The 57,238-nt window shown below is 63.2% G+C and carries 56 protein-coding genes and 2 tRNA genes (2 of these 58 cut by a window edge); 22 read left to right on the forward strand and 36 right to left on the reverse strand.

Annotated features, from left to right (window positions below; translation table 11 throughout):
* The 7 genes from ABIE52_RS19265 to cspE form a co-directional block, all read right to left on the reverse strand.
* Window positions 1-408, reverse strand: the 5' portion of a protein-coding gene (locus tag ABIE52_RS19265) for a DUF2752 domain-containing protein (RefSeq protein ID WP_192712910.1). It extends 15 nt beyond the left edge of the window; only the first 408 of its 423 coding nucleotides appear in the window; its start codon is at window positions 406-408; its stop codon lies beyond the left edge, outside the window.
* Between the two features lie 30 nt (window positions 409-438).
* The gene (locus ABIE52_RS19270) at window positions 439-1,008 is read right to left on the reverse strand and encodes an RDD family protein (RefSeq protein ID WP_064443039.1); all 570 of its coding nucleotides are present in this window, start codon (window positions 1,006-1,008) and stop codon (window positions 439-441) included.
* 121 nt (window positions 1,009-1,129) lie between these two features.
* A tRNA-Thr gene (locus tag ABIE52_RS19275) sits at window positions 1,130-1,202 on the reverse strand.
* A 30-nt stretch (window positions 1,203-1,232) separates the two neighbouring features.
* Window positions 1,233-2,462 (reverse strand): DNA polymerase III subunit delta', encoded by a 1,230-nt coding sequence (locus ABIE52_RS19280; protein ID WP_019746652.1) that lies wholly within the window; start codon window positions 2,460-2,462, stop codon window positions 1,233-1,235.
* A gap of 33 nt (window positions 2,463-2,495) precedes the next feature.
* Complete coding sequence (gene topA, locus ABIE52_RS19285; protein ID WP_003946104.1) at window positions 2,496-5,432, reverse strand: type I DNA topoisomerase; 2,937 nt, start codon at window positions 5,430-5,432, stop codon at window positions 2,496-2,498.
* Window positions 5,433-5,601: 169 nt separating this feature from the next.
* The gene (locus ABIE52_RS19290) at window positions 5,602-6,186 is read right to left on the reverse strand and encodes a hypothetical protein (protein WP_003946106.1); all 585 of its coding nucleotides are present in this window, start codon (window positions 6,184-6,186) and stop codon (window positions 5,602-5,604) included.
* A gap of 185 nt (window positions 6,187-6,371) precedes the next feature.
* The gene (cspE, locus tag ABIE52_RS19295; RefSeq protein ID WP_003946117.1) at window positions 6,372-6,575 is read right to left on the reverse strand and encodes a transcription antiterminator/RNA stability regulator CspE; all 204 of its coding nucleotides are present in this window, start codon (window positions 6,573-6,575) and stop codon (window positions 6,372-6,374) included.
* A 456-nt stretch (window positions 6,576-7,031) separates the two neighbouring features.
* On the opposite strand from cspE, the gene ABIE52_RS19300 reads away from it, so the two are divergent.
* A complete protein-coding gene (locus ABIE52_RS19300; RefSeq protein ID WP_192712915.1) occupies window positions 7,032-9,320 on the forward strand; it encodes a DEAD/DEAH box helicase in 2,289 nt (762 codons plus the stop codon).
* Here the strand turns inward: ABIE52_RS19300 and ABIE52_RS19305 are convergent.
* The 7 genes from ABIE52_RS19305 to ssd form a co-directional block, all read right to left on the reverse strand.
* Window positions 9,313-9,663 carry an Rv3654c family TadE-like protein gene (locus ABIE52_RS19305; protein ID WP_050655289.1) on the reverse strand — a complete coding sequence of 117 codons (351 nt, stop codon included), beginning with the start codon at window positions 9,661-9,663 and terminating at the stop codon, window positions 9,313-9,315. The genes ABIE52_RS19300 and ABIE52_RS19305 overlap by 8 nt on opposite strands.
* Window positions 9,660-10,019 carry a TadE family type IV pilus minor pilin gene (locus ABIE52_RS19310; RefSeq protein ID WP_050655290.1) on the reverse strand — a complete coding sequence of 120 codons (360 nt, stop codon included), beginning with the start codon at window positions 10,017-10,019 and terminating at the stop codon, window positions 9,660-9,662. Before ABIE52_RS19310 ends, ABIE52_RS19305 begins: the two co-directional genes overlap by 4 nt.
* Window positions 10,019-10,222, reverse strand: a complete 204-nt coding sequence (locus ABIE52_RS19315) for a DUF4244 domain-containing protein (protein ID WP_007732448.1) — start codon at window positions 10,220-10,222, stop codon at window positions 10,019-10,021. The genes ABIE52_RS19310 and ABIE52_RS19315 overlap by 1 nt, the downstream gene beginning before the upstream one ends.
* A gap of 65 nt (window positions 10,223-10,287) precedes the next feature.
* Complete coding sequence (locus tag ABIE52_RS19320) at window positions 10,288-10,872, reverse strand: type II secretion system F family protein (RefSeq protein ID WP_050655291.1); 585 nt, start codon at window positions 10,870-10,872, stop codon at window positions 10,288-10,290.
* A complete protein-coding gene (locus ABIE52_RS19325) occupies window positions 10,869-11,657 on the reverse strand; it encodes a type II secretion system F family protein (protein WP_050655292.1) in 789 nt (262 codons plus the stop codon). The genes ABIE52_RS19320 and ABIE52_RS19325 overlap by 4 nt, the downstream gene beginning before the upstream one ends.
* The gene (locus ABIE52_RS19330; RefSeq protein ID WP_042446712.1) at window positions 11,654-12,835 is read right to left on the reverse strand and encodes a TadA family conjugal transfer-associated ATPase; all 1,182 of its coding nucleotides are present in this window, start codon (window positions 12,833-12,835) and stop codon (window positions 11,654-11,656) included. Before ABIE52_RS19330 ends, ABIE52_RS19325 begins: the two co-directional genes overlap by 4 nt.
* Complete coding sequence (gene ssd, locus ABIE52_RS19335) at window positions 12,832-13,926, reverse strand: septum site-determining protein Ssd (RefSeq protein ID WP_003946126.1); 1,095 nt, start codon at window positions 13,924-13,926, stop codon at window positions 12,832-12,834. The genes ABIE52_RS19330 and ssd overlap by 4 nt, the downstream gene beginning before the upstream one ends.
* A gap of 312 nt (window positions 13,927-14,238) precedes the next feature.
* On the opposite strand from ssd, the gene ABIE52_RS19340 reads away from it, so the two are divergent.
* A complete protein-coding gene (locus ABIE52_RS19340) occupies window positions 14,239-15,057 on the forward strand; it encodes an HAD-IB family hydrolase (RefSeq protein ID WP_003946123.1) in 819 nt (272 codons plus the stop codon).
* A gap of 391 nt (window positions 15,058-15,448) precedes the next feature.
* Here the strand turns inward: ABIE52_RS19340 and ABIE52_RS19345 are convergent, their stop codons facing one another.
* The 5 genes from ABIE52_RS19345 to ABIE52_RS19365 all read right to left on the reverse strand — a co-directional run bounded on the left by ABIE52_RS19345 (window position 15,449) and on the right by ABIE52_RS19365 (window position 21,602).
* Window positions 15,449-16,198 carry a Fic family protein gene (locus tag ABIE52_RS19345; protein ID WP_003946100.1) on the reverse strand — a complete coding sequence of 250 codons (750 nt, stop codon included), beginning with the start codon at window positions 16,196-16,198 and terminating at the stop codon, window positions 15,449-15,451.
* Window positions 16,199-16,254: 56 nt separating this feature from the next.
* Window positions 16,255-17,979: a dipeptide ABC transporter ATP-binding protein gene (locus ABIE52_RS19350; protein WP_087503825.1), complete on the reverse strand. Its 1,725-nt coding sequence runs from the start codon at window positions 17,977-17,979 to the stop codon at window positions 16,255-16,257.
* 5 nt (window positions 17,980-17,984) lie between these two features.
* Window positions 17,985-18,941, reverse strand: coding sequence for an ABC transporter permease (locus ABIE52_RS19355; protein ID WP_019746638.1), 957 nt, complete (start codon window positions 18,939-18,941; stop codon window positions 17,985-17,987).
* Entirely contained in the window at window positions 18,934-19,860 is a 927-nt protein-coding gene (locus ABIE52_RS19360) for an ABC transporter permease (RefSeq protein ID WP_003946101.1), read from the reverse strand. Before ABIE52_RS19360 ends, ABIE52_RS19355 begins: the two co-directional genes overlap by 8 nt.
* Before the next feature lie 125 nt (window positions 19,861-19,985).
* Window positions 19,986-21,602 (reverse strand): peptide ABC transporter substrate-binding protein, encoded by a 1,617-nt coding sequence (locus tag ABIE52_RS19365; RefSeq protein ID WP_192712909.1) that lies wholly within the window; start codon window positions 21,600-21,602, stop codon window positions 19,986-19,988.
* 364 nt (window positions 21,603-21,966) lie between these two features.
* Between ABIE52_RS19365 and acs the strand changes: the two genes are divergently transcribed.
* Window positions 21,967-23,898, forward strand: coding sequence for an acetate--CoA ligase (gene acs, locus ABIE52_RS19370; protein ID WP_050655293.1), 1,932 nt, complete (start codon window positions 21,967-21,969; stop codon window positions 23,896-23,898).
* Between the two features lie 37 nt (window positions 23,899-23,935).
* On the opposite strand, the gene ABIE52_RS19375 is transcribed toward acs, so the two are convergent.
* Window positions 23,936-24,361 (reverse strand): MarR family transcriptional regulator, encoded by a 426-nt coding sequence (locus ABIE52_RS19375; protein WP_042446697.1) that lies wholly within the window; start codon window positions 24,359-24,361, stop codon window positions 23,936-23,938.
* A gap of 107 nt (window positions 24,362-24,468) precedes the next feature.
* On the opposite strand from ABIE52_RS19375, the gene ABIE52_RS19380 reads away from it, so the two are divergent.
* The 5 genes from ABIE52_RS19380 (at window position 24,469) to ABIE52_RS19400 (ending at window position 30,247) form a co-directional block, all read left to right on the forward strand.
* Entirely contained in the window at window positions 24,469-25,548 is a 1,080-nt protein-coding gene (locus tag ABIE52_RS19380) for a substrate-binding domain-containing protein (protein WP_058227138.1), read from the forward strand.
* 124 nt (window positions 25,549-25,672) lie between these two features.
* Window positions 25,673-26,293, forward strand: coding sequence for an AmiS/UreI family transporter (locus ABIE52_RS19385; RefSeq protein ID WP_003946099.1), 621 nt, complete (start codon window positions 25,673-25,675; stop codon window positions 26,291-26,293).
* A gap of 26 nt (window positions 26,294-26,319) precedes the next feature.
* Window positions 26,320-27,357, forward strand: a complete 1,038-nt coding sequence (locus ABIE52_RS19390) for an aliphatic amidase (RefSeq protein ID WP_003946093.1) — start codon at window positions 26,320-26,322, stop codon at window positions 27,355-27,357.
* Window positions 27,358-27,367: 10 nt separating this feature from the next.
* Window positions 27,368-28,426: an AAA family ATPase gene (locus ABIE52_RS19395; RefSeq protein ID WP_007732419.1), complete on the forward strand. Its 1,059-nt coding sequence runs from the start codon at window positions 27,368-27,370 to the stop codon at window positions 28,424-28,426.
* A 135-nt stretch (window positions 28,427-28,561) separates the two neighbouring features.
* Window positions 28,562-30,247: a purine-cytosine permease family protein gene (locus tag ABIE52_RS19400; RefSeq protein ID WP_058227137.1), complete on the forward strand. Its 1,686-nt coding sequence runs from the start codon at window positions 28,562-28,564 to the stop codon at window positions 30,245-30,247.
* Between the two features lie 55 nt (window positions 30,248-30,302).
* On the opposite strand, the gene ABIE52_RS19405 is transcribed toward ABIE52_RS19400, so the two are convergent.
* Window positions 30,303-31,694, reverse strand: a complete 1,392-nt coding sequence (locus tag ABIE52_RS19405) for an MFS transporter (RefSeq protein WP_020968263.1) — start codon at window positions 31,692-31,694, stop codon at window positions 30,303-30,305.
* Window positions 31,695-31,975: 281 nt separating this feature from the next.
* Between ABIE52_RS19405 and nhaA the strand changes: the two genes are divergently transcribed.
* Genes nhaA through ABIE52_RS19420 form a run of 3 tightly spaced genes read left to right on the forward strand, consistent with a single transcriptional unit; the run spans window position 31,976 to window position 34,656 of the window.
* Window positions 31,976-33,199 carry a Na+/H+ antiporter NhaA gene (nhaA, locus tag ABIE52_RS19410; RefSeq protein WP_354541584.1) on the forward strand — a complete coding sequence of 408 codons (1,224 nt, stop codon included), beginning with the start codon at window positions 31,976-31,978 and terminating at the stop codon, window positions 33,197-33,199.
* Window positions 33,196-33,705, forward strand: coding sequence for a phage holin family protein (locus tag ABIE52_RS19415; RefSeq protein WP_007732413.1), 510 nt, complete (start codon window positions 33,196-33,198; stop codon window positions 33,703-33,705). Before nhaA ends, ABIE52_RS19415 begins: the two co-directional genes overlap by 4 nt.
* 15 nt (window positions 33,706-33,720) lie before the next feature.
* Entirely contained in the window at window positions 33,721-34,656 is a 936-nt protein-coding gene (locus tag ABIE52_RS19420) for an alpha/beta fold hydrolase (protein WP_007732412.1), read from the forward strand.
* A 3-nt stretch (window positions 34,657-34,659) separates the two neighbouring features.
* On the opposite strand, the gene ABIE52_RS19425 is transcribed toward ABIE52_RS19420, so the two are convergent.
* Genes ABIE52_RS19425 through nth form a run of 4 tightly spaced genes read right to left on the reverse strand, consistent with a single transcriptional unit; the run spans window position 34,660 to window position 38,008 of the window.
* Complete coding sequence (locus tag ABIE52_RS19425) at window positions 34,660-35,850, reverse strand: MarP family serine protease (protein ID WP_003946095.1); 1,191 nt, start codon at window positions 35,848-35,850, stop codon at window positions 34,660-34,662.
* On the reverse strand, window positions 35,847-36,566 hold the full coding sequence (locus tag ABIE52_RS19430) for an NUDIX hydrolase (protein WP_050655297.1): 720 nt from the start codon (window positions 36,564-36,566) through the stop codon (window positions 35,847-35,849). The genes ABIE52_RS19425 and ABIE52_RS19430 overlap by 4 nt, the downstream gene beginning before the upstream one ends.
* Window positions 36,563-37,216 (reverse strand): TlpA family protein disulfide reductase, encoded by a 654-nt coding sequence (locus ABIE52_RS19435; protein ID WP_003943500.1) that lies wholly within the window; start codon window positions 37,214-37,216, stop codon window positions 36,563-36,565. Before ABIE52_RS19435 ends, ABIE52_RS19430 begins: the two co-directional genes overlap by 4 nt.
* Before the next feature lie 6 nt (window positions 37,217-37,222).
* Window positions 37,223-38,008: an endonuclease III gene (gene nth / locus ABIE52_RS19440; RefSeq protein ID WP_003943471.1), complete on the reverse strand. Its 786-nt coding sequence runs from the start codon at window positions 38,006-38,008 to the stop codon at window positions 37,223-37,225.
* Between the two features lie 80 nt (window positions 38,009-38,088).
* Here nth and ABIE52_RS19445 point away from each other — a divergent pair, with 80 nt between their 5' ends.
* The 6 genes from ABIE52_RS19445 (at window position 38,089) to ABIE52_RS19470 (ending at window position 42,823) form a co-directional block, all read left to right on the forward strand.
* A complete protein-coding gene (locus tag ABIE52_RS19445; protein WP_019746620.1) occupies window positions 38,089-38,361 on the forward strand; it encodes a hypothetical protein in 273 nt (90 codons plus the stop codon).
* Between the two features lie 255 nt (window positions 38,362-38,616).
* Window positions 38,617-39,291 carry a Crp/Fnr family transcriptional regulator gene (locus ABIE52_RS19450; RefSeq protein ID WP_003943506.1) on the forward strand — a complete coding sequence of 225 codons (675 nt, stop codon included), beginning with the start codon at window positions 38,617-38,619 and terminating at the stop codon, window positions 39,289-39,291.
* Between the two features lie 130 nt (window positions 39,292-39,421).
* Window positions 39,422-39,892 carry a nuclear transport factor 2 family protein gene (locus ABIE52_RS19455; RefSeq protein ID WP_007732407.1) on the forward strand — a complete coding sequence of 157 codons (471 nt, stop codon included), beginning with the start codon at window positions 39,422-39,424 and terminating at the stop codon, window positions 39,890-39,892.
* A gap of 15 nt (window positions 39,893-39,907) precedes the next feature.
* Complete coding sequence (locus tag ABIE52_RS19460) at window positions 39,908-40,468, forward strand: TetR/AcrR family transcriptional regulator (RefSeq protein ID WP_042446684.1); 561 nt, start codon at window positions 39,908-39,910, stop codon at window positions 40,466-40,468.
* 85 nt (window positions 40,469-40,553) lie between these two features.
* Window positions 40,554-41,846 (forward strand): carboxylesterase family protein, encoded by a 1,293-nt coding sequence (locus ABIE52_RS19465; protein WP_192712908.1) that lies wholly within the window; start codon window positions 40,554-40,556, stop codon window positions 41,844-41,846.
* 50 nt (window positions 41,847-41,896) lie between these two features.
* Window positions 41,897-42,823 (forward strand): LysR substrate-binding domain-containing protein, encoded by a 927-nt coding sequence (locus ABIE52_RS19470; protein WP_003943516.1) that lies wholly within the window; start codon window positions 41,897-41,899, stop codon window positions 42,821-42,823.
* Between the two features lie 58 nt (window positions 42,824-42,881).
* Here the strand turns inward: ABIE52_RS19470 and ABIE52_RS19475 are convergent, their stop codons facing one another.
* From ABIE52_RS19475 to sp36, 9 genes are all read right to left on the reverse strand, one after another.
* On the reverse strand, window positions 42,882-44,240 hold the full coding sequence (locus ABIE52_RS19475; RefSeq protein ID WP_042446679.1) for an MFS transporter: 1,359 nt from the start codon (window positions 44,238-44,240) through the stop codon (window positions 42,882-42,884).
* Window positions 44,241-44,424: 184 nt separating this feature from the next.
* Complete coding sequence (locus ABIE52_RS19480) at window positions 44,425-45,420, reverse strand: amidohydrolase family protein (protein WP_042446676.1); 996 nt, start codon at window positions 45,418-45,420, stop codon at window positions 44,425-44,427.
* A 3-nt stretch (window positions 45,421-45,423) separates the two neighbouring features.
* Window positions 45,424-45,945, reverse strand: coding sequence for a 3-hydroxyanthranilate 3,4-dioxygenase (locus ABIE52_RS19485; RefSeq protein ID WP_003943511.1), 522 nt, complete (start codon window positions 45,943-45,945; stop codon window positions 45,424-45,426).
* On the reverse strand, window positions 45,942-46,394 hold the full coding sequence (locus ABIE52_RS19490; protein ID WP_003943520.1) for a RidA family protein: 453 nt from the start codon (window positions 46,392-46,394) through the stop codon (window positions 45,942-45,944). The genes ABIE52_RS19485 and ABIE52_RS19490 overlap by 4 nt, the downstream gene beginning before the upstream one ends.
* Complete coding sequence (locus tag ABIE52_RS19495; protein WP_042950503.1) at window positions 46,391-47,164, reverse strand: 2-keto-4-pentenoate hydratase; 774 nt, start codon at window positions 47,162-47,164, stop codon at window positions 46,391-46,393. The genes ABIE52_RS19490 and ABIE52_RS19495 overlap by 4 nt, the downstream gene beginning before the upstream one ends.
* Before the next feature lie 42 nt (window positions 47,165-47,206).
* Window positions 47,207-48,682, reverse strand: coding sequence for a 2-hydroxymuconic semialdehyde dehydrogenase (locus ABIE52_RS19500; protein ID WP_020905966.1), 1,476 nt, complete (start codon window positions 48,680-48,682; stop codon window positions 47,207-47,209).
* A 126-nt stretch (window positions 48,683-48,808) separates the two neighbouring features.
* On the reverse strand, window positions 48,809-49,594 hold the full coding sequence (locus tag ABIE52_RS19505) for an MBL fold metallo-hydrolase (protein WP_007732381.1): 786 nt from the start codon (window positions 49,592-49,594) through the stop codon (window positions 48,809-48,811).
* Window positions 49,594-50,064: a RidA family protein gene (locus ABIE52_RS19510; protein ID WP_003943508.1), complete on the reverse strand. Its 471-nt coding sequence runs from the start codon at window positions 50,062-50,064 to the stop codon at window positions 49,594-49,596. Before ABIE52_RS19510 ends, ABIE52_RS19505 begins: the two co-directional genes overlap by 1 nt.
* Before the next feature lie 5 nt (window positions 50,065-50,069).
* Complete coding sequence (sp36, locus tag ABIE52_RS19515; RefSeq protein WP_003943454.1) at window positions 50,070-50,234, reverse strand: Sp36 family protein; 165 nt, start codon at window positions 50,232-50,234, stop codon at window positions 50,070-50,072.
* 53 nt (window positions 50,235-50,287) lie between these two features.
* On the opposite strand from sp36, the gene bagA reads away from it, so the two are divergent.
* The gene (gene bagA / locus ABIE52_RS19520) at window positions 50,288-51,301 is read left to right on the forward strand and encodes an ATPase BagA (RefSeq protein ID WP_037130910.1); all 1,014 of its coding nucleotides are present in this window, start codon (window positions 50,288-50,290) and stop codon (window positions 51,299-51,301) included.
* On the forward strand, window positions 51,301-52,479 hold the full coding sequence (bagB, locus tag ABIE52_RS19525) for an ATPase BagB (protein ID WP_007732380.1): 1,179 nt from the start codon (window positions 51,301-51,303) through the stop codon (window positions 52,477-52,479). Before bagA ends, bagB begins: the two co-directional genes overlap by 1 nt.
* A gap of 18 nt (window positions 52,480-52,497) precedes the next feature.
* On the opposite strand, the gene ABIE52_RS19530 is transcribed toward bagB, so the two are convergent.
* On the reverse strand, window positions 52,498-52,821 hold the full coding sequence (locus ABIE52_RS19530; protein WP_007732375.1) for a WhiB family transcriptional regulator: 324 nt from the start codon (window positions 52,819-52,821) through the stop codon (window positions 52,498-52,500).
* 291 nt (window positions 52,822-53,112) lie between these two features.
* On the opposite strand from ABIE52_RS19530, the gene ABIE52_RS19535 reads away from it, so the two are divergent.
* The gene (locus ABIE52_RS19535) at window positions 53,113-55,473 is read left to right on the forward strand and encodes a penicillin-binding protein (protein ID WP_047270021.1); all 2,361 of its coding nucleotides are present in this window, start codon (window positions 53,113-53,115) and stop codon (window positions 55,471-55,473) included.
* A gap of 95 nt (window positions 55,474-55,568) precedes the next feature.
* Here ABIE52_RS19535 and ABIE52_RS19540 read toward each other — a convergent pair whose 3' ends face one another.
* Complete coding sequence (locus ABIE52_RS19540; RefSeq protein ID WP_003943491.1) at window positions 55,569-56,045, reverse strand: GatB/YqeY domain-containing protein; 477 nt, start codon at window positions 56,043-56,045, stop codon at window positions 55,569-55,571.
* Between the two features lie 132 nt (window positions 56,046-56,177).
* On the opposite strand from ABIE52_RS19540, the gene ABIE52_RS19545 reads away from it, so the two are divergent.
* Window positions 56,178-57,146 (forward strand): metallophosphoesterase, encoded by a 969-nt coding sequence (locus ABIE52_RS19545; protein ID WP_003943461.1) that lies wholly within the window; start codon window positions 56,178-56,180, stop codon window positions 57,144-57,146.
* A 54-nt stretch (window positions 57,147-57,200) separates the two neighbouring features.
* A tRNA-Pro gene (locus ABIE52_RS19550) sits at window positions 57,201-57,238 on the forward strand (it continues 36 nt past the right edge of the window).

Consider the following 57,238-nt stretch of genomic DNA (forward strand, 5'->3'; position numbering starts at 1 on the left):
CCAGCTCCCCCACGGGGTGTTTCGAACAACCGTAAATGCAACGAGAACTCCGAGCACCACGATCGTCACAGTCGGCCGAAGCACGATCATGCGATCCCGCGTGCCTTTCCAACTGCGCACTGTCCAACCGATCCACGCGATCACCAACACCGCGATAAACGGCACGATCAAGGCATTGCTGGACACTGCGGCGCCAATATCCAGATTAGTCAGGTCATTGACCGCACGAAGGCCACCACACGCCGGACACCACAATCCCGTCAACGCGTACATCGGACAAACGCCGTAACTACCCGCGCTGTGGGGATCACGGAAGTGGAGTACCGCGGCGGCCGTCACGGCCACTGCAGCAACACCGACGGGTGCGGCCAGCGAGCGTCGTCGACTTGTGACCGCTTCCAACTCCATGGCACCCACTGTAAGAGACCCCGGCCGCGACTAGCGGGCGCGAACGACTACCGACCGGACCACCATGTCGTGCCAGCACTGGTGCTTCGAGTCCCAGAGCGGCCAGAGATAGTTGAGGAAGCATGCCCCACCCAGGATCGCCATCATGATCCAACGAAGCAGCGCCATCACCGGGCCGAGCGGTACACCGTCGGACTCCCGAATCACCGAAATTCCCAGCCACTTCTTGCCGAGCGTCTGTCCGGTGTTCCCTTGTCTGAAGACGAGGTTCCATACCTCGATCAAGAAGATCGCCAGTATGCCGACGACCATGAGGATCACGCCGACCGGATTGCCGCCTTCAGCGCTCACGCTGCCGTCGTCGTATGTGGTCACTTCGGATCCGGAGAACGCGATCACCGCCCCGATGATCGCGAGGATGACGCCCGGGAGCGGAACGACAAAGCCGTCGAGGATTGACGCGAACACCCGCGAGATCCAGCTTGCGTACGGATAGGCGGGCGTCGGCGGCTGATAACCCTGCGGCGGCATCGGCGGCATCTGCCCGTACGGCGGCTGATTCTGCGATGGTTGGCCTGGTCCCCAGTTCTGATCCGACATCGAGGTCTCCCCTGTTCAGGCACGTGTTCGCCGAACTCAGGATAAACCGCACATACGCAAGAATTGGGAACTAACGAGAAGAGCCCCACATCCGGATTTCCGGGTGTGGGGCTCTTGGCTGAGCTGCCTGAGAGAATCGAACTCTCGACCTTTTCATTACGAGTGAAATGCTCTACCGACTGAGCTAAGGCAGCGTGCCTTTCGGCGGTGGCGAGTCTATCTGGTCAACCCCCGGATCGCGAAAACGGGGGTCGGAAAGCGGCTCCGATGGAGGCAACCATCGCATCGAGCGCCCACTGCAACTTGACGTTGAAGTCGACGGCCTCGCGGCATTCGAGCACCGCTTCGATGCATTTGAGCAACCCCTCCGGGGACGTTCGTGCAGCCAACTCGGCGGCCTGCCGAGCCATGTCGGGATGGGTCGCCGTCGACGTCGACCCCAGCGAATAGGAAAGCGCGTCCCGGTACATGCCGGCCAGGTCGATCAGCGTCCGGTCGAGAAGATCGCGGCGGGCCCGGGTGTCGCGCGATTTCTGACGCGCTTCGAGGTCCTTGATCAGACCAGCCGATCCGCGCAGAGTCCCGGCTGTTCCCTTGCCGGTTCCACCACCACCCAAGGAAACCTTGAGCTCCTCGAGCTCCTGTTCCTTGAGTTCGGCGTAGAACGCCTTGGTGTCAGCCTCGATCGACTTCACCAAGTTCTCTGCGGCCTTGTACGCCGTCGAAGCCCCGATCGCGTCGGCGGCTAGTCGAAGCGAACGCTGACGCTCGTCGCGCGCGCTCTCGTCGGTGGCGAGACGCCGAGCCCGGCCGACATGTCCGCCGCTGATCGATGCGGCGATTCTCGCCCGTTCCGGATCCAGCCCGTCGCGGTCGATCAGTACCTGGGCGATCGATTCGACGGACGGCGTCACCAACGGCATGTGCCTACACCGCGATCGGAGGGTGACAGACATGTCTTCCGGATCGGTCGTCGGCGCGCAGAGCAGGATGACCGTGCGGTCCGGCGGCTCCTCGACAACCTTCAGGAGGGCGTTGGCTGCGCCTTCGGTCAAACGATCGGCATCCTCGACCACGATCACCTGCCACCGCCCCGTCGTCGGTCGACGCGAAGCGATGTTGACTATCTCGCGCATGCCTTTGACGCTGATGCTCAGGCCGTCGGGGATGATCCGTCGTACGTCACCGTGGGTTCCACCCATCGTCGTCGTACACGCATGACACTCACCGCACCCTGGTGCACCGTCGGAGGTGCACTGCAGGGCAGCGGCGAAGCAGAGAGCAGCCACCGAACGACCTGAGCCGGGTGGCCCGGTGAAGAGCCACGCGTGGGTCATCTCCGAGCCGCTGGAATCGCCACGAGCCGACAGTGCAGCATCACGCAGGCTCTGCTCGACGTCGTGCTGACCCACCAGCCGACCGAACACACCTCGTTCGGCCACTTCAGTACTCATGCAAAAACCCTAACCGTCGGCACCGACGAAGCCTTACGAGTCCTTCTTCGCCGGAGCCTTCTTGGCGGCGGCCTTCTTTGCCGGGGCCTTCTTTGCGGCTGTTTTCTTGGCAGCGGCCTTCTTTGCCGGAGCCTTCTTGGCCGCTGCCTTCTTCTTGACCGGGCCGCGCGCACGACGATCAGCCAGCAACTCCGATGCACGAGCATCGGAAATGGATTCGACGTCGTCGTCCTTGCGAAGGCTGGCGTTGGTCTCGCCGTCGGTGACGTACGGACCGAAACGGCCGTCCTTGATCACCATCGGCTTCTCGCTGACCGGATCGACGCCCAACTCACGCAACGGAGGCGTTGCAGACGCCTGACGCCCACGACGCTTCGGCTCGGCGTAGATCTTGAGCGCCTCGTCGAGCGTGACGGTGAACATCTGCTCTTCGTTGGCGAGCGAGCGTGAGTCCGTGCCCTTCTTCAGGTACGGACCGTAACGGCCGTTCTGCGCGGTGATCTCTTCCTTCGATTCGGGGTCGACACCCACGACGCGCGGAAGCGACAGCAGACGCAGCGCATCTTCCAAGGTGATCGTCGCCAAATCCATGGACTTGAGCAGCGATCCGGTCCGAGGCTTCGGGCCCGCGACCTTCTTGGCAGCCTTCTTCGCAGGCGCCTTCTTGGCAGCGGCCTTCTTCACCGCAGTCTTGGTGCTGCCCGAACTGATTTCTTCCGGCTCGGGAGCGGTGACGGGAACGATGTCCGGTTCCGGCTCGGCCGGCGGTTCGGGCAGGATCTCGGTCACGTAGGGACCGAAGCGGCCTTCCTTCGCGACGATCTCGTGGCCCGTCAGTGGGTCGACGCCCAGCTTGCGGCCCTCTTGAGGTGTCGAGAACAACTTCTCGGCGTACTCGGGAGTGAGCTCGTCCGGTGGCAGGTCATCGGGAAGATTTGCCCGCTGCGAGATCAGATCGCCTTCGGGATCGTCCGGATTCTGAACCATGCGCTCGAGATACGGCCCGAACCGGCCGACGCGCACATGAACCTCGCGGCCCTCGGCGTCGTCGAAGAGACGAATGGAGTTGACCTCGCGAGCGTCGATCTCCTCCAGGTTGACTCCGACCATCTTCTTCAGCCCGCCCTCGCGGGCGACCGAACCTTCGGCGCCTGTCTCGCCGCCGAAGTAGAAGCTGCTCAGCCAGTTGCCGCGCTGCTCACGGCCGCCGGCGATCGCGTCGAGATCGTCTTCCATTCCTGCCGTGAAGTCGAAGTCGACCAGCCGGCCGAAGTGCACCTCGAGCAGTCCGATGACGGCAAACGCCACCCAGGACGGAACCAGCGCGCTGCCACGTTTGTAGACGTATCCGCGATCGAGGATGGTCTTGATGATCGACGAGTAGGTCGAAGGACGGCCGATGCCGAGTTCTTCGAGCGTCTTGATCAGGCTGGCTTCTGTGTAGCGAGCGGGCGGGTTGGTGCTGTGCCCGTCCGGATCGAGCTTGGTGGCCGTGACTTCCTGGCCCTTGACCAGTACCGGAAGCCTGGATTCGGCGTCGTCGGACTGACCGCCGGCTTCTTCGTCGACACTTTCGACGTAAGCCTTGAGGAAGCCGGCGAACACGATGGTGCGACCCGAAGCGGAGAACGTGCAGTCCTCGCCGGTGCCTGCCGTGCCGGAGATGCGAAGCGTCAACGTCGTACCGCGGGCGTCGGCCATCTGCGAAGCGACGGTCCGCTGCCAGATCAGTTCGTACAGCTTGAACTCGTCGGAATCGAGCTTGGAGTGCAGCTGACCCGGGGTCTGGAACACGTCGCCGGCGGGGCGGATCGCCTCGTGGGCTTCCTGCGCGTTCTTGACCTTGCGGGTGTACTGACGCGGCGTCGGATGCACGTATTCCGGACCGTACAACTCGGTGGCCTGCGCACGAGCGGCAGCGATCGCCGACTCCGAGAGAGTCGTCGAGTCGGTACGCATGTAGGTGATGTAGCCGTTTTCGTACAGACGCTGTGCGATGCGCATTGCACGCTCGGACGTGAAACGAAGTTTGCGTCCGGCTTCCTGCTGGAGCGTCGACGTCATGAACGGCGGGTAAGGCTTGCGCGTGTACGGCTTGTCCTCGGCGGAGGAAACCGTGAGGTCGACGCCCTGCAACGCTTCCGCGAGACGACGCGCGTACGCCTCGTCGAGCACGGTGACCGCGCTGCCCTTGAGCTTTCCGTCAGCTCCGAAATCGCGACCGGAGGCGACACGCGAACCGTCGACGGAGACCAGGCGCGCACCGAAACTACGCGGGCTGGCCTCTGCACCGGCGTCGAGCGTCGCGGAAATATCCCAGTACGACGCCGACTTGAACGCCATCCGCTCGCGTTCACGCTGGACGATGACGCGAGTGGCCACCGACTGGACGCGGCCGGCCGAGAGCTTCGGCATGACCTTCTTCCAGAGAACCGGGCTGACCTCGTAACCGTAGAGACGGTCGAGGATGCGGCGGGTTTCCTGAGCATCGACGAGGTCGGTGTCGAGTTCGCGGGTGTCTTCGGCGGCAGCACGGATTGCCGGCTCGGTGATCTCGTGGAAGACCATTCGACGAACCGGAATCTTGGGCTTGAGAGTCTCGAGGAGATGCCAGGCGATTGCCTCGCCCTCGCGGTCGGGGTCAGTTGCGAGGAAGAGCTCGTCGGCGTCCTTTAACAGAGACTTGAGTTCGGCGACCTTGCCCTTCTTTTCCGGGCTCACGACATAGAGCGGCTCGAAGTCGTGATCGACGTTGACGCCGAGACGGGCCCAGGACTCGCCCTTGTACTTGGCCGGAACGTCTGCTGCGCCGCGCGGGAGGTCGCGAATGTGACCGACCGATGCCTCGACGACGTAGTCCTTACCGAGGTAGGGAGCGATTTTGCGCGCCTTGGTCGGTGACTCGACGATCACGAGGCGACGAGGGTTACCGGACGCTCCCTGACCGCTGCCGTTGTCCGCTTTAGCCACCTGCTGCCCGAGCCTTCCTTTGGACGTTCACTGCCGTCGGCAGATCTTCAGAACTAGACGTGTGGAGCAAGTTATACCCCGTGTCTCTCTTTACAGAGTGACATACCCGCAAGACATTCGTGCAGATCAGTACAGTATGGGCTCCGTCGGACACGCGGCATGAGCACTGTCAGACGTGTGGCCAGGCGACAGAGGTGTCGACGTGTTTCGGCGCCTCACCGAGGTATTCGACGAGCTTTGTCAGTCTCTTCTTTCCCGACACACGGAGCCCCGGGCCCGGTGTCCGGTTACCCAGTTGAGTCGGCGCGATACCAACCCGCATCAAGGCCTGAGCCAGCGGTGCGTGCGTCTCCTTGGCATGAGGGTCGAGGCCGAACACGAATCGCTCGCCGCCTTCTTCGAGCCTGCCGGCCGCGACGGCCCACACCCGGAGTTGGCGGGAGTTCGGTACCCAACCGACCGGCACCGCCTTCACAGCTCCCTTGGTCCACTGCACGGACAGCGGAAGGAGTGCGGGCGTCGACTGAGTTCGGACGAGTGGGCTGCCTTCTTCGCTACGCGTCACCTCGGCCCCGAGTCCGCACTGCGCGATCAACTCGGCAACGGCCTGTGCTCTCCAGTCCCGATCCACGACGATCGAGATCCGCGCGCGATCCTCCGAGGTCACGACCTGCCCCGGTCCGGCCAGCATTCCGGCAAGGTCCGTCACGGCAGGTGGAATCGACTCGGCAGAGAAAAAGGACAGTTGGCTCACAGAGTGAAACGTAAGCCACGAAGGTATCGACGGCATAGACGACCGGCCGTGGCCGAACAGCTGCGTGCATTCACCTCGGACAGGGAAAGTACTAACTCAGCCCGAAAAGATTTGTCCCCCACCGCACGGATGCGATGGGGGACAAATACTGTCCGAACTATTCGCTCAGCGAGTGAGCGGAAAAATCAGACCGCGCGAACGCCGGTAGCCTGGGGACCCTTGGTGCCCTGGCCGACCTCGAACTCCACACGCTGGTTCTCCTCGAGGGTACGGAAGCCGTTGCCCTGAATTTCGGAGTAGTGAACGAAGACGTCTGCGGAACCGTCTTCGGGAGCGATGAAGCCGAAGCCCTTTTCAGCGTTGAACCACTTCACAGTGCCCTGTGCCATGCTTTTCCTTCTCTTTCTAACACCGGATTCGGTGAACAGCCCTTACAGTCCACCGGGCCGGTTCCGACCGCTGTACGTCTTTATTTCCCCCTCAGGAAAGGCAGAGCACCGCGCCCGCAACAACGATCCTGCGAGCGTGCACTTTCTCAAGCCTACGAACACAGAAGCTGCGACCGATTGTCAGTCAACCATGTTCTCCGCGTGCACAACAGTCGAAAAGGGAACTAAAAACGTTAAAAGTTCGCTACGAGAAAAACAGCCCACGATCGTGGTTTCCCGCGCGCGCGCCGAGCACCCGGTTCCACCAAGACCGCCGACCGTTGCGTATCATCAAAACTGCAGGTAGCGACAGTTTCCGATTGCCGCCACACCCCAACGCCGAGCCCGGAGAGTCACGTGAACGCACCTTCCCCGATCCCCGCCCCGGGAGGGAAGCCTGGCGAGACCTACGGGCAGATGCTGCTCGATCGGGTCGTCGCCGGGGTCAGTGGAAGCGAAAAACCACTGATGTTCACCGCGCAGTTACCTGCTCGCGTAGCCGAGTTCACCGAATGGCCGGAGTGGGTGCACCCCAGCGTCGTACGTGCGCTCGCCGAGCACAGCGTGCGGTCCCCGTGGATCCACCAGAGTGAGGCCGCCGACCTCGCTCACGAGGGAAAACACGTGGTCGTGGCCACCGGTACGGCGTCGGGTAAGTCACTGGCGTACCAACTCCCGGTGCTGACGGCCATGGCGACCGATCCGCTCGCAACTGCCCTGTACCTCTCCCCCACCAAAGCGCTGGGCTCGGATCAACTGCGAGCAGTGCTGTCCCTCACCGACTTCGACGTCGAACTTCGCAGCACGAACGCCAGTGCGTACGACGGCGACACCTCGCAGGAACTCCGCACTTGGGCACGTGAGAACTCACGCTGGCTCTTCACCAACCCCGACATGATCCACATTTCTCTGCTCAGAACCCATCAGCGATGGGCACACTTCTTCCGCAACCTGAAATACGTGATCATCGACGAATGCCACTCCTACAGGGGAGTCTTCGGATCCAACGTCGCGCTCGTGATCCGGCGATTACGCAGAATTGCAGCCCGTTACGGCGCCGAACCCACCTTCATCCTGGCCAGCGCGACCACAGCAGATCCCGGCGCGGCGGCCTCGCGGCTCATAGGCGCACACTGCACCGAGGTCACGGAAGACGGATCGCCGCACGGCCCACGCACCGTCGCCCTGTGGGAACCACCGCTACTGGAGGCATTGACCGGCGAAAACGGTAGCCCGGTACGACGTCCCGCGGGCGCGGAAGCCGCGCGGATCATGGCCGACCTCATGATCGAAGGCGCCCGCACTCTCACCTTCGTCCGCTCCCGCCGCGGCGCCGAGCTGACCGCGATGGCCACCAAACGTCTACTCGCCGAGGTGGACCCGGACCTCGCCGAGCGAGTCGCGTCGTATCGCGCCGGATATCTGGCCGAGGACCGTCGCGAACTGGAAGCTGCGCTCGCCGACGGCACGCTGCTGGGCGCAGCCACCACCAACGCGCTGGAGCTCGGCGTCGACATCGCAGGCCTCGACGCCGTTGTCGTGGCAGGCTTCCCGGGGACCGTTGCCTCGTTCTGGCAGCAGGCCGGTCGCTCCGGGCGACGCGGCGAGGGTTCACTCGTCGTGTTGATCGCCCGCGACGATCCACTCGACACCTACCTCGTTCACCATCCGTCAGCGGTACTCGACAAACCCGTCGAGGCGACGGTGACAGATCCCGGAAATCCGTACGTCCTGGGACCACAACTTCTCTGCGCTGCAATGGAACTCCCACTTTCCGATGCCGAGGTGGACGCGTTCGGGGCTCTCGAGGTTCTGACGAGACTGTCCGAGGAAGGCAGGATCCGGCGCCGAAAGCACGGATGGTTCGTCACCGCCGATTCGAACCCCCACGGCTCTTTGGACATTCGCGGCGGCATCGGAACTCAGGTGGCCATTGTCGACGGGGAATCCGGCCGGATGCTGGGCACTGTCGACGCGGGCCGCGCTCCGGCCACAGTTCATCCCGGCGCCGTGCACATCCATCAAGGCGAGACCTACGTCGTCGACGAACTGGACCTCGACGTCGGACTCGCATTGGTACACACCGAGAATCCGGACTGGACCACCTCGGCCCGCGAGACCACCGAAATCACGATCACCGAACAACTCGAGCACAAGAACTACGGCGACATCGCCGTCGCTCTCGTCCAGGTCGAGGTGACACATCAAGTCGTCGGATACCTACGACGGTTGACTTCGGGTGAAGTCCTCGACTCGATCGAACTCGACATGCCCGCACACACTTTGCCCACCAGGGCAGTGATGTACACGGTCACGCCGGAACTCCTCGAATCCATCGGGGTCCCGCCCGAACGGTTCCCCGGATCACTGCATGCCGCCGAACATGCCGCAATCGGCCTGCTGCCACTGGTGGCGATCTGCGACCGCGGAGACATCGGCGGAGTGTCCACCGCGATGCACGCGGACACCGGACTCCCGACCGTCTTCGTCTACGACGGTCATGCCGGCGGCGCCGGGTTCGCCGACCGAGGGCACAGCGAACTGTCCCGATGGCTCACCGCGACGCGCGACGCCATACTGTCCTGCGAATGCGCTCACGGTTGCCCGTCCTGCGTCTATTCACCCAAGTGCGGCAACGGAAACGACCCACTCGACAAAGACGGCGCGGTCAAGGTTCTGACCGCCGTCATCGACACCATCAGCTGACCGGACCCGCACGCGCGTAAGCCTGCGCATCCCCGATCCCGAAGCCCGACAACAACACCGGTGCGCGTATCTCGACCAATACATCCCACCCCTGCACCTCGCACTCCGCGAGCACCGTACGCATCCGCTCCGCGATCACCGCGGACATCTCACACGCCGACTCGTCACCGCCGTCCAAGGCGCCCGCACCGCCGAGAGCCGAAAGATCAGCGGCCGACTGAGCCGTGTGCCGAGCCACCACTGCGGAACCGACATGCAGCATCCCACCGGTCAACATCACGATCGCCGCCAGAACGCAGCACGCCAGAACCGTGGCAACACCTTCGTCGTCACGTAGGTTCACTCCTCCTCCACTCCCGACTCCACAGCTGCCACCGCCTCGGAAGAAATGTCGACCAACGGCAGCAACGCACTCTCGGCGCTGACAACGGCCACCGCAAAGCCGTCGACGATCTCCACCGAGATCGACGCATCTTCGGGTGCGATCCGGCGGGCCGTGGTGACCGCAGACTCACGATCACCACGTGCCACCAACCGCGCGGCCTCACGAGCGGCGTCGACACACCGAACCTGCATCGACACCGCCAGGACTCCACCGACACACAGCACGACCACCGTGACGATCGAAGCCAGAGCAATCGCGGCCTCCACCGTCACGGCGCCGTCGTCGGCTTGCCGAATACCTCTCGTGGACAACATCACACAGCTGTCTTGAGCGCCTTGTCGATGATGCCTGTCAGCGCCGAGACAATGGAGTCGCCAGTGACAACCGTGTACAGGACGGCACCGAATGCGGCAGCCGCAATCGTGCCGATCGCATACTCCGCGGTGGACATGCCGTCGTCCTCGGCAACCAACAGCGCAAATCTGGCCGACACCGTCCTCAACGTCTTCGAAATCATTTCTCCCCCTTCAATCGAAACCTGTGGCAGCACTTCTGCCGCAGGAGCTTTCACTCGGATCCGGCTCACAGCAGGCCGTTACCGAGCACAGTCGTGGCAAGCCCGATCACCACCGGGACGATGCCCAAGGCGATGAACGCCGGCAGGAAACACAGCCCGAGTGGACCGCTGATCAGCACTCCCGCGCGTTCGGCTGCAGCAGCAGCAAGATCCTCGGCGTCACCTCGACTGCGCTCGGCGAGTTCGGCCATGGATGAGGACAGCGACGAACCCGAACGGGCGGAACGCCGAGCCATTCTGGCGAGCGCCTCGGTATCGGGATCGAGAGCGGCTTCGCCCCACGCGGCGTCGGGATCGGCACCGAGCGCCAGAAGGTCGGCGACGCGACGAAGCGAGTCGGCCATCGGTTTCGGTGCCGTCGACGCCATCGCTGTGATCGCGGCGGAGACGGGAAGCCCCGCTCGTAGGCAGGCCCCGAGAAGGTCGAGACTTGCGGCAACTGCGAGTGGATCCGGCTTGTCCGGGACTGGAACCGAATCTTCTGTTGTTGTGTCCGCGAAGAGAATTTCTGCCGCCCTGGCCGAAGCACCGCGACGAGCGGGAATGATCGCGAACGCCAACGCCATCATCGCCACGGATGCCCAACTCACGACGTGACCTTCGCAGTTATCCGGTCGGTCCAGAGCAGACCAGCTGAGACACAAGCGGTTCCGATCACCAGGAGCACGCCGCCGAGCCCACCTCCGAACAGCACGCGCAGCGGCGACGCACCCATCAATTGCCCGAGACCGATCCCCAACAGCGGGAGAAAGGCCAACACCGCCGCGGTCGCCCGAGCGCCCGCCAACCCGGCCTCGGTACGCTGACGAAAGCGTCTACGTCCCAACATGTCCGTCCGGACGGCGCCGAGTAGTTCCGCCAGCGCCAGCCCGTGTTGGTCTGCGACCCGCCAGACGGATCCGATGCGGGAGAACTCACGCTCGATGCACGAATCCGGTACCGCGAAGGCCGCTGCGGCAGAACCACCGAGACGCGCCCTGGCCCCAGCGGACCGGAATACGGCACTCACTTCTCCGGTACATTCCTCGCCTGCAACAGAACTGGCCGCTGCAGGATGCGCGCCGACGCTCAGCTCGGCGATCAGCACCTCCAGACCGGAGAGCAGCATCTTCTGTGAGAGGTCCCGGGTTTCGGCTGCATTCGCGCGTCGGCCACGGAGGATCAGGGTCCCGGCGAGGACGACAGCCGCGCACCCTGCCGGAAGACCTCCGAGGATCCACGCGGCCGAAATCGCGAGAAATGCGGCGACGAACTGCCACGGAATCTGCTGGGAGGGCTTGCGGACACTCGGGGTGTAGGTAGCGAGCCGAGCACGTGAATCCCGCACCGGCGCAATCGAGACCGCCAACGCGAAGGCCAAGAGGGAAACCGTCACGTCCCGACCTCCCGATTGCGAAGCCGGAACATCCGCTCGAGCCGCTCACGACCCGAACCGCCGTCCGGCCACGCCTGCATGATTCGTACATACCCGTCCGCACCGCGGTCGATGACACCGATCTGTTCGAGACGCCTCGATCCGTCAGCCAATCTGTGCACGTGCAGGATCACTTGAACTGCCGCGGCAAGTTGACTGTGCAACGCGTGGCGATCCATCCCGCCGAGCGCCGCCAACGCCTCGAGTCTGGCCGGCACCTCTTCTGGCGAATTGGCGTGAACGGTGCCGGCGCCGCCGTCGTGGCCGGTGTTCATCGCCGTGAGCAGATCCGTCACCTCTGCGCCGCGGACCTCACCGACGACGATGCGATCGGGACGCATTCGTAGTGCCTGCCGAACCAGATCGCGCACCGTCACCTCTCCGACTCCCTCGACGTTGGGAGCTCTGGCGACGAGGCGGACGACGTGCGGATGCGGCGGCGCCAGTTCGGCCGCGTCCTCGACGCAGACGATTCGCTCGCGCGGGTCGACGGCACCGAGCATCGCGGACAACAACGTGGTCTTTCCCGCGCCAGTTCCGCCGATCACCAGAAAAGCCAAGCGACAAGAAATGATGCGATTGAGGAGTTCGCGCGCGTCCGGTTCCACGGCGCCGTGGGCGGACAGCGCGTCGAGACCCTGGGTCGCGGGCCGCAACACTCGCAGTGACACGCAGGTTCCACCCTGGGCCACGGGTGCGAGTACGGCATGAAGTCGTACCCCGAAGTGCCCGTCGCCGACGCCCCGCAGGCGGCCGTCGACCCACGGTTGGGCGTCGTCGAGGCGTCGACCTGCCGACAGTGCCAACCGCTGCGCCAGTCGACGCACGGCTGCCTCGTCGGTGAACCGGACCCCCGACCTTTCGAGGCCGACCCCGCGGTCCACCCAGACCTGATCCGGCGCGGTCACCAGTACATCGGCGACCCCGGGTTCGTGCAGTAGAGGTTCGAGCGGCCCCGCGCCTGTCAGTTCCGTCTGGAGCACCCTGACGACCTCCAACAGATCCGTGTCCGCCAGAACGCCCGAGGACTCAGCTCGCACGGCATCGGCAACGGTGGCCGCCGTCGGCTCGCCGACCGACGACGCCGTCAATCGCTCGCGAACTCGGTCGAGCAGTTCGGCCGTGACCAACGCACTCATGCGGCAGCCCTGCGCGGGCGTGCGCCGGATTCGACGGCGTCGAGTACCGCTGTTGCCGCCACACTCAACGGACAACCGCGGGTCAATTCGAGGCCACCACGCTCGAGCATCGGCGCCAGCGATCGGTGGCCGCGCATCACGGCCGTCAGGGGCAGGCCGAGCATGTCTGCCACATCGGCGCCGCGTAGGCCTCCCGGTGCCGGCCCACGCACGACGAGACCGACGTTGGAGTTGTGTCGCACCACCCAGGCTCCGACCTTCTCGGCCGCGACGCATGCGGCCACGGTGGCCGGAACCACCACGAGCACCGAATCCGACATCTCCAACACGGCCTGACCTACCTCGCTGGGATGACGTGGCACGTCGCAGACCACGAGTCCGCCGGAACTGCGACCTGCGTCCAGCACGGCGCGAACGGCGGTCACTGTCGGACCGTCGATCTCCCGGCGACTGCTCGCCAGAACCCTCAGAAACTTTCCCTTCGCCGGCAGTGCATCGCGCAGCGCATCCGGGGACAACCGCCCGCCCTCGACGGTCAGTGCACCCCAACGTAATCCGGGAGCAGTCTCGATACCCAACAGCACGTCGGCGCCGGAACCGAGTGCGTCGACGTCCACCAACAGCGTCGGGACGTGACGTGCCGCCGACGTCAACGCGACAGCCGCAGCAGTTGCCGAGGCTCCGCCGCCGCCACAACCACCCACCACGCTCACGACGGTGCCGTCACCACTGACGTCTACGTGATCGGCCAGAACTGCGACCAGCGCGTTCTCTTCCTCGGGCAAGGACAGAACGCTGTCGGCTCCGATCGCGGTGGCGCTCTTCCAATCGTCGACGGTCGGTGTGCCGTCGCATACGAGGAACACTCGCGTTCGCTTGGGGGAACGAGCCAGAGCATCTCGCGCCGCCGACGCGTCCAGTACCACCGCCGAGGCCCGGTTCCACTGTTGCCGGGACACGGGATGTTCGGCCTCGTCCAGCCGGCGGTCCACCGCGGCAGCGACGCGTCGCACGCTAGCGAGGATTTTCGCGTCGTCGACGAGAACCAGAATGGGAGCCCCGGTTTCCTGAGAGCTGATCGTCGTGTTCATGACTGCAGAGCCTGAACGAGCACCGGCACCGAAAACAGTGGGCCGAACAACCCTGTGGACAACTGGGAGGTTGGGGAGAAACAGGCCTGAGACAGAGGACGACCCCCGCCAATGGGGGGAGGAGGCGGGGGCCGTCTGAGTTCAGCCCCGGGGGGTCGGGCTGAACTAGTTCGAACGAATCGAACAGCAACGATCTTACACCCGCCATCGGCGAGAAATGCAAGCCTGAGCTGCACTGAACTGCTGTTTTTCGCCGAAAGAGGACGCTTGCCGAAGAGCACACGAACCGCCTGTCGGACTATCCTCAATCCTGTGACCGACAAGCCTGCGAACGGACTGAATACCGGGCGGACAGCCGCTTTCTTCGATTTGGACAAAACGATCATCGCGAAGTCGAGCACCCTGGCGTTCAGCAAGCCATTCTTCGCACAGGGTCTGATCAATCGACGCTCGGTTCTCAAGAGCAGCTATGCGCAATTCCTGTTTCTACTGTCCGGCGCCGATCACGATCAGATGGAGCGCATGCGCGAGCATCTGACGGCGATGTGTGCGGGCTGGGACGTGGAACAGGTGAAGGCCGTCGTCGCGGAGACTCTGCACGACATCGTCGATCCACTCGTCTTCGCCGAGGCGGCCGATCTGATCGCAGATCACAAGCTGCGTGGACACGACGTCATCGTCGTGTCTGCTTCGGGTGAAGAGATCGTCGCACCGATCGCCCGCGCCCTCGGCGCCACCCATTCCGTCGCGACGTCGATGAGGGAGGAAGACGGCCACTACACCGGCGAGGTGGACTTCTACTGCTACGGCCCCGGCAAGGTCGAAGCCATGGAAAAACTCGCCGCGGAGTACGGTTACGACCTCGCCGCCAGTTACGCCTACTCCGACTCGGTGACGGATTTACCCATGCTCGAGGCTGTCGGACATCCGACCGCAGTCAACCCCGATCGAGCGTTGCGCAAGGAAGCAGCCGTAAACGGTTGGCCCATACTGACTTTCTCGAATCCGGTCTCACTTCGTGCCCGATTGTCGGCCCAGTCCACGACCACGGTGGCCACTACCGCTGCGGTGGGAATCGCAGCTCTGGTGGCCGGCGCCATGACCTTCGGGCTACTGCGCCGGAAACGCTGAAATCCAAGGCCCACAAACAAAAATTGGTACTTGCTGTGAGCCCGGACACAGGGTACAAAGGAGTTACGGAAGAACGGAAGGCCAGGAACGGCTCGGAAGAGAAGGACCGTTTCCCCAACCGAAATTCCTAGCACGGGCACTAGGGCACCCACGCGGAGCACAAGCCACTATAAGGGCAGAAGCGTTGTGGGCCTGCGAGATTCGTTCAATTTGAGCGAGGACCCCGCACAGGTTGCGGGGACGACCTCAGAAAGCGCGATCCCTCGCCGAGGCCACCCACACAACCCACCGAGCACGCTTGGTAACGAGTAGTCCGTGCTGACGGGCGGCGAAGTCGATTTATCGGCAGCGCCGCCCGTTCGTTATGTTCCGACAGGCGCAATTTGCCGGACTATCCGGTAGCGGCGTCGGCAATCGAAGTCGCCTCTCGCGCACCGGCTTCGAGAGCACCACAGCACAGAATCACCCAGCTGCCGACGCCCGCCGGATTTCCCGAAGCGAATCCTGCCGCGCCGTCCGTATACGCCTGTGGCCGCCGAAGCCAACTGACCTCGGGGACCCCGAGATTGTGCGGATCCAGTCCCGACGAGACCGCAACCAGACGCGAGGCCGCGCGGGCGACGATGCCGTCAGCGGTGCCGAACGGGCTCAGCGCCAAGAGTTCTCCGTGTACGACGGCCGCCAGAACAGGTGCCGGTGCACTGGTTCCGCCTGTAACGAGTTGGGCGAGAGCGTCCAACCGCTCCCCCACTCCGCGATCCGACCGTGGCCGCCCCAGTTGATCTGCGTCCTCGACGAGATCCGCCGCGGCCAACAGGTGCAGCCGGGCCAGAGCCTGAAGTGGGGCGCGCTTCCACGTCGACTCCATGAGCGGAAGGCTGTCGCCGTCGAGAGCCTGAGCCACGCGCAGAGCACCCGCGAGAATCGGATCACCGGCCATGCCCTCGGTCGGCAATTCGGTGGTGCCACCGGCGAGCGATGCGGAAGCGCGCGCGGCACGAACCGCGGCTTCGGCGGCAGTGGTGGGCCAACCGCGACGGTTGGTCTTGTGCCGATGAACCTCACCCAGAGCATCGCGCGCATGATCGGCGGCGGCGCGTACGCCTGGAAGATCGACGAGGGGCTGCAAGGGGTCCGTCACGATCAACGACGGTACCCTTGCAGCCCCTCTGCGGACTTGCCTACCTACCTGTTGCGTCAGCTTCCCAGCTTGATGGACCCACCGGGAATCGCGTCGAGCAACTTGCGGGTGTAGTCCTGTTGCGGATTACCGAACACGTCGTCGATCGGTGCCGATTCGACGATCGAGCCACGCGACATCACCAACACGTTGTCCGCGATCTGACGAACCACGGCCAGGTCGTGCGTGATGAAGAGGTACGTCAACCCGAACTCTGCCTGCAGGTCGTTGAGCAGGGTCAAGATCTGATCCTGCACGAGCACGTCGAGAGCGGAGACCGCCTCGTCGCAGATCACGACCTCCGGTTGCAGTGCCAACGCTCGCGCAATTGCGACGCGCTGACGCTGTCCGCCGGAGAGCTCGTTCGGGAACCGTCGCATGACCGACTGGGGCAGACCGACCTTGTCGAGAAGTTCGCGGACGCGAGCCTCCCGTTCGGCTTTGGTCCCGACCTTGTGGGTACGCAGCGGCTCTTCGATCGTGCGGTAGATCGAGTACATCGGGTCGAGCGTGCCGTAAGGGTTCTGGAAGATCGGCTGCACTCGACGACGGAACGCAAATGTTTCCTTCGCACCGAGTTTCGACACGTCCTGACCGTCGAAGACCACGTTGCCTGCAGTGGGCTCGAGCAGACCGAGGACCATCTGTGCGACCGTCGACTTACCGGAACCCGATTCGCCGACGATTGCAGTCGTGGTTCCGCGGCGGACCTTGAAGGACACGTCGTTCACGGCTGTGAAGTCGGTGGTCTTGCGGAAACCCTTGCGCAGCTTGAACACCTTGGTCAGATGATCGACGACAAGAACGTCGTCGGTCACCTTGCCGAACGACTCTGCCGCACTTTCCTCGGCCTTGACCGCTTCGGCGACCTCTTCCGCCTGTTCGCGAATCTCGGCGCGCGCCACCGACGAGCTGAGCCGCTTCGACGCCAACGACGGCGCAGCCGCGACCAGCTTCTGCGTGTACGGATGCTGCGGGCGCTTCAGAATCTCCAGTGCCGGACCGGATTCGACGATACGACCCTTGCTCATCACGATCAGATGCTCGGCGCGCTCGGCGGCCAGGCCAAGATCGTGAGTGATGAGCAGAACGGCGGTGCCGAGTTCCGTAGTCAGACCGTCGAGGTGGTCGAGGATCTGACGCTGGACGGTGACGTCGAGCGCCGACGTCGGCTCGTCCGCGATCAGGAGTTTCGGACGAGCGGACAACCCGATCGCGATGAGTGCGCGCTGACGCATACCGCCCGAGAACTCGTGCGGGTACTGCCCCAACCGGCTCTCGGCTTCGGCGAGTCCTGCCTCCTCGAGCAGTTCGGCGGCCCGAACCTTGGCTGCCTTGCCCTTGGCGATCCCGTTGGCGGCCAGTGCTTCCTCGATCTGGAAGCCCACTTTCCACACGGGATTCAGATTCGACATCGGGTCCTGCGGAACCAAACCGATCTGGCTTCCCCGGATGTGGACGAAGTCCTTCTCCGAGACCTTCGAGATGTCCTTGCCGTCGAAGATGATCTCGCCTGCCGTCACCTTGCCGGTGCCGGGAAGCAGATTGATGATCGAGTGGGCGGTGGTGGACTTACCCGAACCCGATTCGCCGACGATCGCGACCGTCTGACCCGGGTAGACGGTCAGGCTGACGCCTCGAACTGCCGGAACCGGACCGGAATTGGACTGGAAAGACACCTCGAGATCACGAATCTCGAGCAACGGAGTTTCCTCCGAGGTGAGAGTTTCCTTGGTGGTCATCGTGCTCACCGCTTCCGCGACTTGGGATCGAGGGCGTCGCGCAGAGCGTCACCCATCATGATGAATCCGAGAACGGTGATCGCCAAAGCCGTTGCCGGGTAGAACAGAATGGTCGAACCCTGACGCAGCGTCACCTGAGCGTTGCTGATGTCGCCGCCCCACGAAACCTCGGTGGACGGAAGACCGATACCGAGGAAGGACAGCGTCGCCTCGGCAACGATGTACGTACCGAGCGAGATGGTGGCGACCACGATGATGGGCGCCAACGAGTTCGGGATGACGTGGCGGATCAGTGTCTTGAGCTTCGAGACACCCAACGCTTCCGAGGCCATGACGTAATCGTTGTTCTTCGCCGAGATCACCGCGCCTCGAGCGATTCTTGCCATCTGCGGCCAGCCGAAGAGCGCCAGCACACCGACGACGGTCCAGATGGTGCGATCGGTGAACAGCTGCATCAGGACGATGGCAGCCAGGATCAGCGGGATGCCGAAGAAGATGTCGGCGACACGGGAGAGGATCGAATCGGTCCATCCGCCGTAGAAACCGGACAGCGCACCGAAGATCACGCCGATCACCAGCACCGACGCAGTGACACCGACGCCCACGAGTACGGATGCGCGAGCACCGTAGATGGTGCGCGAGTACACGTCACAGCCCTGGCGGTCGAAACCGAACCAGTGCCCTGAGGTCGGCCCCTGCATGCTGTAGGTCAGGTCGCAGAACCGCGGATCGGTGCTCGTGAACAAGCTCGGAAACGCTGCGATGACGATGACCGCGAGGATGATGATCGTCGAGATGATGAACAGGGGGCGCTTGCGTAGGTCGCGCCACGCGTCGGTCCACATGCTCGTCGGCGCCTGATCGAGTTTGACGGCGTCCGTCTCCCCCGGTGCCGCAACTTCGGGCGGTGCCACGAAATGACTTTGCCGGACGGCGCGTCCGGTCTTCACGGTCTCAGACATAGCGGATCCTCGGATCGAGCGCGGCGTACAAGAGGTCGACGAGCAGATTTGCGATCAGGTAGATCACGATGAGAATGGTGACGAACGAAACCACCGTCGGCGCTTCACCTCTGGTCACGGCCTGGTAGATCGTGCCGCCGACGCCGTTGATGTTGAAGATGCCCTCGGTGACGATGGCGCCGCCCATCAACGTTGCGAGGTCGGCGCCCAGGAACGTGACCACGGGGATCAGCGAGTTGCGCAACACGTGCACGCGAACCACTCGTCCACGGGAAAGTCCCTTGGCGGTGGCAGTGCGCACGTAGTCGGCACTCAGGTTCTCCGCCACGGACGTTCGGGTCAGTCGCAGGACGTAGGCGAACGAGACCGAACCCAGAACCAGGGCGGGGAGCAGGAGATTCTTGAAGCTGGTGTTGCCACCGACCGTCGGCGGGACGATGCCCCATTTGACGCCGATGAAGAACTGAGCCAGGAAGCCGATCACGAAGATCGGGATGGCGATGAGAACGAGGCTGAACAGCAGGACGGTGCTGTCGAAGAATCCGCCCTTACGCAGGCCTGCGATGAGGCCGAAGCCGACACCGAAGACGGTCTCGACGATCAGTGCCATGAAGGCAAGTTTCATCGTGATCGGAAATGCCTGTGCCAGAACTTCACTGACAGGTCGTCCGGAGAACGACGTGCCGAAGTCCAGCGTGAAGATGCCCTTCAGGTACAGCAGGTACTGCTGATAGAAGGGGAGATCGAGGTGGTAGCGCTCCCGAAGCTGTGCTGCCACAGCCGGACTGAGCGCCTTGTCGCCCGCCAACGCGGCAATCGGATCACCGGGAAGCAGGAAGACCATGGCGTAGATCAGAAGAGTGGCCCCGAGAAAGACCGGGATCATTTGAAGCACTCGGCGACCGATGTACCAGAGCATCGGATCACCTCCTTGTCGATGATCGTGTACGTCAGCGGACAGTCCGGTGTCAACACGAGTTCGGGACGGCAGGCAGGGCGCCTGCCGCCCCGAACTCACGTTTCAGATGCGGATCGTTCTACGCGTCAGTTCTTTTCGATGTCTTCGTAGACCGGAATGCCGTTCCAGCTGATGGTCACGTTGGAAACGTTCTCCGACCATCCACTGGCTGCGTTGCGGTACCACGTCGGAATTGCAGGCAGGTCCTTGAGCAGCACTTCCTGAGCCTGATCGAGCAGTTCCTGAGCCTTCGCCTTGTCCGTCTGGCCGGCCGATTCGCGCAGGAGGCGGTCGAACTCGGGGTTGGAGTACTCACCGTCGTTGGAGCTGCCGCCGGTCTGGTAGTTCTGCGCCAGGAAGCCGTACTGCTGCGGGTAGTCACCCTGCCAGCCGGAGCGGAACGCGCTCTGGATGGTGCGGTCGGTGGCTTCGGTGCGGATCTGCGCAAAGGTGGCGTACTGCTTGCCCTTTGCGTCGATGCCGAGCGTGTTGCGGATGCTGTTCGCCGTGGCGTCGACCCATTCCTGGTGTCCGCCGTCGGAGTTGTATCCGATCTCGAAGCTGCCGGACCACGGAGCGATGGCGTCGGCCTTGGCCCAAGCGGCCTTGGCTGCCTCGGGGTCGAACTTCAGGTTGCCGTTACCGGTCAGCGAGTCGTTCCAACCCTCGATTGCGGGGCTGGTGAAGTCGAGTGCAGGCGTCCTGGTCTTGTTGAAGATCTGCTGCGTGATCTGATCGCGGTTGATCGCCATCGAGATCGCCTGACGGCGGAGCATGCCCTCTTCACCACTGAAGTGCGCCAGGCGCCCCGGGATCGTGAACGTCTCGATGGTTGCCGACGGCTGGTTGACCGTGCGACCGGCAAGATCCGACTCGAAGGTCGTGACCGCGCTCGGCGGGACCTGGTCGAGAACGTCGACGTTGTTGGCGAGGAGATCGGTGTACGCCGTGTCGAGGCTGTTGTACATGATGAAGTCGACGCCGGCGTTCTTCGGCTTACGGTTGCCGTTGTAGTCCGGGTTCACGACGGTGTCGATGCGGACGTTGTGCTGCCACGCGCCGGTTCCGTCGAGCTTGTACGGGCCGTTGCCGATCGGGTTCTCACCGAAGGCGGTCATGTCCTTGAACGCGACCTCGGGCAGCGGGTAGTACGCCGTGAAGCCGAGGCGATCGGGGAACGCCGACTCGGGCTGCTTGAGTTCGATGGTGAAGGTGGAGTCGTCCACAACCTTCAGACCCGACATGGTCTGTGCCGTCGGAACCTCGGCGGCAACTTCGTCGTAGCCCTTGATCGGATCGAAGAACGATGCCTGAAGCTGAGCGTTGGTGGAGAGGGCGCCGTAGTTCCACGCGTCGACGAACGACTTCGCGGTGACGGGGGTGCCGTCCGTGAAGGTCCAACCGTCCTTGAGCTTGACGGTGAAGTTCTGACCGTCGGTGCTCTCGATGGACTCGGCAACCTCGTTCTCCGTACCGCCGTCTGCGGTGTACGAAACGAGACCGGAGAACAGCGAGTCGAGGACGCGGCCGCCCATGTTCTCACTCGTGTTCGTGGGGATCAACGGGTTCTGAGGCTCGCCCGCCCAGGCGTTGACGACGCCACTGGACGATCCGCCCGACGAATCGCCGGACGAACATGCCGTGATCAGCACTGCCGTCATTCCGAGCGCGACCGCGCCCGTCGCTATGCGTGAGATACGCAAAGGAATTCCTTCCACATCTAAGTGACCCCGAGCATGCTCGCGGCCTGCCGACAGCCGTAACTGCCGGCGTCGTGTCGCCTACAACTGAAAGTGAACGTGACTTCGAGTTGTGGTCGAATAATGGTTTGACAATAGACACATCCGACGCGGGGCGCGCATCGCACCCATTGTCCGCAATTCCAAGGGAAATCTGTCCGCGCCCATTCACTCGTCGGCGGAAGCGACCACCCGTCGCATCAATTCGACCGATCGTCGCAGGACAACGGGTTGCAACGTGATGCAACGGTGCGTTTACGCGAGCTTGTGACTACCCTCACACGGAGTCAGAAAAGTGTCGATCAAAGTGGAAAGAAGGCCGTCAGCCATGACAAGCGCAGCCGAAACAGACGTCCCCCAGGCATATCCGCCGAGCGCAGAGTTCGCTGCGGCCGCCAACGCGGGACCGGAGTTGCAGGCTGCTGCAGATACCGACCGCCTCGCTTTCTGGGCGAATCAGGCTGAGCGCCTTCACTGGCACGAGAAATGGACCGACGTCCTCGACTGGACCGACGCCCCCGTCGCCAAGTGGTTCGTCGGCGGAAAACTCAACGTCGCCTACAACTGCGTCGACCGCCACGTCCTCGCCGGCAACGGCGACCGCATCGCCATCCACTTCGAAGGCGAACCAGGCGATTCCCGCGACCTGACCTACAACGACCTCCTCGCCGAAGTCAGCCGCGCCGCAAATACTTTCACCGACCTCGGCCTCGTCGCCGGTGATCGCGTCGCGATCTACATGCCGATGATCCCCGAAGCGATCGTCACCATGCTCGCCTGCGCCCGCCTCGGCCTGACCCACTCCGTCGTCTTCGCCGGATTCTCCGCCACCGCCCTACGCTCGCGCATCGACGACGCCCAAGCCAAGCTCGTCGTCACCGTCGACGGCCAGTGGCGACGCGGCGCCGCAGCACCCATCAAAACAGCGGTCGACGAATCCGTCGCCGGCGCCGAATCCGTCCAGAACGTGTTGGTGGTCAACCGGACCGGCATCGACGTCGACTGGACCGACGGCCGCGACCTGTGGTGGCACGAAACCGTCGCACAGGCTTCACCCGAGCACGAGGCGCAGGCCTTCGACGCCGAACATCCCCTGTTCATTCTCTACACCTCCGGCACCACCGGAAAGCCCAAGGGCATCATCCACACCTCCGGCGGCTACCTCACCCAGGCCTCGTACACCCACCACAACGTCTTCGATCACAAAGCGGGACAAGACGTCTACTGGTGCACCGCCGACATCGGCTGGGTCACCGGACACTCCTACATCGTCTACGGACCCCTCTCGAACGGCGTCACCCAGGTCGTCTACGAAGGCACCCCCAACTCCCCGAACGAGCACCGCCACTTCGACATCATCGAGAAGTACGGCGTCTCCATCTACTACACCGCACCCACCCTCGTGCGGACGTTCATGAAGTGGGGCCGCGAGATCCCCGACGCCCATGACCTGTCCTCGATCCGCCTCCTCGGATCTGTGGGCGAGCCCATCAACCCCGAAGCGTGGCGCTGGTTCCGAGAGGTCATCGGCGGCAACAAAGCCCCCATCGTCGACACCTGGTGGCAGACCGAGACCGGCGCGATCATGATCTCCCCACTCCCCGGTATCACCGCCACCAAACCCGGATCCGCGATGGCCCCACTGCCCGGTATCTCCGCCAAGATCGTCGACGACGACGCCAAGCCCCTCGGCCCCGGCGGCAACGGCTACCTCGTCCTCGACGAGCCGTGGCCGGCGATGCTCCGCGGCATCTGGGGCGACATGGACCGCTACCGCGACACCTACTGGTCCCGCTACGCCGAAGAAGGCTGGTACTTCGCCGGTGACGGCGCCAAGTACGACGACGACGGCGCACTCTGGGTCCTCGGCCGCGTCGACGACGTCATGAACGTCTCCGGTCACCGCATCTCCACCTCCGAAGTGGAATCAGCACTGGTGAACCATCACGGAGTCGCCGAAGCCGCCGTCGTCGGTGCCGCCGACGAGACCACCGGACAGGGCATCGTCGCGTTCGTCATCCTCCGTGAAGGCGTCGAGAACACCGGCGACGTCCTCATCGCCGAACTCAAGGCTCAGGTCTCCACCGACATCAGCCCCATCGCCAAACCGCGTCAGATCACGATCGTGCCGGAACTGCCGAAGACCCGGTCCGGCAAGATCATGCGCCGCCTCCTGCGCGACGTCGCCGAAGGCCGCGACCTCGGAGACACCTCGACCCTGGTCGACCCCAAGGTATTCGACGCCATCCGCGGTAAGTAGGGCCTTCGGCCCCTGTGCGCCTTTTTGGTAGTCCCCACTACCGGAAAGGCACACAGGGGCGAAGCCCCTCTCGCAACTTCACTTCCTCTTTCGACGTCAGCCAGGACTCCTCGGCTACCCGGATGTCTGCGGCAACCCTCTTGTGCAAGGACTTTCCGCGAGAGGAGAGAAACACGCGTACCTTCCGACGGTCGTCCTCCCCGACTTCGCGGTAGATGAGCGCGAGCGAGACCAACTTGTCCGCAACTCGCGTCAGCGTCGGAGCCGGTGTTCCCGTTCGATCGCGCAGCTCAGCCATCGTCAGCCCCTCGGTCGACGCCAGGGCTTCGAGCGTCATCCAGTGATCAAGAGTGAGATTCTCTGCCGCCAGCGCCTTCTCCGCCGCTGCCGCGGCCATTCGAGCTGCTCGGACCAGCGCAGTCGTCAGCGACGCATCAAGAATTCCGGAGTCACTTTTTCCCACTGATCGCTCCCCCGCTGTTGCGCAGTTCACACTTCTCGGGCAATACTTTCAAATGAAATGATAGTAACCCAGGCCAGGCCGCTGACTCCCGATTCCGGCGGCGACGCATGAGCGCTACCGGCGCGCTCGAACGCGCGCGCAGCGCGGTGTGGCGCCTGGGCATGGTGGTTCCCCTTCAGGGGCCGGCCGGACTGTTCGGCCCCTCCTGCGAAGCAATCAGCGAGTTGGCCGCCCGCGACCTCAACAACTCCGGTGGCGTACTGGGACGCGAAGTCCAGATCGAAGTGATCGACGGCGGCGCTTCGCCGAGCGTCGTCGCCGCCCGCGTGGGACAACTACTCGACGCCGGCGACATCGACGCCGTCAGCGGTTGGCACATCTCCTCTGTCCGCCACGCTCTTGCACCCGTGGTCGCGGACCGCATTCCGTACTCGTACACCTCGCTCTACGAGGGCGGCGAGGTCAGGTCCGGCATCTACTGCTCCGGCGAAACACCACGGCAGCAGATCGCGCCGGCGCTGAAGTGGCTGCGCGACAACGTCGGAGCGCGTAAGTGGTTTGTCGTCGGGGACGACTACATCTGGCCGCACAGCTCTCTCGGAGCCGTGAGGCAATTCGCCACCGAACTCGATCTCAGCCTTGTCGGCGGTTCGTTTGTCGACCTGGGGCGCGGCAACATGAAACAACTGGTCGAGACCGTCTCGAACTCCGGTTGCGACGGCGTGATCATGCTCCTCGTCGGCCAGGACGCCGTCGATTTCAACCGCGCCTTCGCCCGCCGCGGCCTCGACGAGTCGATGATCCGGTTCAGCCCGTTGATGGAAGAGAACATGCTGCTCGCGAGCGGGCCGAGGGCAACCCGCAACCTGTTTGCCTCCGCCGCGTACTTCCGTTCGATGGTCGACGGCAACTCCATGGATCTTCTCGGGCGCTACATCGCACTGCACGGCGCGCACGCTCCGGCGCTGAACAATGCCGCCGAATCGTGTTACGAAGGGATACATACCCTTTCGGCCCTGGTGCGGCGCGCCGACAGCACTCATCCGCGTGACCTGGACGCCGTCGTCGAGGGTGCCGCGTACGACGGGCCTCGCGGAACCGTCGAGTTTCGTGATCGTGTTGCACGACAGAAGATTCAGCTCGCCGTCGCCGACGGACTCGACTTCTCGATCATCGCAACGCTCTGAGATTTTCCCACTGAGATCTCGCTCTTGACTTCTGTGGCGCGCATCACTTAGTTTCATTTGGAATCATTTCATTTGAAAGTAACCCGTCCCGAAGTAACCGTCCCGAAGTAACCGGAGGTGCCCGATGGGCAGTGTTGGTTTGCTTTACGTGGGAGCCGTCCTCTTCGTCAACGGACTGATGCTGCTCGGCACAGTTCCCGTTCGATCCGCCTCGGTCCTCAACCTCTTCGTCGGCGCACTTCAATGCGTCGTCCCCACCGTCATGTTGATTCAGGCTCAGGGAGATTCGAGTGCCGTCCTGGCGGCCTCAGGGCTCTATCTGTTCGGATTCACCTATCTCTACGTGGGCATCAGCAATCTCGCCGGCTTCGAGCCGGAAGGAATCGGGTGGTTCTCGCTGTTCGTCGCGTGCGCCGCGCTCGTGTACTCCTTCCTCTCTTTCACAGTGAGCAACGACCCCGTCTTCGGGGTCATCTGGCTCGCATGGGCAGCGCTGTGGACGCTGTTCTTCCTGGTACTCGGGCTCGGCCGCGAGAATCTCAGTCGCTTCACCGGCTGGGCAGCGGTCCTCCTGAGCCAGCCCACGTGCACGGTCCCCGCATTTCTGATCCTGACCGACAACTTCCACACCACACCCGCCGTCGCGGCCGGTTGGGCCGGAGCACTTCTGGTTCTCCTGGGCCTGGCCAAGATCCTCGCTGCACCCAAAACCGCAGTACCCCAATCCCGTCCAGTCTTCAACTGATCGACACAACCAAGGAGTGAAAGACAATGCGACACGGTGACATCTCCTCGAGCAACGACACGGTCGGCGTAGCAGTGGTCAACTACAAGATGCCCCGCCTGCACGATCGCGCCGGTGTCCTCGAGAACGCGCGCAAGATCGCCGACATGATGATCGGCATGAAGACCGGCCTCCCCGGAATGGATCTGGTGGTCTTCCCCGAATACTCCACGCAGGGAATCATGTACAACGAGGAGGAGATGTACGCGACAGCAGCCACCATCCCGGGCGACGAGACCGCGATCTTCTCCGCAGCGTGCCGCGAAGCCGACACCTGGGGAATCTTCTCCATCACCGGCGAACAGCACGAAGACCACCCGAACAAGCCCCCGTACAACACGTTGATCCTCATCGACAACAAGGGCGAGATCGTTCAGAGGTACCGAAAGATCCTGCCCTGGTGCCCCATCGAAGGGTGGTACCCGGGAGACACGACGTATGTCACCGAAGGCCCGAAGGGGCTGAAGATCTCGCTCATCATCTGCGACGACGGCAACTACCCGGAGATCTGGCGCGACTGCGCGATGAAGGGTGCAGAACTGATCGTCCGTTGCCAGGGATACATGTACCCCGCCAAGGACCAGCAGGTGATGATGTCCAAGGCAATGGCCTGGGCCAACAATTGTTATGTGGCAGTTGCCAATGCGGCCGGATTCGACGGCGTCTACTCCTACTTCGGACACTCCGCGATCATCGGATTCGACGGCCGGACGCTGGGTGAAACCGGCGAAGAAGAATACGGAATCCAGTACGCGCAGCTTTCCGTCTCAGCCATTCGCGACGCACGCGAGAACGATCAGTCCCAGAACCACATCTTCAAACTCCTCCATCGCGGCTACTCCGGTGTCCACGCAGCAGGTGACGGAGACAAGGGCGTCGCGGACTGCCCGTTCGAGTTCTACAAGCTGTGGGTCACCGACGCCCAGAAGGCTCAGGAACGCGTCGAGGCCATCACCCGAGACACAGTGGGTGTAGCGGATTGTCGCGTCGGAAACCTGCCGGTCGAGAAGACAATCGAAGCGTAAGGATCTCACTGTGCCTTATATCACCGACATGCTCCATGACCGGAACAGTGCAGCAGCACCACCGCCGGCCGAGGAACGAACCGAACCCGTACCGGTCGGGGCCTTCGACGCTCGCAAGCTCTCGAAAGCCCTGAGTTCCAAGATCGTCGGACAACAGGCCGCCGTCGACGCAGTGGTTCGTGCGATTTCGATCGCGCATGTCGGTGCAACGGATCCGACGCGTCCGCTCGCCAACATCCTTCTCGTTGGCCCGACCGGCGTCGGCAAGACGGAATTGGTGCGGCGCGTGGCCGCAGAACTACGGTCAGGACCTGATGATCTGTGCCGCATCGACATGAATGCTCTTGCGCAAGAGCATTATGCGGCGTCGTTCTCCGGGGCTCCACCTGGATATGCCGGTAGCAAGGAGTCCTTCACGCTGTTCGACAAGAACACCGTCGAGGGCGATCCGTACACCCCCGGAATCGTCCTGTTCGACGAAGTGGAGAAGGCCGACCCCACCGTGCTGCGTGCGCTCCTGCAGGTCCTCGACAACGGCGAACTCCGGTTGGCGAACGGTCAGCAGAAGATCTCGTTCCGCAACAGCTACGTGTTCCTGACCTCGAATCTCGGCTCTGCTGCGGTGGCAGAACGTCGGCGATCTCACCTGCGGCAGCTCGCCGATCGCGTCCGGATCGATCGACCGCGCCATGGTCATCATCTGGTGCAACGCGCGTTGGAGAAGTTCTTCGACCCCGAATTCTTCAACCGCATCGACGAAACCGTGATCCTCGACGAGTTCGACGAACAGACCGCGGAACAAGTGACCCGTCTCGAGATCGAACTGATCACGACTCGGTTGGCCAGGAGAGGCATCGACGTCGAGGTGGAGGACAGCGCCGTCGCCCTGTTGCAACGGCGCGGGTTCGACCCGGTGTACGGAGCACGTGGCCTGCGCCGGACCATCCGGAACGTCTTGGCCGACCCGGTGGCCGCCGCCGTTCTCGACCTTCGGCCGGTCGGGACGCAACCACTCGCCTTGCAGGCGCGGGCAGTTGGTGATCAGATACAGGTAAAGAAAGTCCCATGAGTGCTCGCTCACGTTGCGGATCGAATCCGCAACGTGGGCGACACATTTCAAACATGTCCGCGTAACGCCACCTCCCTAGGTTGGGTGCCTGCACCACAAAGTGCACATGCACAGGCACCCAGGGGAAGTGACGTCATGACAGCAGTGAACGAGCAGGTGTCCGCCGGCGCACCGGACAGGGTAGATCTCGGTGAGAATGCCGCACTGAAGGAGACTCTGGAGGACTACACCCTCCGATTTGCGCCACGCAGCTACCGCAAATGGGGAACCGGCGTCGTCGCGACCTCCGCGCTCGGCGGAATCGCGTATCTCGCAGACTTCTCGATCGGCGCCAACATCGGCATCTCGTACGGCACCGGTAACGCATTGCTGGGCATCGCCGTGTTTGCCGTCGTCATCATGGCGACCGGCTTCCCACTCGCCTACTATGCCGCGCGATACAATATCGACCTCGATTTGATCACTCGTGGAAGCGGTTTCGGCTACTACGGCTCGGTGGTCACCAACGTCATCTTCGCGACGTTCACCTTCATCTTCTTCGCGCTCGAAGGTTCCATCATGGCCCAGGGTTTGAAACTGGGGCTCGGGATCCCACTCTCGATCGGCTACGCGGTCTCGACCCTGATGGTCATTCCACTGGTCATCTACGGAATGAAGGCTCTGGCAAAGCTCCAAGTGTGGACGACGCCTCTGTGGCTCGTCATGATGGTGCTGCCGTTCCTGTATCTGCTGTTCAAGCACCCTGATTCGGTGAGCGCGTTCTTCGCCTTCGGCGGTGAGGACGGCGCAAACGGCAAGGGCGTCAACTTCGGATCGGTGATGCTGGCCGCGGGTGTCTGCTTGTCGCTGATCGCACAGATCGCCGAGCAGATCGACTACCTACGCTTCATGCCGCCCAAGACGCCGGAAAACACCCGCCGTTGGTGGGCTGCAGTAATTCTCGCCGGCCCCGGCTGGGTGATCTTCGGCGCGTTCAAGCAGATCGTCGGACTGTTCCTCGCCGTGTACATCATCGCGAACGTCGTCGACGGATCCTCGATCGCCAACCAGCCCGTGCACCAGTTCCTCGAGATCTACCAGGACATGATGCCTCACTGGCTGGCCATGACGCTGGCCGTGATCCTCGTGGTCATCAGCCAGATCAAGATCAACGTCACCAACGCGTACTCCGGCTCACTGGCCTGGACCAACTCGTACACCCGCGTCACCAAGACCTACCCCGGACGCATGGTCTTCGTTCTGGTCAACCTGGCGATCGCACTGATCTTGATGGAAGCCAACATGTTCGACTTCCTCAACACGATCCTCGGGTTCTACGCCAACTGCGGTATCGCCTGGGTCGTGGTCGTCGCCTCGGACATCGCGATCAACAAGTACTGGTTGAAGCTCTCCCCGAAAGTCCCCGAGTTCCGACGCGGGATGCTCTACGACGTCAACCCCGTCGGCTTCGTGTCGATGCTGCTGGCCGCGGGCATTTCGATCCTGGTGTTCTTCGGTGCTTTCGGTTCGGCGATCAAGCCGTTCTCCCCGATCGTCGCAATCGTCATCGCACTGGTGATGCCGCCGATCCTGGCCGTCGCCACCAAGGGAAAGTACTACCTACGACGCACCGACGACGGCATCGATCTGCCGATGTTCGACGAGTACGGGAACCCCTCCGGTGAAACGCTTCTGTGCTGCGTCAGCGGAATCGAATTCGAGCGTCCCGACATGCTCGCGTCGAACGTGCCCGGTCCGAACGGCGAGAAGCAGTACATCAGCTCCCTGGCCTTGAGCACCGACAAGACCGGTGAGCACGTCCTGCCTGCTCAGCTTCCCTGACAACTGCTGTGCGCCTTTATTAACCGCCGGGGGTTAATAAAGGCGCACAGCAGGGTTATGCCCCTACATCGTCGAGCGACTCACCCTTCGTCTCACGCATGACCAGCAGCGCGACAAAAGTCAGCGTCGCCGCTACGAGAAGATAGATGCCGACCCAACCGACGCCGTAGTTCTTCGCGAGGTAGACGGCGATGAACGGCGCCACCGCTGCGCCCAGAATACTGGCCGTGTTGTACGCGATTCCCGAGCCCGTGTAGCGGACGTTGGTCGGGAAGAGTTCCGGGAGAACGGCACTCATCGGTCCGAAGGTCAGGCCCATGAGCAGCATGCCCACGATGAGGAACGCCAACATACGACCGTCGTTCATTCCGTCCGGTTCGAGGAACACGCCGAAGGTCAAGCCGAACACCATGATCAGGCCGGTGATGATCAGCAGTGTGATACGACGCCCGTAGCGGTCGGCGAGCCAACCCGAGACCGGCACGGCAGCAGCGAAGAACACGACTGCGATGAGCTGCAGGACAAGGAAATCGGTGTACTTGAAGCCTGCGCCGGTTCCGCCGTCGGCCGCCGTCTTGCCGGTTCCGTGGCTGAGAACCCAGGTGGTCATGATGTAGAACAGCGTGTACGTCGCGAGCATCACGAACGTACCGATGATCAGCTGACGCCAACTGGTCTTGAATACCTCGGCCACCGGAGTCTTGACCTTCTCGCCGCGCTCGACTGCGCGCGCGAACACCGGGGTTTCCTCGAGCTTGAGCCGGACGTACAGGCCGATCATCACCATGATTGCGCTGAGCAGGAACGGAATTCGCCATCCCCAACTCAGGAAGGCACCCTCGAGGTCCGGGCTGGAATTGTCGTGGTTCATGAACAACGTGATGATCAGGAACAGTCCGTTGGCCATGAAGAAGCCGATGGGCGCACCGAGTTGCGGCCACATCGCCGCCCAGGCCCGCTTGCCTTCCTTGGCTGTCTCGGTCGCGAGCAGCGCCGCACCCGACCATTCGCCGCCGAGTCCGAGGCCCTGGCAGAAACGCATGAGCGCCAACAGCGCCGGGGCCAGTAGACCGATCTGGTGATAGGTGGGCAGCAGTCCGATGAGGAAGGTCGCGATACCCATCGTCAGCAGCGAGCCGACCAGAGTTGCCTTGCGTCCGACGCGGTCACCGAAGTGCCCGAAGAGAATCGAGCCGAGGGGACGGGCGACAAACGCGAGTCCGAACGTCGCCAACGACGCGAGAAGCGCGGTGGTGTCGTTGCCCTTCGGGAAGAACAGGTGCGGGAACACCGATACTGCCGCTGTTGCATAGATGTAGAAGTCGTAGAACTCGATGGACGTACCCACCATGCTGGCAACCACGATTCGGCTGCGCGGCACTCCGGCGACGGTATCTGCGTCGCCGCCCTCCGGCTTGGGTGGATTCTCACTGACTGACGTGCTCAAAACATGCTCCTGCGCCGTTATACGAAAATGTCCAATTGGTGGGATAGTGTCCCAATCAGTAGGAATTGAACACCCGCGGGGTTTTCCGACGCAAATTCGGTTCGCGAATTCGGCTCAGCGGGCAATCCGCGATAAAATTCCGTAAAGGTGAGCCGGGAAGTCTGGTCGGCACGTGCATTCGATGCGTCACAACGTCGATCACGTTCATGTCTGTTGCATCCGAATTCGGTTGCACGAACAAAGGTCGTCCCCACGCGTGATCTCCACCCTGCGTTCCGAAACTGTCCCGCTACCTCCGCACCGAAACGGTGGGCGGATCGATCCTCCTGATCGCTGCCGCCCTCGCTCTGATCTGGGTGAACTCTCCTTTCGGTGAGAGCTACATCGCACTACGTGACTTCCAGATCGGTCCGTCCGCACTCCATCTCGACCTCAGCTTGGGCACGTGGGCGCAGGACGGACTGCTTGCCGTCTTCTTCTTCGTTGCCGGCCTCGAACTCAAACGTGAACTGGTGGTCGGCGAACTCGCGGACCGCAAAGCCGCGATGCTCCCGATCATTGCGGCGTGCGGCGGCGTCCTGGTCCCCGCGATCATCGCGGCGTCCATCGGTTTCGGCACGCCCGGCATGGACAAGGGCTGGGCTATTCCCGTTGCGACGGACATCGCTTTTGCCCTCGGCGTGCTCGCGCTGACCGGCTCGAAGATCCCGGCGAGCGCCCGAGTTTTCCTGCTCAGCCTGGCCGTCGTCGACGATCTGCTCGCGATCATCCTCATCGCCGTACTGTTCACCGGTTCCCTCGCGATGTTGTGGCTGCTGACCGCGGCCGCAGCCCTGGCTGCCTACGCCTACGCCCAACACAAACGCATCACGACGCCGTTCCTCTACGTCCCGCTGGCACTACTGACCTGGTACGCGATGCACGAAGCGGGGATACACGCCACACTCGCGGGCGTCGCGCTCGGCTTACTCACCCGGGTGAGGCGCGATCCGGACGAGGAGTACGCGCCCGGTAGCCGTCTCGAGCACCGTATTCAGCCCTACTCTGCAGGCTTCTGTGTCCCCGTCTTCGCACTGTTCGCCTCCGGTGTTCCGATCAACGCGGCGGTGCTCGGCGACATTTTCACCGACCCCGTCGGGCAATCGGTTGTCGTCGGTCTTCTGGTCGGCAAAACCGTCGGAATCTTCGGAATTTCCCTGCTCGCGATCAAATTGGGGATAGCAACCAAACCCAAGACACTGGAATTGAGAGACATGTTTGCCCTCTCAGTTCTCGGTGGCATCGGGTTCACCGTTAGCCTGCTTGTAGCAGACCTCGCATTGGACGGGGTCGGCGATGGCAGCGAGGCCGAGATAGCGAAGGCCGCAGTTCTCGTGACATCGTTGGTGGCATCGCTGATCGGATCAGCGCTGCTGTGGCGACGTGGACGAGTTCATGCGGCTCGAGACGACGCTTCCGCCATTGCCACGGACGCGAGAGAACTACCTGGAGAGGTCGACAAGTGAGCTTGACCAACGGAGAGAGCCAGCGCTTCACCGGAGATGGAGTACCGAACACGGTCTCTTCCATCCCTCTCACCGATGTGGACGCCCGCACGCCGGGCGAGGCCACCATCGGGGCCCTCGTCAAGGACGCGACCGCACAGGTCTCCACCCTCGTGCGCGCCGAGGTCGAACTTGCCAAGGCCGAGGTGACGGGCGAGGTCAAGAAGGGTCTGCAGGGCAGCGTCTTCTTCATCCTGGCCTTCACGGTTCTGCTGTTCAGCTCGTTCTTCTTCTTTTTCTTCCTGGCCGAGATGCTCGACACCTGGGTGCCGCGCTGGCTGGCGTTCCTCATCGTCTTCCTGATCATGGTGGTGACCACCGCGATTCTGGCGCTGCTCGGTTATCTGCGCGTGCGCAAGCTGAGGGCTCCGGAGAAGACGATCGAATCGCTCAAGCAGGCCAAGAACGTCATCCCCGGCAGCCATGACGACGCAAAGCCGTCTGTCGATTTCAACGCGCGCCGGTAGCGAGTCTGATCGAAAGTGGCAGCCCCAGATCCATCCACCGTCAGGTTCGACGGCCCCTGGATTCACCGGGACATTCACGCCAACGGCATCCGGTTTCACGTCGTCGAGGTAGGCGACGCGGAGCCGGATGCTCCGTTGGTGGTCCTGTTGCACGGATTCGCCGATTTCTGGTGGTCCTGGCGCCATCAGTTGACGGCACTGTCGGAGCAGGGATTCCGCGTCGTCGCCATGGATCTTCGTGGGTACGGCGATTCCGACAAGCCCCCTCGCGGCTACGACGGTTGGACGCTCGCCGGTGACGTAGCCGGCCTCATTCGTGCGATGGGTTACGGCAAGGCCACGCTGATCGGTCATGCCGACGGCGGGTTGGTGTGCTGGGCGACCGCGCTCCTGCATCCACGCCTGGTGCGGTCGATAGCGCTGATCTCGTCACCACACCCGATGGCGCTCAAGAAAGCAGTCGTCCGCGACCCCTATCAGCGCCGCGCGCTTTTGCCCTCGTTCCTGGCCTATCAGGTACCGCTACGCCCGGAACGTCGGTTGACGGCCGACAACGGCGCCGAAGTGGAGCGTCTGGTTCGCTCGCGGTCCGGCCCCACCTGGCCGCAGCAACCCGAATTCGCAGACGTCATGAGCAAGATGCGGTCCGCGATCCGGATCCCGGGCGTCGCGCATTCCACGTTGGAGTACCAGCGTTGGGCCTTCCGCAGCCAGCTCCGCCCCGAGGGCCGACGTTTCATGCGTTTGATGGATCAGGTTCTTCGCATTCCGATCGTCCAGATTCACGGCGAACTCGACCCGTACGTGCTCACCCGTACCGTGCGTCGCGACAAGCACTGGGCTCCCGGCGAGAAACTGCGCACCATTGCCGGAGTCGGTCATTACGCGCATCAGGAAGCCCCCGAGCGCGTCAATCGCGAACTCGGGGACTTCCTCCTTACGGAGAAGTGACCGCTACAGGATGCACGCGCCCGTCGGTACGGGCGTCGATGCCGAGGCAGCCGCGTTCAACTGGCGCGAGACTTCCTGCGCGGTGAGGACGAATCCGGTGTCACTGTCGTCGACGGCAGCACCGAACACGACGCCGAGGACCCGCCCCTGATCATCGACCATCGGTCCACCCGAGTTGCCCTGCCGGATGGATCCGCGGACGGTGTAGACCTCACGCTGGGTGGTTCCGGCCTTGTAGATGTCCGGCCCGTTCAGGTTGAGGACCTCACGAACGCGGGCTGCGCTGGCCGTGTACGGACCACCGCCGGGGTAGCCGAGCACCAACGCGTTGTCACCGGTCCGAGCCTGCTCCGGAGCGAACGGCAGCACCGGCGCGTCCAATCCGGGAACCGCCAGAATCGCGATGTCCACGGCGGAGTCGAAGAGAACCACCTGCGCGGGCAGTGCGCCTTCCATGGTGTCCACGGTGATGCTCTCGGTTCCGGCAACCACGTGGGCGTTGGTCATGACGCGTTCGGGGGCGACGATGAATCCGGATCCCTCGAGCGCGCGCTGGCAACTCGGTGCGACGCCGTTGATGCGGAGAACACTCGGACGCAACTGCGCCGCCAACGGACTGGCGAGAACGCTCGCGTCGGGTGCTTCGACCTCGGTGATGGGCGTGCGCCCGAACGGGCCGATGACGTCAGGCAGGCCGGAGGTGTCGAGCAGCGCCGAGAACTCGGTCGGGATGCGGCGCAGCCACTGCGGCGCCACTTCGTCCACGCTGGCGAGAACGTCCGAACCACGAACAGCGGCGGCAATATTCGGCTGCGACGAGGAAGTGAGCGGAATCGCGAGCAACCACGCCGCGACCACGACAGCCACCGCCTGTAGACCCGCACCGATGACGCTGTCGACGGATCGCGCCGTCGGACTGTGCATTCCGCTGCGCGCCGCGCGTCCGAGCACCATGCCGGCGACCTCGCCGATGATGACCAACACGACGATCAGCGAGATGCCCGCGAGGATGCGCAGCTTGCCTTCGGTGACGTGCACGAGCAGGTGCGGCGCCAACAGAATCCCGGCGACGGCACCGAGGATCACGCCGACGAACGCCAGCGCCGACGCCACCGCGCCCTGACGCCATCCGGACGTGGCCGCGATGAGGGCGACCAGAACGATGGCGATGTCCACCCAACGAGAACCTGTCATCGCGGCACCGCCGAATCCTCGACACCTTCACCGAACTCGGACAGCGCTGTGTCCAGGTCTCTCACGTCCTCGTAGTTCCACGGAATCTCCCAGCCCGACACCGTGAACAGCGCCGCGAGGATTCCTGCTGTGAACCCCCAGACCAGCATGCCGTCGGCGCGGAACGCCGGGCCCTGGTACCCGAGGGGATGTCGAACCTGAAACCGGTTGTCTGGGTCGAGCAACGTGCGCAGCGGCACCCGGGCCACCCGTCCGACCTCGCCCTCGTCCTGAATGCCCACCGTCGTCGGCTGCTCCCAGTAGCCGAGCACCGGCGTCACGTCGAAACCCGACGGCGGGATGAAGATCTCCGGCAGCACGGTGAGCGGCTGAACTCCGCTCGGATCGAGCCCGGTCTCCTCCTGCGCTTCACGCAGCGCGGTGCCGACGGGGCCGTCGTCGCCCGGATCGGCGGCACCGCCGGGGAATGCGACCTGTCCGCTGTGCTGACGCATCGTCGACGCCCGTTGGGTCAGCAGGACGTCTGCGCCCTCCGGCAAGCCGCCGACGGCGAGAGGGTCGGCCTCACGCGGTCCGCCGAAGAGCACGAGCACCGCGGCCGGACGCGTCACGGTGCCGCGCGGCGCGCGACGCTCGAGGACGGGGTTGATCCGATGGGGATCGGTGGGCTCGGTGCTGGCGACAGCGCGCAACCACTCGGGAACCGGTGTACTCATACGACGACTCCCAGATATTGCGCCGCAGCGGCGGCGATCTCGTCCGCACTGCGGAAGGGTTGGGGCAAGACCTTGGCGACTGTTCCATCCGCGCGCACGAGCACCGACACCGGCAGCACCGGCGGTGCGCCCACTGCGATCCGTACCTTGCCGTCACCGTCCTGGACGCCGGGCAAACGCACCGAGTAGTCGATGAGTCGCGTCAAAGCGTTCTCCTGATTCGGATCCGAATGCACGGTCAGCACGTTGATGCTGCCGTCGGCGCGCTCCGCGAATTCCTGAAGGTACGGAAGCTCTTCGGCGCATGGCGCGCACCAGTACGCCCACAGATTGAGCAGAGTCGGCTTTCCGCCCACCGCTGCGGCAAGGTCGACGGGCGCTCCGTCGGAGACGCAGTCGAGGGTGATTCCGGCGAGAGCCGAGCCGGCAGGCGCTTCGCCGGTCGGAGTCGGGCAGGAGGCCAGAGCCGCCTGGCTACGGAGTTGATCGAGCGATTCCGACGACGGAGTGAACGTCGGCGGCTGATACGCGGACGAGGACGGGCCCGTCGAGGTGGGCGTCGTGTCGTCTCCTCCGCGCGGCCAGATCGCCACGACGAGAGCCGCGACGACCACGAGCGCAGCGAGAGACCATCTTCCGGCACTTGTCATCGGCGATCACAACCCTGCCAGGGCGAGCAGATGATCGGTCTCGGGGCCTTTCACCAGGGCCGCGGCCTCGGTTTTGTCGGTCGGGCCGAGACCGTACGACGGGCAGTCCTTGGCCAGGACACACACACCGCATGCGGGCTTGCGCGCGTGGCAGACCCGTCGGCCGTGAAAGATCACGCGATGCGAGAGCAGAGTCCATTCCTTACGTTCGATCAGTGCCCCGACGGCGTGTTCCACCTTGACGGCATCTTCTTCCTCGGTCCACTTCCACCGACGCACGAGCCGACCGAAGTGGGTGTCGACGGTGATTCCCGGAATGTCGAAGGCATTGCCCAGCACGACGTTCGCGGTCTTGCGTCCGATGCCTGGGAGTTTCACCAGATCTTCGAGCTTGTTCGGGACCTGCCCGTCGTGGCGTTCGAGTAGCGCCTGACCGAGTCCGATCAGCGACGTCGTCTTGTTCCGGTAGAAGCCGGTGGAGCGGATGTACTCCTCGAGTTCGGTCCGATCGGCTTCCGCGTATGCCTTTGCGTCGGGATAACGGGCGAAGAGTGCCGGCGTGACCATGTTGACGCGGACGTCGGTGCATTGCGCCGACAGGATTGTCGCCACTGCCAGTTCCAACGGAGTCGTGAAGTCGAGTTCGCAGTACACGTGTGGGAAAGCCACAGCGAGCTCACGATTCATCCGACGCGCCCGGCGTACCAATCCGAGGTGTGATTCTTCCTTCCGCGCACCCCCCGAACGCGGTTTCTTCCGCTGCTCTGAACTGCCTGTCGGGGTGGTCTGCACTCAGACAACTGTACGGATACGACATGAGTGGAGACTCCGTCGTGTCGATTCTGAGACCTTCGACGTGTTTACTTCCCCCTATGCAAGGACTCGCAGTAATTCTCTTTCCGCTACTGCTTATGCTCTTTGCCCTGGCGATGGAACGAGTCGAAGGGCGATTGCGTCGGCTCTCGGTCCAAGAGCATGAAGTAGAAGACTTCCTCGACCAGGCAAGTCACGACGACGTCGCCCGCCTGGCAAGCGATGGGTTTCCCCATGCGTTCGCCCGCTTCCACCGGAAGCGTAAGGGCCGTCAGTCGGAGGCTCCCGAGAGCGCCAGCCTGGGCGAAATCCGGACACAACGGGCAAGTTGACGGCCATACAAAGTAGTCACCGCAGCGGATTCCGGAAGAATTTTCGGCTCTTACGTGGCATCAATCACTCGTCGCGAGCTAACGGGACGTAGACTTCGATGCCGTACCTGTTGCATTGAACACAGATTGCATTGGACACAGTGTCTCACTCATGAGGGCTGAGCCTGTGTACGACGGTTTGTGCGCAGCGCGGGTACAAAGATAGATAGCGCAAAAATGACACCACAAACGAACAAATCCCAACAAGGAGCGCACGTGGACGACGTCCTGGCAAGAGCCGGCATCTTCCAAGGAGTCGAGCCCTCAGCGGTAGCGGCGCTGACAAAGCAGCTGCAGCCCGTCGACTTCCCCCGTGGACATGTCATCTTCAACGAAGGTGAACCCGGTGACCGCCTGTACATCATCGTGTCCGGCAAGGTGAAGATCGGTCGACGCTCACCCGACGGTCGCGAGAACCTGCTGACGATCATGGGCCCGTCCGACATGTTCGGCGAACTGTCCATCTTCGACCCCGGCCCCCGCACCTCGACGGCTACGACCGTCACCGAGGTTCGCGCCGTGAGCATGGACCGCGACGCTCTCAAGGCATGGATCCAGCAGCGCCCCGAGATCGCCGAGCAGCTTCTGCGCGTTCTCGCCCGCCGTCTGCGTCGTACCAACAACACCCTGGCCGACCTGATCTTCACGGACGTTCCCGGCCGTGTCGCCAAGGCGCTCCTGCAGCTCGCGCAGCGCTTCGGCACTCAGGAAGGTGGCGCCCTGCGCGTCACTCACGACCTCACGCAGGAAGAGATCGCCCAGCTCGTCGGCGCTTCCCGCGAGACCGTCAACAAGGCGCTCGCTGATTTCGCACACCGCGGATGGCTTCGCCTCGAAGGCAAGAGCGTCCTGATCTCGGATTCCGAGCGTCTCGCTCGTCGCGCGCGCTAGTTTCTTCCGGTTCGACTCTTTCGGCCGCTCCCGCTTCGGTGGGGGCGGCCGAAGTCGTTCACTGGACTCTTGTTGTACCTATCGGTAAAGTCTGTACCGATAGGTACATATCTGATCGAGAGGCCCCGCAATGACCGTCCGAGCACCGATTCCGCCCTTCACTCACGAAACTGCCGTCCAGAAGGTCCGCCTCGCCGAGGACGGATGGAACTCACGCGATCCGCACAAGGTGTCGCTGGCCTACACGCCGGACAGTTGGTGGCGTAATCGGTCGACGTTCGTCACCGGCCGATCCGAGATCGTCGAACTTCTGACCGAGAAGTGGACCCGCGAACTGGACTACCGGTTGATCAAAGAGTTGTGGGCACACAGCGACGACCGCATCGCAGTGCGATTCGCGTACGAGTGGCACGATCACGACGGGCAGTGGTTCCGCTCCTACGGCAACGAGAACTGGGAATTCGACGCCGACGGACTCATGCACCACCGTCATGCCAGCATCAACGACGTTCCCATCGAGGAGTCCGAGCGAAAGTTCTTCTGGGATCCGACCGGACCACGCCCGCACGATCATCCGGGCCTGAGCGAGTTGGGTCTGTGATGAAAGGATGAATCCATGGCCAGACAGGTAGCTGAACGCTCGGACACGATTCCCGCTCTCGCAAACGTGTTTCGAACCTACGGGTTCGACGGAGCAAGCCTGGCCGTCATCACCGAACACACCGGTTTAGGCAAAGGCAGTCTCTACAACTTCTTTCCGCGCGGGAAGGAAGAGATGGCCGAGGCCGTACTCGACGAGGTCGACGGATGGTTTCGCGCCGAAGTCTTCGAACCTCTTCGAGCAGAATCGGTTCCACCGAGGCAGCGCATCCAGAGCATGTTCGCTACCGCGGGCGACTACTTTCGGTCAGGGCAACGCATTTGCCTGTTCGGCGCATTTGCACTCGGTGAAGAGCGAAACCGCTTCGGCGCCAGGGTGCGAACATACTTCGACGAATGGACAGCGGCTCTCGAGGCGGCACTCGTCGGTGCCGAAGATTCCATCGGACTCGCCGAAGAAGCCGTGGCCGGGATCCAAGGGGCGATCGTGATGTCCCGGGCACTGGACGACGGTTCCGTATACAGCCGAGTGACGACGCGACTCGAAGATCGACTGGTACAGGCACTCACGCCGTAACGCATACCGCACGACCACAAAGGCATTTGTGCCGCGGCATCCACCTGGCATGCTCGAAAAAGCATGCACAAGAAGAAAGGAACCCATGCCCTCGTTCGAGACGGTGATCGCATCCACCCCTTCGGGGAAGGTCCGCGGCCGAAAGCGTGACGGTTCCTACTACTTCGGTGCGATCCCCTACGCCAGCGCACCGCGCTTCGAGAAGCCTCGACCGGTGGAACCGTTCTCCGACGTCTTCGACGCCACAGCGCTTGGCACGGTCTTCCCCCAACCACCTTCACGACTCGAACGCATCATGGGGCCACCGCTCCCCGAACCGGAGCACAGCGAGGACAGCTTCACCGTCACCGTCACAACCCCGTCGCTGACCGGTCATCGCCCGGTGATGGTGTGGCTTCACGGTGGCGGGTACTCCAGTGGCGGCGGCTCACTCCCCTGGTACGACGGCGGCGCTTTGTCAGCCGAGGGCGACGTCGTCGTGGTGTCGGTCAACTATCGCGTCGGCGTGCTCGGATACCTCCTCCTCGACGGCGTCAGCGAAGGCAATCTCGGGGTACACGATCAGATCACGGCGCTCGAGTGGGTGCGCGAGAACATCGAGGCATTCGGCGGCGACCCAGACTCGGTCACCGTATTCGGGCAGTCGGCCGGCGCCCATTCCATTGTGAATCTGTTGAGCAGTAACAACTCTCGAACCCTGTTCCATCGAGCAATTCTGCAGAGCACCCCACGGCCGGACCTCAACTTCACGCAGGCTGCCGCGATCGAGAACGGGGAGACGTTTGCCCGACTGCTCGACGGAGATCCTCGGACCGCGCCGCTCTCCCACATTCTCGACACATTCCGCGGCACGGCTGTCGAGTTCAGCCGGCGGTCCCCCAATGTCGTGCAACCGCCCTTCGCGCCGATCTCCGAACTGGAACCGGTGATCCGAACTTTCGAAACAGCGCCTGACGTCATCGTGGGATACACCCGAGACGAGGGATCTGCTTTCGTGCGCGACCTAGCGGGAGTACCCGATCCCGAACACGTCGCCGAAAAGGCACTGACACAGAACATGTTTGCCGAACCGGCAATGGAGCTGGCCGAGACCTTCACAGCGGCCGGCGCGTCGGTGTACACGTACCGCTTCGACTGGGCACCGACGGACGACGTCTTCGGGGCCACTCACTGCATCGAACTACCCTTCGTGTTGGGAACCGAGCAGTCCTGGCAGGGCTCACCGATGCTGGGCAGCAGCGACTGGCAGAGCATCGACGCACTGGGCCGTCGGATACGCCGGCACTGGACGTCGTTTGCGCACACGGGAAGTCCGGACAGCAGCGAAACCTGGGAGAAGTACGCCTCGTCCCAATCGATCGGAATCACCTTCTCCTGAGCAACTTCGGGCGCCTACCCACCCGGAGAAATCCCGTCTAGGATTGCTCCATGGACATGCCCAAGCTCCTCGACGGGCGACTCAAACTCCGCCATCTCCTGCTCGTCGACGCATTGAGCCGTCAGGGCAGTGTGGTCGGCGCCGCTGCCGCACTTCACATCACGCAACCCGTCGCGACTCGGAGTCTGCACGACATCGAGTCCATTCTCGGTGTCTCGCTCTTCGACCGCGGCCCACGCGGCATCACCCCGACCATTTTCGGCGAGGCCTTCACAACTCATGCACGGGCCGTGATCGCGCAGCTGACCGAAGCCGGGCGGCACGTCGTCGAACTTGCCGACGCCAATCGCGGAACCGTCATCGTGGGAACACATCTCGCCGGATCCAACGTGCTGCTTCCCGGCGCTATCGCGCGCCTGAAGGTTCACCACCCGTTGCTCACCGTCGTCGTGCGCGAAGGTACGCCAGAGCAGTTGCTCACCGATCTGGAAGCGGGCCGAATCGACCTGATCGTCGGCCGGCTCACCTCACCTACCGATGACACCGCGACAAGACGGAACCTCTACGCCGAATCCGTCGAACTCGTCACCCGCGTAGATCACCCGCTCGCTCACCGCGAGGACGTCCAACTCGAAGAACTACGCGGCTTCCCCTGGATCCTTCCCGGGGTCGAGACAGTGCTCCGCCGCGAACTCGAGGAGTTCTTCGCCCGCAACGGCTTGCCGTTGCCCGAAAATCGGGTCGAGGCAACCTCTTTCCTCACCGTGCGTCAGCTACTGGTCGAGACCGACATGATCGCGGTACTACCGAGCCTCATCCCCCGCGACGACGCGCGCTTGACCACCCTGTCCATCACACTCGATCCGATCGGGCACAGCGTCGGCATCACCTCGTCGGCGACTCGCACGTCGAGTCCGTCCGCGCAGGCCCTGATCGCGACGCTGGAGTCCTTTGCAACTGAACTCATGCGACCGTGAAACGCCGATCGGCCCGTTCCCTCCAGAGGGAACGGGCCGATGTCGGATCAACCAGGACTCAGGCGTTTTCGGAGACGCGAATCTCCTCGTGCTCCAAGCCCCGCGACGAATCGGGGACAATCTTGAACAGGGCGATGGCGCCGACCAGGCTGATCGTGCACACCCCGGCGAGATACCAGGTCACACCGACCGAAGATCCGGTGGCGTCGAGCAGAGCCGTGGCGATCATCGGTGCCAGTCCACCGCCGAGAATCGCACCGCTCTGGAGGATCAGAGACGAGCCGGAATAGCGGACCTTGGCCGGGAAAGTGTCGGCGATGATGCTGCCCTGGACACAATGTGTGACCGGAACGATCAGGCCCATGCCCAGGAACGCGATGACGGCGACCATTTTGTTCTCGGTGTTGAGGAGCGGGAAGAACACGATGCACCACAACAGGATTGCAGCTGATCCGCCGATGAACATGTGCCGACGCCCGTACTTGTCGGCGATCTTTGTCCAGAACGGGATGGAAAGGAACCACAGGACTGCTGCCGCGGTCACGCTGAGCACCAGGAATTGCTTGTCGTAACCCAGATGTTGAGTTCCGTACGACAGGGTGAACACCATGAAGGCGTACGCCACGGCGGAGTTCGCCAAGCACGCGGCAAGCGTGAGAGACAAACGGGGGAAGCCGACCTTGAGCGACTCACGCAGCGGGAAGCGGACTATTTCGCCCTTCTCCATGATCCCGGCGAATGACGGCGACTCGGTGACGCGCAGGCGAATCACCAGACCGATCGCCACCAGAACGAAGCTGAGCAGGAACGGGATTCGCCAACCCCACGAAGCGAATGCCGAGTCCGACATCACGGCGTTGGTCGTCAGGAAGATGCCGTTGGCGAGAACCAGTCCGGCGGGTGTGCCCATCTGAGGGAAACCTGCATAGAGATTCTTCTGCCCCGCCGGCGCGTGCTCCATCGACATGAGTGTCGCGCCGGCGCCTTCACCGCCCAGACCGATGCCCTGAACGACGCGCATTGCCACCAGGAGGACGGGCGCCCAGAAACCGATGGAGTCGTAGTTCGGGATGAGGCCGATGAGTGTGGACCCGATGCCCATCATCACCAATGAGACCACGAGCGTGGCCTTGCGCCCGATCCGGTCACCGAAGTGCCCGAACACGAGTCCACCCACCGGCCGTGCAATGAACCCGACGGCGAAGGTGCTGAAGGCAGCCAGCGTGCCGGCCGTGGGGCTCAGGCTCGGGAAGAATTGTTTGTTGAAGATCAACGCGGCGGCTGTGCCGTAGAGGAAGAAGTCGTACCATTCGAGAGTTGTGCCGGCCAGGGTTGCCATGGCAACTCGGCTACGGGCCGCTTTCTCCGGCAACGGCTTTCCGTCGCTCGTAGTGCTGTTGGATATCTTGTCTGACATCGCGGAACCTATCGATTGGATGGGGCAGGCGGACGATGAAGTCTGTAGTCACCGACCCCGTCTTCGGGATTGTCGGTATCACGAGCGTCGTCGATCGTTGTGTTTGGAATTGTGCTCGCTCGAGACATGACTCACAAATGCCGAATTCACCGTCCGCCATACCGGAAAAGGTATAGCCGGGGCCTCAGACGAGACCCAGGAAGCGTTCGGCATTCCCCCGCGAAATCAATTGGCGCGCAGTATCGTCCAAGAACTCACTCTTGCGAACCACCTCACCGACCGGACGCTCCCCCAAGGGGTACGGGTAATCACTACCCACCATCACACGGTCCACCCCCACCGTGTCCACCAACAGTCGCAGCGCGCGCTCGTCGAAGACGACGGAATCCACGTAGAACCTTCCCAGGTAGTGCGAAGGCGGGAACTGCGACGTACCGATGATGTCGTTGCGGCCGTGCCAGGCGTTTTCCATCCGTCCCAACCAGAACGCGAAAGATCCACCACCGTGCGCAAATCCGATCTTGAGACGATCGTCGATCTTGTCGAACACCCCACCGAGAATCAGTGCGAGTATCGACAGGTGCGTTTCGGCCGGCATCGCAGTGAGCCACTGCGCCATCCAGCGATCGAGGCGCGGAGAGTTGGCCATGTCCCACGGGTGCACGAATACCGGCACGTCCAGCGACGCGCAGTGCTGCAGGAACGTCACCACGCCCTCGCTGTCGAGGTCCAGATCGCCGACATGATTGCCGATCTCGACACCGCGGTGCCCGTTCGCGATGCACCGCTCCAACTCACGGCACGCTGCGTCGGTGTCTTGCAGAGGCACCTGGCAGAAGGGAATCAAACGATCCTTCGCCGGCTCCACGATCTCGAGTGCGAGGTCGTTGAAGATCCGTGCAATGCGACTTGCCTGCTCACCGCTCCGGCCGTAGTTGAAGAACGCCGGAGTAGGTGAGACGACCTGCTTCTGCACGCCGTCGGCATCCATGTCCCGAAGCCGCACCTCGGCGTCCCAGGCATCGGACTGGATGCGACGGAACTCCTTGGTGCCCATCATGATCATTGCTTCGGTTTCCGACTCGACCTTCAGCCACGGCGCTTGCGGCCCCGCGTCTTCGGTCAGATCCGGCCACCCGTTGGGCACGTAGTGGGTGTGGATGTCGATCAGGTTGCTCATAGCTCAGCCCTTGCCGGGATGGAGCGTGCCGCACTTGTCACACGTGCGGGCTTCTTCGCTCTCGTAGAACTTGACGAACACCGGCGGAAGGTCGGCCACGATGTCGCGCACCTGAAGTTCGACCTCGTGAATCTTGTGATCACATTCGAGGCAGTACCACTGGAACTTCTCGAGCGTGCCTTCCTTGCGGACGCGTTCGATGACCAGGCCGATCGAGCCCGCGGTGGGACGCTGCGGCGAATGCGGAATGTCTCCTGGCAGCAACCAAGTTTCACCCTCGCGAATGTCGACGCGCTGAGGACCGTCTTCGGTCATGACATTGACGTGGATGTCGCCTTCGAGCTGGTAGAACCACTCCTCGTACGGATCGAGGTGGTAGTCGGTCCGCTGGTTGGGGCCGCCGACGACCTGCACGATGAAATCGTCTCCGAGCGCCATCGTCTGATTGTTGACGGGCGGCTGCAGGAGGTGGCGGTTGTCGTCGATCCACTTCTTGAAGTCGATGACGGGAGGAATCGTGGTCATGATGCATTCTCCGTATCTTCGGACGCCGAGCGTCGGGAGGCGGGCACGTACGCCACGCCGGAAATTTCGATGAGCAGGTGAGGGTGGGGCAGCTGGTGAACAGCCACAGTCGTTCTCGTCGGACCGTTTTCGTCGAACAGTTCGGCGTACACCTCGTTGTATCCGCCGAAGTCGTTCATCGACACCAGGTAGGAGGTGACCTGAACCAGATCACTCAGTTCTCCACCCACTTCGGCGAGAATCGCCGCGATGTTCTCGATGACGGCACGCGTCTGCGCCCGAATGTCGAGCGCCGTCGTCCCCATCTCGTCGACCTCGACGCCGACAAACGTGTTGTCGGGTCGACGCGAACTGGTCCCGGAGACATAGACGAAATCGCCGACCACCTTGACGTGGGGGAACTTTCCGCGCGGCTTCGCCAGCTTCTCGATGACCTGCGCCCCACTCATCGCTTCACACCTTTCACCGTGACGGTTCCGAGTCCGTCGATCGTGCACTGTGCGACGCCCTCGTCGAGTCGCACAGCTGCTGTGGCGGCACCGGCCAGAATTACCTGACCGGCGCGCAACGGAATTCGGCGTCGGCGGGCGATGTCGAGCAGTGCATGCAAAGCGCGCGCCGGATCGCCGAGAATGGCCGACGTGGAACCGACTACCGTCTCACCGCCGACTTCCATACGTACGGAACGGTCTTCGACGTTCTGTAGCGGCAGCCACCGCCCGATCACGTATCCGGCAGCGCTGGTGTTGTCAGCGACGACGTCGGTGTAGGTGAAGCGGAAGTCGCGATAGCGCGAGTCGATGATCTCCATTGCGGGAGCCAGCGCGTCGACGCAGGTTTCGATGTCGACGTTCGGATCGTCGAGATCGACGTCCTTCGACAGGCGGTATGCCACTTCGGGTTCGATCTTGGGATGAATGAACGTCCTCAGGTCGACTTCGCCGCCGTTGCTCACGCACATCGCGTCGGTCAACTGACCGACGATCACTTCGGAGACACCCATCTGCGCCATCTTCGCTTGGCTTGTGAAACCGAGCTTGATACCCACAATCGATTCGCCACGGCTGGTCCGCCGTTCGAGGAGTTCGTTCTGGATCCGGTAGGCCTCGTCGATGTCGATGGTGTATTCGTCGGCGAGGCTCGGGGTGTCGGTGCGAGTCTGCGCAGCGTCGTCGAGGCGACGCGCGAGCGCGGATACGGTGTCTTCGGGGGCTGTCATCACGCCTCGCTCATTTCTGGAAAACTTTTGCGGTTTCGATGTTCACAGTTGCACACATACATTCGTCGGTTCGGTGTAGAAGTGCAGCGAGGACTCGCCGCCCTCACGTCCGATGCCGGACAGGCCCATACCGCCGAAGGGAGATCGCAGTTCGCGGGTGAACCACGTGTTGACCCAGGAGATTCCGACGTTCATCTTCTGCGCGACGCGGTGTCCGCGGCGCAGGTCGTTGGTCCACACAGAGGCAGCGAGGCCGTACTCGGTGTCGTTTGCCAGGGCGATCGCCTCGGCTTCGGTCTCGAACGGAATGAGTGCTGCGACGGGTCCGAAGATCTCCTCGCGCACGACGCGATCCTTGTTGGTCAAGCCTGTCCACAGGGTGGGTTCGATCCAGGATCCGCCCGACAGTTCCTGTCCGAGGTCCGGAATACCGCCGCCGGTCAGCACTTTCGCGCCTTCCTGCTCGGCGATCTCGAAGTAGTCGAGAACCTTCTTCCGATGCGCCTGCGAAATGAGCGGTCCGGTCGTCGTTGCATCGAGCGTCGGGTCGCCCAGACGCAATCCTGCTGCCCGCTCGACGAGTCCACCGGCGATGTCGTCGAAAATACTGCGGTGCACGTACACCCGCTCGGTGCACAGGCAGACCTGGCCGGTATTGGTGAACACCGATTTGGTCAGGCCCGTCAGAGCTTCGTCGATGTCGACGTCGTCGAAGACGATCGCGGCGTTCTTGCCGCCGAGCTCGAACGAGACCGGACGGACTCGCGGCGCAACGGTTTTCATGACATGCGAACCCGTTGCCGAAGATCCGGTGAAGGTGACCCCGTCGATACCGGGGTGCGTGGTGAGGAACTCGCCGGCCGAGTTCGCACCGAATCCATGGACGACGTTGTAGACGCCGGCAGGCAGGCCGACCTCTTCGAGCACCTCGGCCAGCAACGACGCAGTCGCCGGGGTCTCCTCGGAGGGTTTGACCACCACGGAGTTTCCGCACGCGAGCGCGGGCGCAACCTTCCAGGTCAGGAGAAGCAGCGGCAGGTTCCACGGAACGATCACGGCGACGACGCCGAGCGGCTTGCGGATCGCGTAGTTCAGCGCCTGCTTGCCGCCCGCGAGATCCGTGACAAACGATTCCTGTCCCGCCGCGGCGACGATGTCGGCGAAGGTGCGGAAGTTCGTCAGGGCGCGCGCGACGTCGAGTTCGCGTGCCTGCGTGATCGGCTTGCCGGTGTCCGCCATCTCTGCGGCGACGAACTCTTCGAATCGCTCCTCGATCCGGTCGGCGGCGCGTCGCAGCAGAGCCGTCCGCTCTCGAACCGGCGTATCGGCCCAACCGTTGTCCAGAGCACGTCTGGCAGAGGTCACGGCCCGATCGACCAGGGCCTTGTCGGCCTCGTGGACCCGGGCGAGAACACGGCCCGTTGCTGGGTCGACCTGATCGAAGCTCGACGACTCGTCGGGTTCGACATAGGAGCCGTCCACGTAATTGCGGATCCATCCGTCGCATTGTGAGGTCATGGACTAACTATTGGCCCGTGACCCATATCAAACAAATGCAAAAACTGCCGCCAGCTATACCTCGATCGGCATAGATGGCGGCAGTTCGGCCACACAACTCAGCTCTTCGTGTCGGCGCCGAGCGCCTCAGCGTCGCAGATACGCCAACTGCACGTTGACGGATTTCTCCGCGACCGGCCACAGCTTCGGGTCGACGTCGGAGTAGACGTGCTCGACTACGTCGCGCACCGAGGCCGACTCGCCCAACGTCGACAGAGCAGCCCGCACCTGATCCAGACGCTCCTCGCGGTGGGCGAGGTACTGCTGCGAAATCGCCTGCAGATCGGGTAGGTCCGGACCGTGCCCGGGAAGAACCGTCAGTCCTTCGCCGAGTGCGGCCAGCGATCGCAGCGAGGTGAGGTAGTCCCCCAGATCGCCGTCGGAGTCGTCGAGAACTGCCGTGCCGCGGCCGAGAATGGTGTCGCCCGTCAGCACGCTCGCATCGTTCTCGATGACTATCGACACCGAATCCGCGGTATGGCCCGGCGTCGCGAGGATCCGCAACTTCAGGCCCGCTACCTCGATCACTTCACCGTCGACAAGCGCCGAAGCGCCCCCGCGAAGAAAAGTAGGGTCGACGGAACGCACTGGAGCCGAAGTCAATTCGTGGAAACGGTCCACCCCGCCGGTGTGGTCGTAGTGCCGGTGCGTGATCAAGGTCAGCGCTACCGGACCGATACCAGCGACACGTTGCAGGTGTTCCTCGTCGTTGTCGCCTGGATCGACGACAACACACTCGACGCTGCCCGGAGCATGCAGAATCCAAGTGTTCGTACCGTCCAGCGTCATCATGCCCGGGTTGTTCTCGAGCAAGACCGAAGCGATGTCGGTGACGCGGCGTAGCTGCGCGTAGGCGGGATGGACCGTCGACATCAGCGAACTTCGACGATCAGTTCCACCTCGACGGGTGAGCCGAGGGGAAGTTCTGCCACGCCGACTGCCGAACGGGCGTGGATACCGGCGTCGCCGAGCACCTCGCCGAGGAACTCGGATGCGCCGTTGATCACGCCGGGCTGGCCGGTGAATCCTTCGGCGGATGCCACGAAGCCGACAACCTTGACGACGCGAACGACGTTGTCGATGCCGACCAGGGCGTCGATGGCAGCAAGAGCGTTGAGCGCGCAGGTGCGAGCCGCGGCCTTGGCGTCCTCATCCGACACGCCCGCGCCGAGCTTGCCGGTCAGCGCCAGTTTTCCGTCGACGAACGGGAGCTGACCCGACGTGTACACGTGGTTGCCGCTGCGAACCGCGGGAACGTAAGCAGCGACGGGTGCCGCGACGGCGGGAAGTGCAATGCCCAGTTCGGCGAGACGCTCCGACCAGGTCTGTGTTGCCTCTGCCATGTGATTCAGCCCTTCGGACGCTTCATGTACGCGACGTGCTGCTCGCCCGACGCGCTCGGCAGGACGGCGACGAGTTCCCAGCCGTCGACACCCCAGTTGTCGAGAATTGCCTTCGGATTGTGGACCAGCAACGGAGTCACGGTGTATTCCCAGGAAGTTATTTCGCTCATGCGGTGAGCCTATCCCGCGTACATCTTCGGCCCCAGACTTATAGGCTCGCGGTGTGGTTGCATCCCAAGATGAGCTGAGCAGGACCTGGCCCGAGTCTGCGACGAAGGCCCGCCTGCACTTTGTGTCAGGTAAAGGCGGAACCGGTAAGTCCACGGTTGCCGCCGCGTTGGCGCTCGCGTTGGCCGAAGGCGGCAAGCGCGTTCTCCTCGTGGAGGTCGAGGGCCGCCAGGGAATCGCGCAGCTCTTCGACGTACCACCGCTTCCACCGCAGGAGACCAAGGTCGCGGCCGCCGAAGGTGGCGGTGAAGTGATGGCTCTGGCCGTCGACATCGAGACCGCGTTCCTCGAATACCTCGAAATGTTCTACAACCTCGGCTTCGCCGGCCGGGCGATGCGTAAGTTCGGCGCCATCGAATTCGCCACCACAATCGCTCCAGGCCTTCGCGACGTTCTGCTCACCGGCAAGATCAAGGAGTGCGTCATCCGCACCGATCGAACCGGCAAACGCGTGTACGACGCCGTTGTCGTCGATGCTCCCCCGACCGGGCGGATCGGCAGCTTCCTCGACGTCACCAAGGCGATGGCCGACCTCGCCAAGGGCGGCCCGGTGCATTCGCAGAGTGAAGGCGTCGTTCGGCTGCTGCACTCGCCGGAGACCGTCGTACATCTTGTTGCGCTTCTCGAAGCGCTGCCCGTTCAGGAAACCGCCGACGCCGCCGCAGAACTGGCGCGTGACGACCTCAACCTCGGTGCCATCATCGTCAACCGCGCCAGCCCGAGGTTCTTGCCCGAAGACCAACTCTCCGGTGCTGCAGCCGGCAACATCGATGCAGCTTCGATCCGGTCGACGCTCTCCGATGTCGGCATCGATCTGTCCGACGACGACTTCGCCGGCCTGCTCACCGAGACGATCGAGCACGCGTCGGTGCTCGAAGCTCAAGAATCCAGTGCGGAGAAGCTCCGCGAGATCGACGGCGCGCGGGTGCAACTTCCCGCACTCGCCGACGGCGTCGATCTCGGTGGGCTCTACGAGCTGGCCGAATACCTCACGGAACAGGGCGTGTGATGACCGAGACCACCGAGAACGTGACGGTCGGCAGTTCCAGGACCGGCCGACGCGCAGCTCCTGCCCTCGATATTTCGGCGATCATCAAGGACCCGACGGCCCGGATCGTGGTGTGTTGCGGCGCAGGTGGCGTCGGCAAGACCACGACGGCTGCGTCGCTGGCGTTGCGGGCAGCCGAAGAGGGCCGACGCGTAGTCGTCCTCACCATCGATCCGGCCCGTCGCCTCGCACAGGCCTTGGGTGTGGCCGAACTCGACAACACTCCGCAGCCGGTGAAGCTGGGTCCCGAGGCCACGGGCGAACTCCACGCGATGATGCTGAACATGCGTCGGACTTTCGACGAGATGGTCATCGAGCATTCGAGCCCTGAGAAGGCCGAGCAGATCCTGGCGAATCCCTTTTACCAAACCGTTGCCACATCGTTCTCCGGAACGCAGGAGTACATGGCGATGGAGAAGTTGGGGCAGCTGGCGTCGAACGACGCGTGGGATCTGGTGATCGTCGATACCCCGCCGTCGCGCAATGCGCTCGACTTCCTCGACGCTCCACAGAGGCTCGGAACATTCCTCGACGGACGGATGATCCGGCTGCTCTCGGCACCCGGCCGTGGCCTGACCAGGCTCGTGGCCGGCGCGATGGGATTGGCCCTGAAGGGTGTCTCGACCATCGTGGGAAGCCAAATGCTTTCGGATGCATCGGCATTCGTGCAGTCGCTCGACTCGATGTTCGGCGGTTTCCGTGAACGCGCCACGAAGACCTACGAGTTGCTGCGTCAGCCGGGGACTCATTTCCTGGTGATCGCAGCGGCCGAGCCCGACGCTCTCCGTGAGGCGGCGTTCTTCGTCGATCGCCTTGCGGGTGACTCGATGCCGTTGGCCGGTCTGGTTCTCAACCGCACTCACCCGACGTTGACGGCTCTGCCTGCCGATCATGCGGTGACCGCCGCCGACAAACTGGAAGCGAAGGAAAATGCGACCGAGGCCGAGGCCCTCACCGCAGCCGTTCTCCGCATCCATGCCCATCGGGCAGTGATCGCGAAGCGAGAAATCGCCTTGCTGAGTCGATTCACCGCAGCTCACCCGAGGGTGCCGCTGATCGGTGTTCCGTCGCTACCGTTCGAGGTCTCGGACCTCGAGGCGCTGCGCGCGGTGGGAGATCAGCTCACTCGTAAGGGCTGATCCCCCGATCGACCTGGATCAGACTGCTGAGTGATGCTGGCGCTGGTCTTCGAAGAACTCGGACCAGGAGTCGACGTCGGGGTGCTGCTTGAGCAGTGCACGGCGCTGACGTTCGGTCATTCCGCCCCACACACCGAACTCGACACGGTTGTCGAGAGCATCTGCTCCGCACTGCATGAGGACCGGGCAGTGACGGCAGATGGTGGCTGCCTTGCGCTGTGCGGCGCCACGAACAAAAAGTTGGTCGGGATCGACCTCGCGGCATCGCGCCTGAGTTACCCAGGCAATTCGTGCCTCGGCCTGCTCGATGTCCAAACGGCTACTCGGGGTGGCTGTGTACATTCTGGGTCCCCTCTACAAAGTCTGACCGTCGCCATGAGGCGAGCAGCGCACCATCTCAGCCGTCTCGCGGTAGCACGTGAAAGCTGAGACACATTCGTGATCGAGTGTTACGTCGATCACACTGATCACAATTTAGGTAAAGAACGCCCCTAACGCAAGACGGTCGGGAGCATTTTTTGGTACGGCAGTACAAAGCGCGTGTTCAGGAGGTTTTGAACACCCGCAAAACACTGAAACCGGTTCCAATGGGTGGGCACACGTACTCTGTAGATCGTGTCGATTGCAAAAACAGTGGCGAAGCTCGCCGGAAGCTCCGCATTGGCGGGTGTCCTGGTCGCAGGGGTGATGTTCCCGGTGGCCGGCGGATTCGGATTCGCGTCCAATCGCGCTGCCGATACCGTCGACAACGTCTCGGCCGAACTGGTCGAAGGCACGGTCCCCGCGGTGTCCACCATGGTCGATGCGGCAGGCAATCCCATTGCCTGGCTGTACGACCAACGACGCTTCGAAGTCCCGAGCGAGAAGATCTCCAACAACATGAAGTTGGCGATCGTCTCCATCGAGGACCGCCGGTTCCCCGACCACAAGGGCGTCGACTGGCAGGGAACGCTGCGCGCCTTCCTCACCAACACGACGACCGGTGAAGTGCAGCAGGGCGCGTCGACACTCGATCAGCAGTATGTGAAGAACTACCAACTGTTGGTCGTGGCCAAGACGGATGCCGAGCGCCGCGCTGCCATCGAGACCACCCCGGCCCGAAAGATCCGCGAGATCCGGATGGCGCTGACGCTGGACAAGGAACTCACGAAAGACGAGATCCTCACCCGGTACCTCAACCTCGTACCTTTCGGCAACGGATCCTTCGGCATTCAGGACGCGGCTCAGACCTACTTTGGCGTCGACGCCGCAGATCTGACCGTTCCGCAGTCCGCGATGCTGGCCGGCATGGTTCAGTCCAGCTCCGCGCTGAACCCGTACACGAACGTCGAGGGCGTGACCGAGCGTCGTAACACCGTGCTCGACACCATGATCACGAACATTCCGGATCGTGCCGACGAGTTCCGTGCAGCCAAGGAAGAGCCCCTCGGCGTCCTCGAAACCCCCAACAACTTGCCGCGCGGCTGCATCGCTGCAGGCGATCGCGGATTCTTCTGTGATTACGCACTGAAGTACCTCTCGGATGCCGGAATCACCCGCGACCAGATCAACGAGGGTGGTTACCTCATCAAGACCACTCTCGATCCGCAGGTCCAGGCGTCCACCAAGGCCGGACTGAACGCGAACGCGAGCGCCAACCTCGACGGCATCGCGAACGTGATGAACGTGATCAGGCCGGGCCAGGATTCACACAAGGTCATCGCGATGGCCAGCAGTCGCACGTACGGACTCAATGCCGACGCCGACGAAACCGTCCAGGCGCAGCCGTACTCCCTTGCCGGTGACGGTGCGGGTTCCGTCTTCAAGATCTTCACGACCGCTGCGGCGATGGAGAAGGGCCTCGGCATCAACGCGACCCTCGACGTGCCCAAGCGCTTCGAAGCCAAGGGCATGGGTAGCGGTGGTGCGGCAGGCTGCCCGGTCTCGACGTACTGCGTGGAGAACGCCGGTAACTATCCGCCGACGCTGTCCGTGACCGACGCCCTGGCACAGTCCCCAAACACCGCTTTCGTCAAGCTCATCGAGGCGACCGGCGTCACGCCGACCGTCGACATGGCTGTCCGTCTCGGCATGCGCTCGTACGCCGATCCCAACACCTCGGGCTTCGACGAGCGCAGCATGGCCGACTTCCAGAAGGAACAAAACCTCGGTTCGTTCACCCTCGGCCCCACCTGGATCAACCCGCTCGAACTCTCCAACGTCGCGGCCACTCTCGCCTCGCACGGCAAGTGGTGCCCGCCGAGTCCCATCGATTCGGTCTTCGACCGCTACGGCAAGCCGGTGGCCGTCACCGAGCAGGGCTGTGAGCAGGTCGTCGAGCCCGGCTTGGCAGACACACTGGCCAACGCCATGAGCCGTGACGACGTCGGCGCCGGTACGTCTGCCGGTGCCGCGAGCAGCGCCGGATGGAGCCTGCCGATGTCGGGCAAGACGGGTACCACCGAGACCCACAAGTCCTCGGCGTTCCTCGGCTTCACCAACAACCTCGCTGCGGCCGTCTACATCTTCGGCGACTCCCCGACGCCCGGCGAGATCTGCTCGAGCCCGCTACGCCCCTGCTACAGCGGCAACCTGTACGGCGGTACCGAACCGGCGAGATCCTGGTTCGCGGCAATGAACCCGGTCGCCAACAACTTCGGGCCCACTTCGCTGCCCCCGATCGACGAGAAGTACGCACGGGGATCGCAGAACGGCCAGGTTCCCGAGGTTGTCGGCCTGAGCCAGTCGGCGGCGACGTCGAGGTTGCAGGCGTCCGGCTTCACGGTCAATTCCGTGACCACGGCGTCCGGAGCACGGGCGGGAACGGTCACCGGAGTTTCGCCGTCCGGGTCCGCGATCCCGGGTTCGACCGTCACGATCTACATCAGTGACGGCTCCGTGAGGGCTCCGGCAGCACCCGCATCCCCCGCGGCTCCGGCACCGGGCGCGACTCCCCCGGATGCGACTCCGCCGGGAGGCGAACCCGCACCGCCTGCGGGGACCCCACCGAACTGACGGCCCTGAAAACTGACGGCTCTGAAAACAAGAACGGCCGCGATTTCCGAGTGACTCGGAGTTCGCGGCCGTTTTCGGTTTCCGGTGGCGCGCTTCTACAGGCGGGACTTCACTGCTGCAGAGATACGTGCGCCATCGGCCTTGCCCTTGGCCAGCGCGCTGGCGGCCTTGATGACCTGGCCCATCTGACGCATACCCGGACGCTCACCGAGCTCCTCGGACACCTGAGCGAGGGCGGTGTCGACGACGTCGACGAGTTCGGCGTCGGTCAACGGCGTCGGCAGGTACTCGTCGATGATCTGAGCTTCGGCGCGCTCTTTCGCGGCAAGTTCACCGCGGCCGTTCTCGGTGTAGATCTCGGCCGATTCGCCGCGCTTCTTCGATTCCTTTGCAAGGACTTTGATGATTTCTTCGTCGGTGAGGACCCGTGCTTCCTTACCGGCAACCTCTTCGGTCTGGATGGCTGCCATGAGCATCCGAAGGGTGGCTGTACGTAGCGGATCCTTCGCCTTCATGGATGCAACCATGTCGGTTCGGAGGGTGGCTTTGAGCGATGGTGTCGTGTCGGACATGGTGGAAACGCTACGCGCTCGGCGTTTCGAGCGTGCCGATAGTTACCTCCGCCCGGACACAATTCTCTGTGGAATAGCTGCAAAAGACAGCGAGAGCGACGCAGAAGAACGCCACACCCGTATCCTTGAGAGGTGTCTTCCCAGTTCCGCACCAATCTGACCCGCACCGCACTTGGTGCCGCGGGCGCCGCTGCACTAGGGATCGGGTACGCATCCGGCATCGAACGCAATGCATTTGCACTGCGTGAGGTGACGATGCCAGTCCTGGCGCCCGGTTCGTCGTCGCTGCGGGTCCTCCATCTCAGCGACCTGCACATGATGCCGAACCAACGGTTGAAACAGAATTGGTTGCGTGAGCTCGAAGGCCTCGACCCCGACCTCGTGGTCAACACCGGCGACAACTTGTCGCATCAGCGCAGCGTCCCGGCAGTGGTCCAGGCGCTCGGCGATCTGTTGGCTCGGCCGGGTCTGTTCGTCTTCGGCAGCAACGACTACTTCGCTCCGAAACCGAAGAATCCACTGAGCTACATCTTCAACAAGGACAAGCGCATCACCGGGGATCCCCTCCCCTGGGGCGATCTGCGGGCCGCGTTCACCGAACGTGGATGGCTGGACATGACCCACGTGCGCCGCGAACTCGAAGTGGCCGGTATTCGCATTGCTGCCGCCGGCGTCGATGATCCGCACCTGAAGCGCGATCGCTACGACACCGTCGCCGGAACACCCAATCCCGTCGCCCAGCTCAAGCTCGGCCTGACGCACTCACCCGAACCTCGAGTTCTCGACCGGTTCGCCGACGACGGCTACGACCTGGTGCTCGCCGGCCACACGCACGGTGGTCAGCTGTGCCTTCCGTTCTACGGCGCGCTGGTCACCAACTGCCAGATCGACCGATCCCGGGTCAAGGGACCGTCGAAGTGGGGCGCACACACCCAGCTGCACGTCTCAGCAGGCATCGGCACTTCGCCGTGGGCTCCGGCACGCTTCTGCTGCCGCCCCGAGGCAACTCTGCTGACTTTGGTTCCGGCGACCAGGCGCGAACCGGAACATGTCTCCGCACACAGTTCCGCAGAGTCTCCAGCGTCGGTTCTACGCAACTGACCTGCGGATTTAATGTCAGTCGACTCGGTAATGTAAGCTAACCGAGGTTCGACACGGGGTGTGGCGCAGCTTGGTAGCGCGCTTCGTTCGGG

Origin of the sequence: Rhodococcus sp. OAS809, assembly GCF_040546695.1 — a bacterium.
GTDB lineage: Bacteria > Actinomycetota > Actinomycetes > Mycobacteriales > Mycobacteriaceae > Rhodococcus_F > Rhodococcus_F qingshengii.

Excerpts from the sequence above, each read along its gene's own strand:
- ABIE52_RS19270 (WP_064443039.1), bottom strand. The coding sequence starts at position 1,008 with ATGTCGGATCAGAACTGGGGACCAGGCCAACCATCGCAGAATCAGCCG.
- ABIE52_RS19280 (WP_019746652.1), bottom strand. The coding sequence starts at position 2,462 with ATGAGTACTGAAGTGGCCGAACGAGGTGTGTTCGGTCGGCTGGTGGGT.
- cspE (WP_003946117.1), bottom strand. The coding sequence starts at position 6,575 with ATGGCACAGGGCACTGTGAAGTGGTTCAACGCTGAAAAGGGCTTCGGC.
- ABIE52_RS19300 (WP_192712915.1), top strand. The coding sequence starts at position 7,032 with ATGCTGCTCGATCGGGTCGTCGCCGGGGTCAGTGGAAGCGAAAAACCA.
- ABIE52_RS19310 (WP_050655290.1), bottom strand. The coding sequence starts at position 10,019 with ATGTTGTCCACGAGAGGTATTCGGCAAGCCGACGACGGCGCCGTGACG.
- ABIE52_RS19315 (WP_007732448.1), bottom strand. The coding sequence starts at position 10,222 with ATGATTTCGAAGACGTTGAGGACGGTGTCGGCCAGATTTGCGCTGTTG.
- ABIE52_RS19330 (WP_042446712.1), bottom strand. The coding sequence starts at position 12,835 with ATGAGTGCGTTGGTCACGGCCGAACTGCTCGACCGAGTTCGCGAGCGA.
- ssd (WP_003946126.1), bottom strand. The coding sequence starts at position 13,926 with ATGAACACGACGATCAGCTCTCAGGAAACCGGGGCTCCCATTCTGGTT.
- ABIE52_RS19350 (WP_087503825.1), bottom strand. The coding sequence starts at position 17,979 with ATGACCACCAAGGAAACTCTCACCTCGGAGGAAACTCCGTTGCTCGAG.
- ABIE52_RS19355 (WP_019746638.1), bottom strand. The coding sequence starts at position 18,941 with ATGTCTGAGACCGTGAAGACCGGACGCGCCGTCCGGCAAAGTCATTTC.
- ABIE52_RS19360 (WP_003946101.1), bottom strand. The coding sequence starts at position 19,860 with ATGCTCTGGTACATCGGTCGCCGAGTGCTTCAAATGATCCCGGTCTTT.
- acs (WP_050655293.1), top strand. The coding sequence starts at position 21,967 with ATGACAAGCGCAGCCGAAACAGACGTCCCCCAGGCATATCCGCCGAGC.
- ABIE52_RS19380 (WP_058227138.1), top strand. The coding sequence starts at position 24,469 with ATGAGCGCTACCGGCGCGCTCGAACGCGCGCGCAGCGCGGTGTGGCGC.
- ABIE52_RS19385 (WP_003946099.1), top strand. The coding sequence starts at position 25,673 with ATGGGCAGTGTTGGTTTGCTTTACGTGGGAGCCGTCCTCTTCGTCAAC.
- ABIE52_RS19390 (WP_003946093.1), top strand. The coding sequence starts at position 26,320 with ATGCGACACGGTGACATCTCCTCGAGCAACGACACGGTCGGCGTAGCA.
- ABIE52_RS19400 (WP_058227137.1), top strand. The coding sequence starts at position 28,562 with ATGACAGCAGTGAACGAGCAGGTGTCCGCCGGCGCACCGGACAGGGTA.
- ABIE52_RS19425 (WP_003946095.1), bottom strand. The coding sequence starts at position 35,850 with ATGACAGGTTCTCGTTGGGTGGACATCGCCATCGTTCTGGTCGCCCTC.
- ABIE52_RS19430 (WP_050655297.1), bottom strand. The coding sequence starts at position 36,566 with ATGAGTACACCGGTTCCCGAGTGGTTGCGCGCTGTCGCCAGCACCGAG.
- ABIE52_RS19435 (WP_003943500.1), bottom strand. The coding sequence starts at position 37,216 with ATGACAAGTGCCGGAAGATGGTCTCTCGCTGCGCTCGTGGTCGTCGCG.
- ABIE52_RS19445 (WP_019746620.1), top strand. The coding sequence starts at position 38,089 with ATGCAAGGACTCGCAGTAATTCTCTTTCCGCTACTGCTTATGCTCTTT.
- ABIE52_RS19455 (WP_007732407.1), top strand. The coding sequence starts at position 39,422 with ATGACCGTCCGAGCACCGATTCCGCCCTTCACTCACGAAACTGCCGTC.
- ABIE52_RS19460 (WP_042446684.1), top strand. The coding sequence starts at position 39,908 with ATGGCCAGACAGGTAGCTGAACGCTCGGACACGATTCCCGCTCTCGCA.
- ABIE52_RS19465 (WP_192712908.1), top strand. The coding sequence starts at position 40,554 with ATGCCCTCGTTCGAGACGGTGATCGCATCCACCCCTTCGGGGAAGGTC.
- ABIE52_RS19470 (WP_003943516.1), top strand. The coding sequence starts at position 41,897 with ATGGACATGCCCAAGCTCCTCGACGGGCGACTCAAACTCCGCCATCTC.
- ABIE52_RS19475 (WP_042446679.1), bottom strand. The coding sequence starts at position 44,240 with ATGTCAGACAAGATATCCAACAGCACTACGAGCGACGGAAAGCCGTTG.
- ABIE52_RS19480 (WP_042446676.1), bottom strand. The coding sequence starts at position 45,420 with ATGAGCAACCTGATCGACATCCACACCCACTACGTGCCCAACGGGTGG.
- ABIE52_RS19485 (WP_003943511.1), bottom strand. The coding sequence starts at position 45,945 with ATGACCACGATTCCTCCCGTCATCGACTTCAAGAAGTGGATCGACGAC.
- ABIE52_RS19490 (WP_003943520.1), bottom strand. The coding sequence starts at position 46,394 with ATGAGTGGGGCGCAGGTCATCGAGAAGCTGGCGAAGCCGCGCGGAAAG.
- ABIE52_RS19495 (WP_042950503.1), bottom strand. The coding sequence starts at position 47,164 with ATGACAGCCCCCGAAGACACCGTATCCGCGCTCGCGCGTCGCCTCGAC.
- ABIE52_RS19500 (WP_020905966.1), bottom strand. The coding sequence starts at position 48,682 with ATGACCTCACAATGCGACGGATGGATCCGCAATTACGTGGACGGCTCC.
- ABIE52_RS19505 (WP_007732381.1), bottom strand. The coding sequence starts at position 49,594 with ATGTCGACGGTCCATCCCGCCTACGCGCAGCTACGCCGCGTCACCGAC.
- ABIE52_RS19510 (WP_003943508.1), bottom strand. The coding sequence starts at position 50,064 with ATGGCAGAGGCAACACAGACCTGGTCGGAGCGTCTCGCCGAACTGGGC.
- sp36 (WP_003943454.1), bottom strand. The coding sequence starts at position 50,234 with ATGAGCGAAATAACTTCCTGGGAATACACCGTGACTCCGTTGCTGGTC.
- bagB (WP_007732380.1), top strand. The coding sequence starts at position 51,301 with ATGACCGAGACCACCGAGAACGTGACGGTCGGCAGTTCCAGGACCGGC.
- ABIE52_RS19530 (WP_007732375.1), bottom strand. The coding sequence starts at position 52,821 with ATGTACACAGCCACCCCGAGTAGCCGTTTGGACATCGAGCAGGCCGAG.
- ABIE52_RS19540 (WP_003943491.1), bottom strand. The coding sequence starts at position 56,045 with ATGTCCGACACGACACCATCGCTCAAAGCCACCCTCCGAACCGACATG.